The sequence below is a fragment of the Caballeronia sordidicola genome (assembly GCF_002220365.1).
Taxonomy (GTDB): domain Bacteria; phylum Pseudomonadota; class Gammaproteobacteria; order Burkholderiales; family Burkholderiaceae; genus Caballeronia; species Caballeronia sordidicola_C.
In genome coordinates, this window is record NZ_MTHB01000305.1 from 1 (window position 1) to 57316 (window position 57316).

Sequence of the window (57316 nt, forward strand, 5' to 3'; positions counted from 1 at the left end):
CCCTGTGTGCGGCAAGGGCCACATGCTTCGCATTGAAGATATGCCCGGCTGCCTCCCACGCGCCCCGCCAGGACCTGACCATGCGCGCTAGTTGCCGCCGCACCTGTTTCCGCGCACGTTTGCCTTCCTCGACGAGGCTAACGCGGCTGGGCTCGCGCCATCAATCTGCGATCGCTTCAGAATATGCCAAACCTGCGGGTTACTGGCCTGCCGACGCGTACTCTTCTGAGTCTTTCACCTGCCAGGCTTCTCTTGATCGCTGGAAATCTGTTTGCCTTCGCCCGTGCTGGACAGCAGAAATTATCGCCGTGGTCATTCAACGCCCATAGCGGTCACTGCCTGCGGAGCGGCTTAGTACAAATGGTTTTTTAGTTACCGCTCGCGGACTGATGTTCATCGGCTCCGTTATCCCTCTGCGGCCGCGATCGCTAACCAAAAAATCCTCTGCCCTATGTACAGATTTCGCCGTTGTGGTTGTTGGTATACGGGTTCGCGTCCGCTCTTGCCGGGATTGGGTTGACGCTTCCGTTGGTGGTCGCGATGGTGCAGCACGTCGCGGCGGTGCGTTAATCATGGCGATCAATGCCTATTGCGGAATTATGGGTTCGGGCAAGTCCTACGAGGTGGTACAAGGGCCGTTGCTCGATGCCATCGCAAAGGGGCGTCGTGTTGTCACTAATGTCGATGGCATTAACGAGGACGCGATTCACGACTTCCTTGAAAAAGCGGATCGTGGGGGCGGTGGGGATTTCGGCGCTGTGGTTCACGTGCGGACCGAGGACTTGTTGGTGCCGGGATTCTTTCCAGTGGAGGTCGAGTCCGCTTCCGGTGCTGTGATAACGCCGGGGTTTATCCAACCGGGTGATCTGCTGGTGGTGGATGAGGCATGGAAGCTGTGGCAGGCAAGCGCCAAGATCACCGATGAGCATATGGCGTTTTTCCGTATGCACCGACACTTCACGCATGCGGTGACGGGCGTGGCCTGTGACGTGGTGTTGATGATTCAGGACATTGGCGACCTCCATCGAAAGATTAAGAGTGTTGTCGAGTTGAGTTTTCGTATGCACAAGCTCAAGTCGATTGGTATGGCGTCTGGCTACCGGGTCGAACAGTACGAAGGGTGGAAGCAGAACGCCAAAACACGGGTCGCGGTCTACGTTCGAAAGTATAGGAAAGAGATTTTCCCGCTGTACAAGAGCTATGCCGGTCCGGGTGGCACAGAGGCGGTTGTTGACAAGCGCCAAAATATTCTGGCGAATAAGTTTTACGTCGTTTTGGCGCTGTTGTGTGTCACCTTCGTCGTGGGTGGTCTGTGGTACTCGTGGTGGTTCTTTCACCATAGACCGGGTGCGAAGAGTGGTGCTCCCGCTGTTGCAATGGCTGGGGCTGCTGTGCCTGCTTCGGCGGTGGCGGTTGGCGCTTCCGGTCTAGCTGCTGCCACTGCGCTCGAGAAACCTGCGTTCTCCGAGAACTGGCGGGTGGTAGGGGGATACGCCGGCCCGGGTCGCTCGTGGGTGGTTGTGGCCGATGTTTCCGGCCGTCTACGGGTCGAAAGCCCGTCGATGTTTCAGAACGCTGGGGTGGCTCGTGTCGGCATGATTGACGGTGAACGTGTCGCGACGTTTTCAGGTGCGAAGGCCGTTGTCGGTAGTGCCCCTCCACCGTCACCGGGATTGGGAGTCGCTCCGCGATGAGATTTCTCACAGTCCTCCTGTTGATGGTTGCTCGTGTTGCGTTCGCCGCCGATACCACGCCGCAGTTTCCGACCCTTCCGCCGTTGCCGTCTGTGGTCGGTGCGCCTAACGTTGCGAATGGTCCGATGCCATACAGCTCGCTTGTGCCGCTGAAGATGGGTAACGCGAAGTCCGTCGATCTGCGCATGGTTAATGTCGCCCAGGTGATCGACCTGATTTATGCCGACCTGTTGCAAAGCCAGTATGTGATTTCGCCGGAGGTGCTGGCTGATCAGCGCGTTGTGTCGTTCCGCTTCGACCGGACCAAGGGCGACATTCGTGACGGGTTGGTGGACTTCCTTGGGTCGCTCGGCTTTGGGGTAGTTGACCGCGGTGGTGTCGACTACGTTTTCAAACGGAAAGAGGAAGAACAAAGAGAGCCGGATAAGGTTCCGTTTGTCTACATGCCTAAGTACCGGAGCGCGGATTATTTGGCACGACTCGTCCAGCCGTTGTTTGCCGGGTCGTTCACTTCCAATCGCTCGATTCCCGCGATGGGTGGTGTTCGTGCAAAGGGCGATGCGCCTCCGACGAGTGCCGCAGCTCAAGTCGATCAATCATCCGAGACGATGGTGTTTTTCGGCACGGCGAAAGAGGTTGCGTCGCTCAAGGCTGTTTTGGAAGCGGTCGATATCAAGGTCGGGGAAGTCGCGATTCGTGCTTGGGTATACGAAGTGTCTACAGGGGATGACCACACCACCGGATTCGAGCTGGCTGCCAGCGTGTTGGGTGGGCGCCTCGGGGTCTCCTTGGGGGCTGGGACGATTGATGATTCCGCGAACGCATTTCGGCTGCATTCGGGGTTCTTGAACGCTGCGATTGCTGCGCTAGATTCGGACTCACGCTTCCACGTTGTGACTTCGCCAAATATACGTGTCGCGTCAGGCAAGCACGGGCGGCTCAACGTGGGTCAGTCGGTGCCGATTATTTCATCAGTGTCCTATCCCAGTTCGAACGGAGCGCCAGTCCAGTCCGTTACCTATGAAGATGCCGGCGTGATCTTTGATGTAGTACCGACGGTAAAAGACAACATCATCGACACGGACGTCACGGTTGAGATTTCGGACTTTCAAAAGACAAGTACCGGGGTAAATAACTCGCCTACTAAGAACACTCGAAAGTCAGAAACAACGATGGCACTTAATGATGGCGAGGTCGTTGTGATGGGCGGTTTGAGTCAAGGGAAAGAATCTTCTGTTACTAGCGGCGTTCGATGGCTTCCGGCGTTTATGAATGGGCGTAACGCAAGTAATTCGCGCAGTGACATTTTGCTGGTTTTGCAGGTTCAAAAAATCTGAGAGCGGCGACGCGGTTGCCGCTGGGGTCAAGGCTCGCGGTAGCGACCCGAAGGGCTGGGCCTTGATGCCAGCTACACCGCTGCACGCTGTCTGTGTGGGTTGCGACGGCCAGATGGACGGCGCGGCCCATACAGACGTAACGCGATTGAATTTAGGCGAGAGCTGGACACGGGAAGTGGTGGCCGTTCGGCGTACCTGTGCGTGCGGAGGGGGCTAGGTTGCGTCGGAGGTCGCAGGAATCAGGACTGGGTGTCGGCGCGTGCCCGCCTGCCCGGAGCGATAGCGAGGACAGACGGGCGCGCGCAGCGCGCCTATCTTTATATCAGGGACACTTAACGAACGAGATATCTATGAGGCGTGCACTGGACATTAGTTTTGGGTCGGAGCTTACAGTCGTTGGACTTGTTCGACTGAAGCAAGCGAGCGGAATGGGCGGGGAGTTGGGCGGCGTTGCGGCAGTTTTGAGGTGGGGTGATGGATTTGCGTTGTTAGCTGATGAGTATTTCCTTAGTCATCCGCATGAAGACCATGGAGATCAACTTTGGTGCTTTGCGGGCAACGTTTGGAACGGACCTGAGATTTGGAACGATGTTCGGAAGTTCGCGAGCGTCGAGGCCGCTGTCGGATATCTCGACGCTAAGGCGATGTTGGCAGTGCAGAAGTAAAAAAAAGCCCCGACCGCAGCAACGGTTCGAGGCTTCCTACTACAGCATTACAAGGACAAGTTGCAATGCACGACGACAGTATAGGCAATTTCTCGGCGTTTAGTCGAGAGTGGGTGGTTCATGGTCGCAAGTTTGATGACGGACAAGTCGAAATCACTGTTGGGCGTTTCGATCGCTATGTGGGTGCCCAAAGGCTAAGCCTGATGCCGCGTGCGAAGCGGGGTGAATCGGAAAACACTGATCAAAACCTGATGGATGCGGCGAAGAGGGCCAAGCAACAAGTGCGGCTCCGTTGCAAGGCAATTGGCGCAGATCGAATGATCACGCTGACGTACCAGGAGAACATGGTCGATAAGGGGCGGCTCAAAAGAGATTTCGATGCGTTTCGACGTCGGTTGTCCAAGATCCAAAATTTTCACTATGTAGCCGTCGCAGAGCGTCAAAAGCGCGGTGCGTGGCATCTACATATTGCAGTGAAGGGGCGGCAGAACTATCGGATTTTACGGTCGGTATGGGGACGTGTTATCGGGTGCGAGAGCGTGCGTATCCACGTCAAAAATCCGTTTAAAGAAAAGGGGCTACGGCACAAGCTGGCGTCGTATATCGGGAAGTACATCACCAAGGATTTTGCCGAGCACGCGCTCAATGAGAAGCGATATTGGACTAGCCGAGGCATCGTCGTGCCCGAGCGGCAATTTATAGCTCACCTCGCCGAAGAGTCTCCGGTGGCGGCAATAAAAACTGCGTTTGCTGCGGCCGAGAAAGTGGGCGCGACGTTAGACCGGTGCCAAACCTATTGGAATGAGGGGCTCGGGTGTTTTTGGCTGTCCACCAGGGAGCTTTGACCATGGCCGACACGTTTCTCTCTGGTGAAGACCTCGCGGTGCTAACAGGTCGCAAAGTGAAATCCAAGCAAATCGAAGCACTGCGTCGCATGGGAGTCGCGTTTTTCGTCAACGCGGCAGGTCGTCCGGTGGTTGCTCGGGCGGTGATCGAAGGTCGAAAGGAACAAATGCCACGTCCTGCGTGGCAACCAAAGGTATTAACGGGGTGATATGGGTCGGCGTCCTTGGAAAAATTTGCATTTGCCACCGGGCATGCGCGCGCGGAAGCAGAGAAGTGGGGTGGTGTATTACTACTACGATACAGGCGGCTCTCCGCGGACAGAGGTCGCGCTCGGATCGGACTTCGTGGATGCGGTGCGCAAATGGTCTGAGCTTGAGGCAGTCGGCAATTCTGCGCATGGCGAGCTGGTGACGTTCCGCTATGTCGCTGAAAGATACGTCCGGGAGATTGTGCCCACTAAAGCTAGGCGCACCCAACGGGATAATCTTCACGAGCTGGTGAATCTATACAAGTTCTTTGACAACCCGCCGGCGAAGCTTTCTGATGTGAGGCCGGTTCATATAAAGCAGTATTTGTCGTGGCGTGGCGAGGAAGCGCGTCAATGGTACGTCGATCGCAAGCGGGCAGTTCCAGTCCGCCCCGGTCATATTCGCGCAAATCGCGAGGTCGCGTTGTTCTCGCACATTTTCAACTTCGCTAGGGAGCACGGGCTGGCGGATACGGTGAATCCATGTGTGGGAGTGAGACGGAACAAGGAACACGGACGTACGGTGTATGTTGAGGATGACCTTTTTAGGAAAGTTTGGCTGGCGGCTGATGAGCCAACGCGCGATGCTATGGACCTCGCTTATTTGACTGGGCAGCGCCCCGCAGATACGTTGAAATTTGCGGAGTCGAATATCAGGGGCGGAGAGCTTTGGATTGAGCAAGGCAAGCGTGGCAAGAAGCTGCGCATCACCGTTTCGGGCGATTTCGCATTGGTAATCGAGCGGATCAAACGCCGGAAGGAGAACTGCAATTCGAAAGTCGATGCGCTTGTCGTCAATGAGAAGGGCGAGCGATTGCTTGCCGATGCACTGCGTTTTCGGTTCGATCGCGCGCGTTTCGCCGCTGGCGTCGAAAACAACCTTTTTCAGTTTCGTGATTTGCGGGCGAAGGCCGGTACAGACAAGACCGAATCGTCGGGCGACATTCGAGCCGCGCAACGTCAGCTCGGCCATAAGTCATTGACGATGACCGAGCACTACGTGCGTGAACGCAAAGGGGATAAAGTTGGGCCCACTAAATGAATCGGATTGCTTGCTGTTTGCTGCCTCCGTTTAGCGAATCAGATATTAGGAAATGACGGAATATCGCTATCCGGATAGGTACTATCTTCTCGCTTCGAATGCTTCGAAGCGGGTCTTCCGCCGGTACAGCAGAACCTTCAGTGCGACCTCTTTTAATGCAAGGGCGGCGTTTTTCGGCGTTCCAGGGATTGTCACCGAACCGGAGCTATACCCAGTTCGAATGGGGAGAAAAAGCTGCTTCTGGTGCGACTCCGCGTTTACTGAAGCACAGCGTGCCGCCGTTGACCACATATGGCCGTTGTCGAAAGGGGGCTGGAATATCGCCTTAAACATGGTCGCGGCATGCAAGTCATGTAACTCATCAAAAGGGAGTAGGAGCCCGCTCGACTACGCTGTTGAACGGGTCCATCCATCTAGACTTGAGGACGCGAAGCGTCGTATTGCTTTAGCCGTTCAAGGGTCGGGCAGTACATTGGCCGCATTGCAGACGGAAACAAGCAAGGTGTGCATTTACTATCAGTTCCATGCCGCTGAGTGCCTGCATTTCTATGTCGCCCCGGACTACTCCGCGTTCGTTAAAGCGCTTTATCCGTTTTATTTGTCGCTTGCTGATGCTCGCGACCATGTTCGAATAGTCGTGTCCAAGGAGGGATCGGAAGGGCGGCCATGGCGGGCCTTTGTTATCTCAGATGATGGCGTATCCCATAAAGCTCAAAGACATATCAGGGCGTCGAATAGGCTGATACCTACGCCCGATTTTGTTCCGGTTTGCGGAGCAAAGCCGATTTTGCGGAGCAAAAAAAAAGCTCCCGATCGCTCAGGAGCCTTTTAGATACTTGGTGGGGCGTGACAGATTCGAACTGTCGACCTACGGATTAAGAGTCCGCTGCTCTACCAGCTGAGCTAACGCCCCGAAAAACTGAATCCGAATTATAGCGACGTTTTCGCCGATTGCGCAACTGTCCGCAACGCAAAACCTGAAAATACCGTCTCGCAGATGCCTGGAAGCTGCGCGCCACATGGCGCGGGCGCTCATCGCTCATCCCAAAAACCGTCGCTTCGGGCAATTGTCACGAGCCGTTATCATGACGGACACGTGAAAACCTGTATGCGTTGCGGCCCCGAAACACGCACGAAAGAAGCCACAAGAACAGCCACTAGACCAACACCACTAAACCAAATCCATGGACGAATCCGCCATCCGCGTTCTGCTCGACACCACCTTCGCGCCGTGGATCCGCGACTTGGGCCTGGCGCCAGAAAGCTCTACCGATACAACCGTCACCCTGCGTCTACCGGACGCGGACAAACTCCGCCACGCGGGCGGCGTAATTTGCGGCCAGGTTTTCATGGCCGCCGCCGACACCGCCATGATCGTCGCCATTGCGCACGCGCTAGGCGGTTTCCAGCCGATGACCACCGTCTCGCTCACAACAAGCTTCCTACGCCCGATAAAAACCGGCGATGTCCTCGTGACCGCTTCAATCCTGCGCCGCGGCCGCAACCTGGTCTTCGGCGAAATCGAACTCCACGATGAAACCGGTGCACTCGCCGCTCACGCGACCACCACGGTCATGCTCCTCACATAAAACAAGCAAAACAAGCCAACATGTTCGATCAAGTCGTATTCGCCGGCGGTGGCAACCGCTGCTGGTGGCAAGCCGGTTTCTGGGACGTCGTCCAGCCTGAACTCAAGTTGCGCCCGCGCGTGATTACCAGCATCTCGGCCGGCGCGGCCACGGCCTGCATGCTGTACATGAACCATTCCGAGTGGGTGATGGACTACTACGCGCATGCACTGCGAGACAATCCAAAGAACGCGTATTGGGGCAATCTGCTGCGTGGTGAATCGGTGTTTCCGCACTATCGCATCTACCGCCAGGCACTACTCGATATCTACGGCGCCGAGTTTCCATCGCTGCAAAATGCGCCGGAGATTCGTATCGGCGTATCGCATTTGCCGCGTTGGCTCGGTGCTCGCAGCGCGGTAGCCGCGGGGCTGATCGCCTATAACATCGAAAAGTACGTGCGCAAGAAGTTGCATCCCACGCTCGGTCAGTCCCTGGGTTTCCATCCGGAATTCGTAAAGGCGCAAGAGTGCGCAACGGTCGAAGACCTCGCCGACCTGATCCTGCAATCGTCCTGTACGCCGCCATTCACGCCGGTCATGCGCCGACACGGCCGGCCTGTGCTCGACGGCGGCATGGTCGACAATGTGCCGGTCGGCGCGCTGGACGCGTCGCCGGGACTCGTTCTGGTGATGGTGACGCGGGTGTATCCGCGACCGCAGATGTTTGTCGTGGAGCACGGCGCGAACCGCGACCAGCGTCGCGTCTATGTGCAACCTTCACGCAAGGTGCCGATTTCGGCATGGGATTACACGAGTCCGTCGCTGATGCGGCCCGCGTACGATCTGGGTCGTTCTGACGGCGAGCAATTCCTGACCCGCTTGCCCGATCTGCTCGGCGCGGCGGCGCATCTCTAAAAAGGAGTGTTGCATCGATGACCAAACACCACAAATACACGCTGCAAGTCGTCTGGACAGGTGATCAGGGCTCCGGCACCTCACACTACGACGCGTACTCCCGCGATCATCTGGTGCGTTCGGCGAACAAGCCGGCCATCGAGGCGTCAAGCGACCCGGCGTTTCGCGGCGACCCCACGCGCCACAACCCGGAAGAGTTGTTCGTCGCGTCGCTGTCGTCGTGTCACATGCTTTGGTACCTGCACCTTTGCGCAGTGAATGGCATCGCGGTGACAGGTTACGTGGATGACCCCGTTGGCACGATGGAGGAGTCCGCGCAAGGAAGCGGCCGCTTCACCGACGTCGTCCTGCGCCCGCAAGTGACTATCGGCGCGGGCGGTGACGTGAAGCTGGCCGGCCGTTTGCACGAGGAAGCGCATAAGTTCTGCTTTATCGCAAACTCGGTCAACTTCCCCGTCCGATGCGAGCCGACCACGGACGTTTCCACCATCTGACTATCGCCGGCGTCCACCCACCAGCGCTTCCGGATTGGCGACACTCGACGTGTCGCCGGCATCGAAGGCGAGGATGTTCTTGAACGCCGCCGTGAAGTAGAGCTCGTAGCTTTCGCGCTCCACATACCCGATGTGCGGCGTGCAAATGACGTTTTCCATGCGCAGCAAGCTATAACCCTGCAGGATCGGCTCGCTCTCGAACACGTCGATGGCAACCATCCCCGGCCGGTTGTGATGCAGCGCATTGAGCAGCGCGTTTTCTTCGAGCAATTCGGCGCGACTGGTATTCACAAACAACGCTGTCGGCTTCATGCGCATCAGATCGGCGGCCGTGACAATGCCGCGCGTTTCGTCGTTCAGTCGCAGATGCAGCGAAAGCACATCGCTCTGTTCGAACAGCGCCTCCCGGCTCTCGGCGACATTCACGCCGTCCGCACGCGCGGCAGCCTGCGAGTGCTCCCGGCCCCAGACCACCACTTTCATTCCAAAGGCCTTGCCGTAACCGGCGAGCAACTGGCCAATTTTTCCGTATCCCCAGATCCCGAGCGTCTGGCCGCGAAGCACTTGGCCCAGGCCGAAATTTGGCGGCAGCGCGGAGGTCTTCAAACCGGATTGCTGCCACGCACCTTGCTTCAGGTTCGCGACGTACTGCGGAATCCGGCGTTGCGCGGCCATGATCAGCGCCCAGGTCAACTCGGCCGGCGCGATCGGCGAACCGTTGCCTTCCAGCACGGCAATGCCTCGCTCCGTACAGGCGTCGAGTTCTATGTGGCCGCCCGCCTTGCCGGTCTGGCTGATCATGCGCAGCCGTGGCAGTTTGTCGAGCAGTTGCGAGCTGATCCGGGTGCGCTCGCGGATCAAAACGAGCGCTTCTACTTCCGAGAGTCTGCTAGCCAACTGTCCGAGTCCGCGCACCGTGTTATTGAATACCTTCACCTCGTGATCGGCGAGCAGACTGAAGCAATCGAGCTTGCGAACGGCGTCTTGATAGTCGTCCAGGATGGCAATTTTGATTGGCATGGATTGGCTTTTGATAGGCATCAAACGTGCTGCAGATATTCGAGGATGGACAGGAATCGACGTAGTAAGTTCGGGTAATTACGGATAAATCGGGTAATTACGGATAAATTCGCCGAAATACGAGCATTGCGTCGCGTTAAGCTGCTGGTGTAAGCCGACGAATCTACCGGTCGTCGGATGGGTGTTTGAAAGAATTCGAATGCGGATACGGCAGTTTAGCCATTCACGCGTCGCTAGCGCCGGAAAACCGGCAACGATGGAGACATTCCCTATCCCTTTTTAACAGTTTGTTCCGTGCCGACGCAAGCCGCGATTCAGACGGCAGTCGCCGCTAGACTAGACAACTCCCCGACGCATGCCTTGTTTTGTGTCGCCGTCTGTCACGTGAGTTCCTCCGTGCAGGTAAGCCGGTGACTAAAAATGCGCCTCTCGCGAGCAGCGCCGGCGGGTTGCAAACCGTTTTCTCATCTAAGAACGGAGTGTGCTCGATGAACCAGCCCGCAGTGGTAGATCAAAACGTGGTCGCCGACAGCGACGTACCGGCGTACGTGAAGAACCGGAAACTCATCGACTGGGTGCAGCAGGTCGCTGCTCTGACGAAGCCGGACCGGATCGAATGGTGTGACGGGTCGGAGGAGGAGTACGACCGCCTGTCGCAACACATGGTCGATGCCGGCACGCTCAAACGCCTCAATCCCGCCAAACGGCCTAATTCTTATCTTGCATGCTCGGACCCATCCGACGTTGCACGGGTGGAAGACCGGACGTTCATCTGCTCGGCGCTCCCGGAACAGGCCGGTCCGACGAACAACTGGATCGATCCTGCCGAAATGCGTCTTACGCTGGACGGTCTCTTCGACGGCTGCATGAGCGGCCGTACGATGTTCGTCGTCCCATTTTCGATGGGTCCACTCGGCTCGCCAATCGCCCATATCGGCGTGGAACTGACGGACAGTCCTTACGTGGTGACGAATATGCGCATCATGACGCGCATGGGCCGCGCGGTGTACGACGTGCTGGGCGCCGGCGGTGAATTCGTGCCCTGCGTGCATTCGGTTGGCGCGCCTTTGCAGCAGGGACAGAAGGACGTTCCGTGGCCATGCAACGACACAAAGTACATCGTTCATTTTCCGGAAAGCCGCGAGATCTGGAGTTTCGGTTCGGGCTACGGCGGCAACGCGCTGCTCGGCAAGAAATGTTTTGCGCTGCGGATTGCATCGACGATGGGACGCGACGAAGGCTGGCTCGCCGAACACATGCTGATTCTCGGCGTGACGTCGCCGGAAGGGCGCAAGTATCACGTGGCGGCGGCGTTTCCGTCGGCGTGCGGCAAGACCAACTTCGCCATGCTGATTCCGCCGCAGGACATGGCGGGCTGGAAGGTATCGACAATCGGCGATGACATCGCCTGGATCAAGCCGGGCCGCGACGGCCGGCTGTACGCGATCAATCCCGAAGCGGGCTATTTCGGCGTGGCGCCGGGCACGAGCGAAAAGACCAACTTCAACGCCATGGCGACGCTCAAGGAAAACGTGATCTTCACGAACGTGGCGCTCACCGACGATGGCGATGTCTGGTGGGAAGGCATGACCGACACGCCGCCGGCGCACCTGATCGACTGGCAGGGTAATGACTGGACACCCGAGTCGGGCAAGAAGGCAGCGCATCCGAACGCCCGTTTCACGGCGCCGGCTGCGCAATGTCCGTCTATCGACGCAGATTGGGAAAACCCCGCCGGCGTGGCGATCGATGCGTTTATCTTCGGCGGCCGCCGCTCCGACACCGTGCCGCTCGTCACGGAAGCACGCAACTGGAACGAGGGCGTCTACATGGCCGCGACCATGGGCTCGGAAACCACCGCCGCCGCGGCCGGCCAGCAGGGCGTGGTCAGGCGCGACCCGTTTGCCATGCTGCCGTTCTGCGGCTACAACATGAGCGACTATTTTGGCCACTGGCTGAAAATGGGCGAACGACTCGAGCAACTCGACGCCAAACTGCCGAAGTTCTTCTGCGTGAACTGGTTCCGCAAGGACGCGGATGGCAAATTCGTGTGGCCGGGCTTCGGCGACAACATGCGCGTGCTGAGCTGGATGATCGGTCGTATTGAAGGCACCGCTCAAGGCGATGAACACGCCTTCGGCCTCTCGCCACGCTTTGAGGACATAGATTGGGGCGCGCTCGATTTCACCCGCGAGCAATTCGAACGCGTTATCTCCGTACAGAACTCAGCATGGCGGGCTGAGCTCGAATTACACGATGAGTTATTCACGAAGCTCGCCCAGGGACTGCCTGCCGAGCTTGCAGAGACAAAAGCCGCGCTCGAAAAGAAGGTCTTGGCCTGAGTTTTCGTTAAAACTCGATTAACGCGATTAGTGATGGAAGTCGACATAATCGATGAAATAAGGGCCGCATTAGCGGCCCTTCCGCTTTTCCCGCTGTACTGCGTCAAAATTGCTTCAGCCAGCTTTTCAGAATGTTGTCGGCGCTTACTGGATAGCGACATCGTTCCAAAATCAGCAACAATACGTCGTCTTTCACCTTACCGATTGGTAAAGCCGAAATCTTTTGTCAGAAAAAGTCACATTTAAGGCAACTTCTGCACGAAAACGGGAGTCCTAGGATAATTCCGAATTGCTTCTGGAATTTTAAAGAGGCCGTCTTGCAGCAGGAGTTGTCTCATGGATCATTTGCAGTCGATGAAAGTATTCGTCCGAGTGGCGGATCTCGGCAGTTTTGCTCGCGCGGCCGGCGCAATGGATATCTCGAATGCAGTAGCGACACGTCATATTGCTGATCTGGAAGGTCGTCTGGGCACCCGGTTGCTCAACCGCACCACGCGTAGCCTGTCGCTGACCGAGTCTGGCCAGGTGTACCTGGAACGTGCCCGTCAGATCCTCGACGAGCTTGAGGACGTCGAACAAATGGTGGTTGCACGTAACCACGAGCCGGTTGGATCGCTACGAATTGTCGCACCCGTGGTGTTTGGCCTGCACAACCTCGCGCCTGTGCTGCAAACCTACACAGAACGCTATCCGAAAGTCGTGCCGGACGTCACGCTGGTCGACCGCCAAGTCGATCTGGTCGAAGAGGGCTTCGACGTGGGCATTGTGATCGCGCGCCAGATGCGCAGCGCGAGCATTGTCACGCGACGCCTCACAACGGGGTGCCTCACCGTATGCGCCACGCCAGGGTATCTCGAAAAGCATGGCGTGCCGACGCGGCCGGAAGACCTGTCCGAACATCCGTCGCTGAGTTTGCCGTCTGAATATTTTGGCGATGAGCGCGTGTTCACCGGCCCGGAAGGCGAAGTACGCGTGCGGCCGACGAACGTGATCGTCGCGAACAATACCGAGATGCTGCGCCAGTTCGCGCTGCTCGGCATGGGCATCGCGATCCTCCCGAGTTACCTGATCGGCAACGACACCACGCGCGGCAAGCTGGTACGCCTGCTGAGCGACTACGCGCTGCCGCAGGTCGAGATCAACGTCGCGTATCCGAGCCGTCGCCATTTGCCCGCGAAGGTGCGCACGTTCATCGATCACCTTGTCGAGCATTTCAGCCAAACGCCGAATCATCAGCTCGGCGAGCAGTGGGTGAAAGACGGGATCGTCAAGCCGGGCGCGCCGGCAATTGATGAGCGCGATTCTGAGCCGCTGGTCGCGCACGCGGCCTATGCGGAAGCGGAAGGTGGTGCACGATTCGAAGCCGAAGTGCCTCTCGCCGATGACAACAAGCTTGGTGGCAAGCCTACGAAGTCGCGCTCGCGTGCGACGCCGGCGATGCCCTCGCCGTTCTGATGGAGGCCGGTGTGGTGAGGCTTCTTCAGTGGTTAAGCGTCGTCCAGCACGATGAACGAAAAAAAGCCCGCGAATGATTCGCGGGCTTTTTTTATGGTGCCGGACCTAATCCACAGGCCCTGAAAACTAACCCGCTTTGCGAGCCGGCGCCTTCTTGGCCGCCACCTTCTTTGCAGGCGCTTTCTTCGCCGCAGGCTTCACGGTCGTCTTCTTGGCTGCCACGGCGACGTCGCCGTCACCTTCGTCTTCCGCTTCAGTCGCGGCCGCCGCACCGCGCTTGACTGCCGGTTTCGCACCCGGCTTCGGCTCTTTCTTCTCGAACTCGAAGCCGATCTTGCCATCCGGTTGTTTCACGAGGAACGCCTTGAAGTTCCGGCCGGTGCGCGACGACTTGAAGCCCGTCAGCAAGTCCGTGCGTCCTTCTTCGAGCAACTTCGTCATCTGCTCACGCGACATTTCCTGCTGCAAGATCACCTTGCCCGACCGGAAATCGCAGGTCTTCGGATTGGCCACCGAGTTCTCGCAGACATAACTCATGCCGTGCTCGTACACACGCGACTGGCACTTCGGACACGCGCCAACCGGCGTTTGCTCCGAGAAATCCACCGGTTCGCCGTCTTCGCCGCCTGAATCCTGACCGAAGTCGAACTCCAGCTTCCAGTTCTTGATTTCGTCGTCGAAGGACAGTTTCAGGATCGCGGAGAACGGGCGGCCCATCTTGCTGCGGAAACCCGATAGCGGCCCGATGGTCTTGTCCTTGATCAACTGCTCGACTTCGGGAATTTCAAACTGACGTCCACCAGGAATCTTCGAAATCGAGAACTCGCATTTCGTACAAGCGAACCGCCGATAATTCTCCTTCACCTGGCTGCCGCAATTCGGACACGGTGTTTCCAGCGTCGAGTAATCGCCGGGGATGGTGTCGGAGTCGTATTCCTTCGCGCGCTTCACGATGGTCTGCGTCATGCGTGCGATTTCTTGCATGAACTCATCGCGCGGAAGCTTGCCGCGTTCCATCTGCGACAGCTTGTGCTCCCACTCGCCGGTCAGTTCCGGCGCCGTCAATTCCTCGACGCCGAGACCGCGCAGCAAGGTCATCAACTGGAACGCCTTCGCCGTTGGGATCAGCTCACGGCCTTCGCGCACCATGTACTTCTCACCCAGCAGCCCTTCGATAACGGCCGCACGCGTAGCCGGCGTGCCCAGACCCTTCGCGGCCATTGCCTCGCGCAGTTCCTCGTCCTCGATGAGCTTGCCCGCGCCTTCCATGGCCGAGAGCAACGACGCTTCGTTGTAACGCGCAGGCGGCTTCGTTACGAGACCGACTGCCGCGACCTTCTCGACATCGACCTTCTCGTCCTTCTGAACCTGCACGAGATTGGCTTCTTCGCCGCCCACTTCCTTGCCGTAGACCTGCAGCCAACCTGGTTCGACGAGCACCTTGCCTTCGGTCTTGAAATGATGGCCAGAGACTTCGGTGATCCGCGTGGTGACCAGATATTCGGCCGCCGGGAAAAACACCGCGAGGAAGCGCTTCACGACCAGGTCGTACAGCTTCTGCTCCGGCTCGGACAACGCCTTGGGCGCTTGCAGGGTGGGGATGATGGCGAAGTGATCGCTGATCTTGGAGTTATCGAAGATGCGCTTGTTCGGTTTCACCCAGCCCTTGTCCAACACCTGCTTCGCATGCGGCAGGTAGTTGTTGCTCTCCTTGAGCATCGCAAGCGTGTCTTTCACCGTCGGGATGTAGTCCTCGGGCAGTGCACGGGCGTCGGTACGCGGGTAGGTGAGCACCTTGTGCTTTTCGTACAGCGCCTGAGCCAGTCCGAGCGTGTTCTTGGCCGAAAAGCCGAAGCGGCCGTTGGCCTCGCGCTGCAAGCTGGTCAGGTCGAACAGCAACGGCGACATCTGCGTGGTCGGCTTCGCTTCTTCCGTGACCGTGCCGGTCTTGCCACGACAAGCCGCGACAATGGTTTCAGCAGCCGGCAAGCTCCAGAGCCGCGAATCGCGTTGTTCCGGATCGCCTTCTACGCGCTTGAATTTCGGGTCGAACCAGCGACCTTCGTACATGCCCTTCGCGGCGATAAATTCTGCCCGCACTTCCCAATAATCGCGCGATACGAAGCGACGAATCTTTTCCTCGCGTTCCACGACGATAGACAACGTTGGCGTCTGAACGCGGCCAACAGTCGTCAGGAAGAAACCACCGCCCTTGCTGTTGAACGCCGTCATGGCGCGCGTGCCGTTGATGCCTACGAGCCAGTCGGCTTCGGAGCGGCAACGGGCGGCATCGGCGAGCGGCTGCATGTCGGCGTCGCTGCGCAGGTTCGCGAAACCGTCGCGGATGGAACCCGCGGTCATCGACTGGAGCCAGAGACGCTGCACCGGCTGCTTGGCCTTTGCGTGTTGCGCGATCAGGCGAAAAATCAGCTCGCCTTCGCGCCCCGCGTCACAGGCGTTGATCAGGCGATCGACGTCCTTGCGCTTGAGCAGCTTCGTCAGCACTTTGAGCCGTGATTCGGTTTTCGCAATCGGATTCAGGTCGAAATGCGGCGGAATCACGGGCAAATTGGCGAAACTCCACTTGCCGCGCTTGACCTCGAATTCCTCGGGAGCGGCAATTTCGAGCAGGTGGCCGACAGCCGACGACAGCACGTAGTCTTCGCTTTCGTAATATTCGTCATGCTTGGTGAAGCCGCCCAAAGCGCGCGCGATGTCGTTCGCGACAGAAGGCTTTTCAGCGATGATCAGGGCTTTGGACATGACTCGATTCAAGTTAGGGACTGGCATGAGGCCGGGTTTGGGCGGCTTGCGCCACCGCGGTTCGGACCCGTTAACGTCCGCTTTATAGCATATGGCGTGCGGCGCGCGGTCTGGCATTTGGTGAAACGCGGGGTGCCGAACGGTGAATGTGGGTGCTTTGTGATGCAAGCGCGAAAGCCGTTTCAGCTTCCGAGAGCGCCGGGTTGCGCATAGTGGTCTTGCCGGTGGATTCGATTCAACCGTCGATTCGAACGTCGATTCACGCGTTGACCAGCGCGGGCCGGATCTTCGGTGCGCCCACCACACCCGGCAACGCGCTCAAGTCCGTCAACATGCGCGCGACAATGGACGTTTGCGGCAGCACCGTTCCAAAAAAACGGGTTGTCACAGCATCTTCGATCAAGACGGTCGGAAAATTTTCCACATCGAGGTCATCGAAGCGATCCGCCTGGTTTTCGATGTCGATCCACGCAAAGCAGATGTCCGGATGGGCATCGGCGAGCAGGTTGAAACTCTCGCGATAATCGCGGCACGTCCCGCACCATTCGGCGCACAGGCAGGCGACGAGCAGCGTGCCGGCGCTGGCCAGACGCTCGGCAATCTGATCGGCGTCCGTGTCGAGATTCAGCGCGGGCATGGTTCCTTGCAGTCCTTTTCGTCAGTAATTTGTTGCCGGTGCAGGCAGCGGATTTTGTCGCGAATGTAGCATGGCGTCGAAAAATCAGCGTTCAAGCCGGGCAAATCGGCCTCCCGGCAAGGTGCCAATCCGCCCCGACAGTTCAAGCTGCAGCAACAGGCTTTGTAAGGTCGCGCCATCCATGTCGGTCCGCTCGGCAAGAATTTCAAGCGTCGCGGGCGAGTGCCCGAGTGCATCGAGCAGGCGTTCTGCTTCGGGATCGGCAGGTTTTAGAGACGCGGACGCCCAAGATGCGCTAGCCGGTTTGCCTCGAGCGGCGCAGCCTGAGCCCGACGCGTCCTGAAGCTGCAGCGCGAACTCGCTGGTAGCCGGTCCGGTGCCGGCGTCCTCCGATGGACGCGTTTTTCCACGCTTTCGCGGCTTTGAAACAGGGGCCGCCGCCGCTTCGCTCTGAACCGTGAAACCAAACTCCTCCAGAATATCTTCGGGCGTTTCCACGAGCTTCGCTCCCTGCTTGATCATCCTATGACACCCGCGAGACAGCGGTGCGTGGATCGATCCGGGAATCGCGAATACATCGCGCCCCATTTCGTTGGCGAACCGGGCAGTGATCAGCGACCCCGAGCGCATTGCCGCTTCGACAATCAGCACGCCGCTCGCCAACCCTGCGATCAACCGGTTACGCTGCGGAAAATTTGCCGGCCGGGCCGGCGTGCCGAGTGGCCATTCCGACACGATCGTGCCGTTCGTCGCAATTTCGTGCGCCAGCGCGTGGTGCAGCGGCGGATAGACGAGATCCGCACCCGTTCCGATGACCGCAATCGTGCCGCCGGGACCGCTGAGCCCTCCGCGATGCGCCGCGCCATCTATACCCAGCGCGAGCCCCGACACAATCGCGAGCCCCGCGTCCGAGAGGGCTTGCGCGAAGCGGCGAGCGTCGTCGATGCCTTGCGGCGTTGCGCTCCGGCTGCCGACGATAGCAACTGCCCGGGCGTGGAGCAGGTCCAGCCGTCCCTTTACATATAGCAGCGGCGGCGGATCGGGCATGGTCAGGAGCGCCGGAGGGTAAGCGCAATCCGCAAGCGTGACGATTGTGTTGCCGGGAACCGACGCCCACTCGAGCGTGCGCGCAAGGCATTCGTCGAATGAGCCGAGTTCCGAGCGCGGCGGAGCGCCAAGCACGGCATGTGCAGCCTTCTCTCCGGCGGTCGCCGCGAGCGCGCCGAATGGCTGGTTCAATACCGCCTGCGGGCCGCCGAATTCGGCGAGCAACGCACGCAGCGCAATGGGCGGCAAACCGCTCGCATTCGCCAGCCGCAGCCAGGCTGCAACGTCCTGCAAATCGGTTTCTCCCAGGCAGGGCTTGGGTCCGGTCGTCGGCAACAGGAAAGGCGTCATGTTAAAATTTTCATATTCCGAAATAAGAAAGGATTGCCGAACGGCCCGGTTCCTGGCCGATCGAACAACGCGTTGCCGCCCCACGAGCGGCACTGAAACGAGGTTGAAGCGCTGCGTTTCGGCCCAATCATCTTCTCGATACCGGCACTCTTTTACAACCTGGCCGAATGGCCGACTATCGCGCGCTGCGGCGTGCGTCGATAATCTGAATCATGGCTCTGCTCAACATACTCAAGTACCCGGACAAGCGGCTGCACAAGGTCGCAAAGCCCGTAGAGGTCGTCAATGACCGGATTCGCAGGCTCGTCGCCGACATGGCTGAAACCATGTACGCGGCGCCTGGCGTCGGCCTCGCCGCGACCCAGGTGGACGTCCATGAACGCGTGATCGTGATCGACACGTCGGACACGCACGACCAGCTTCAGGCCTTCATCAATCCGGAGATCGTCTGGTCGAGCGACGAGAAGAAGGACCACGAGGAGGGTTGCTTGTCGGTGCCTGGCATTTACGACTTCGTGGAGCGGCCGGAAAAGGTGCGCGTGCGCGCGCTGAACGAGAAGGGCGAGACGTTCGAAATCGACTGCGACGAGTTGCTCGCCGTGTGCATCCAGCATGAGATGGATCATTTGATGGGGCGTGTGTTTGTCGAATACCTGTCGTCGCTTAAGCAGACGCGAATTCGCGGCAAGATGAGAAAGCTCGAAAAGGCGCTGTGACGCGTCGATTCACTAAGACTGGTGCTGGAATTTGCAGGTTGCTGAATCGATGACTCATTCGCTGCGTGTTGTATTTGCTGGAACACCTGAATTTGCTGCTGCCGCGCTGGCCGCCATCCATGCGGCGGGTTTCCCTGTGCCGCTCGTGTTGACGCAGCCGGACCGGCCGGCGGGGCGCGGTTTGAAACTGGCGGCGGGTCCGGTGAAACGGTTCGCGCTCGAGCACGGCTTGCCTGTAGCGCAGCCGACCTCGTTGCGGCGCAATGGCAAGTATCCAGAGGAAGCGGCCGCTGCTATTGAACAATTGAAAGCGACGCCTCACGACGTCATGGTGGTTGCGGCCTACGGGCTGATCCTGCCGCAAGAAGTGCTCGACATCCCGCCACTGGGTGCAATCAATATCCACGGTTCGCTGCTGCCTCGCTGGCGAGGAGCCGCGCCGATTCATCGTGCGCTTGAAGCCGGTGACGGCGAGACCGGCATCACGTTGATGCAGATGGATGCAGGGCTGGACACCGGCGCGATGATCGTCAAAGGTCACATCGCGATCACGCCCACCGACACCACCGCCACGCTGCACGACCGGATGGCGCAACTCGGCGCTGATCTGATCGTCGAAGCGTTGCGGGATCTCGAGCGGGACGGCGCCTTGCCCGCCTCGCCGCAGCCGCAGGAAGGCGCGACGTACGCGGAGAAAATTTCCAAGCACGAAGCGGCGCTCGACTGGCGTCGTCCGGCGAGCATGCTCGCGCGTCAGATTCGCGCCTTCGATCCGTTTCCCGGTGCGTTCGGAACGCTCGATGGCGTGGTCGTGAAGATATGGGCCGCCGAGTTGGTGGAACTGCCGGGTAGCGCCGAGGCCGGCGTGATTGTGGAAAGCGGCGCGGAGGGTGTCGTGGTTGCGTGCGGTCAAGGTGGCCTGCGTCTCACGCAGTTGCAAAAGCCCGGCGGCAAACGACTCCCGGTGCGCGAATTTCTTGCCGGATCGCCTATTGTTAAAGGGCAACGATTCGAACTTCGGGAAGTCGCGCCGGGCGCATAAAGCGGCGTTTTTGTATTTCTCGAGCCGTCGCTGCGATGGCTACAGCCAGCCAAAGAACAAAGGTCCCGCAATGCTTGGAATCACCGGTTTCACGCTATTTATCGTCGCCGTCATGCTGCTGAGCGTTACGCCGGGGCCGGATACGGCGTACATCGTCGGCAGGAGCGTTGCGCAAGGACGGGGCGCGGGCGTGGTGTCGGCGCTAGGCATTGCGGTCGGCTGCATCGTGCATACGCTGGCCTGCGCGTTCGGACTGACGGCGTTGCTGGCGGCATCGGTGACGGCGTTCACTGTCGTCAAGTTCGCGGGCGCGATTTATCTGATCTATCTTGGTGTGCGGCTGGTTTTCGCGAAGCCGGCAGTCGCGAAAACCAGCGGCCAGCCGAGTGAAGCCGAAGAAACCCGCGTTCGCGCCGCGCCGAAATCGCTGCTGCAACTCTTCACGCAAGGCTTCGTCACGAATGTGCTGAACCCGAAAGTGGTCTTGTTTTTTGTCTCGTTCATCCCGCAATTCGTTGCTGCCGACAGCCCGCACAAAACCCTTGCCTTCCTCGCGCTCGGGTTGGTGTTCGTGCTCGTCAGCACCTTTTGGAATACGTTCGTGGCGTGGATCGCGGGTAGCGTGACGCAACGCTTCTCCGGCACGCCCAGCGTCAAGCGATGGCTCGACAGGGTGGTGGGCAGTGCATTCGTCGGATTGGGGATCAAGCTGGCGACTTCACATAGGTGATTGAATTTTTCCGGGATGTCCTTATCTAACATTTTGCTTACAATCCAGGGCCGACTAATCGTTGGACGATTGTTCGGTCAGGCAAAAAGGCCGCTTCGGCCGCTCGCGCTTAAAGCGCATTGATATTGGGTGAGGAGTTCAAGACATGTTCAACTGGGTCAAAACGGCGATGCTGATGGCAGCGATCACGGCCCTTTTCGTCGTGATCGGAGGAATGATCGGCGGCAGCAAGGGGATGATGCTCGCGCTGATCGTCGCCCTCGCCATGAATTTCTTTTCGTACTGGTTCTCCGACAAGCTCGTGCTGAAGATGTACAACGCACAGGAAGTGGACGAAGCCAGCGCGCCGCGGTTTTATCGAATGATTCGCGAGCTGGCCACGCGGGCGCAACTGCCCGTGCCGAAGGTATATCTCATCGACGAAAACGCGCCCAACGCATTCGCAACTGGACGTAATCCGGAGCATGCGGCTGTTGCGGCGACTACGGGCATCTTGCGCGTGTTGTCCGAGCGTGAGTTGCGTGGCGTGATGGCGCATGAGCTGGCGCACGTGAAGCACCGCGACATTTTGATCTCGACGATCTCGGCGACCATGGCCGGTGCGATCTCGGCACTGGCTAACTTCGCCATGTTCTTTGGCGGGCGGGATTCCGACGGCCGGCGCAGCAATCCGATCGCCAGCATTGCGGTCGCCATGCTGGCGCCGCTGGCCGGTGCGTTGATCCAGATGGCGATCTCAAGGGCGCGGGAATTCGAAGCCGATCGTGGCGGCGCGCAGATTTCCGGCGATCCGCAAGCGCTCGCCAGCGCACTCGAGAAAATCCATGCGTATGCCGCGGGTGTGCCGTTCCCGACCGCCGAGCAGCATCCGGCCACGGCGCAGATGATGATCATGAACCCGCTGGCGGGCGGCGGAATCTCCAAGCTTTTTTCCACGCACCCGGCGACCGAAGAGCGCGTGGCGCGCCTGATGGAGATGGCGCGAACCGGACGCATGGAGTGATGGCACCGGTCTAAGGCCGCGACCACAGACCCATCGCCGTGCAAGCGGTGATGGGTTTTGTCACACCTTGTCATAAACAGCGAGCCGCCTCCAATCCCGTCCGTTCGGCCAGCATCCGGGTCCCAATCTCGGGCCAAACCCCTCGCAAGTTACAATGCTTCGTTTGTGCGGACCGGCATCGGCCGGCTCGAACGCCTTCGCCCCGACATGACCGAAAAGCCTTCCCGACGCCGCGCCGTTTCATCGGCGGACAGTAGCCGAGCGTCGTCCGACGCCCGTCTGGCCACGCTCCATCTCGCTCCCGATTCACTTGCGTTCGCGCTCGATGCGGCCGCGCAAGCAGTCGGCGCGGTGCGTGCCGGTTCCGCGCTGCCGGCAGCCTTGCAGACGGTCATCGCGGCTACGCACGTGGCGGTATCGCGCGGGGCGACACAGGACATTGCGTACCGCACGCTGAGGCGTCTCGCCGTGGCCGACGCGCTGATCGCGAAACTGGTGCGCAAGGCGCCGCCGCCGCATGTATCGAATGTGATGGCCTGCGCGTTCGCGCTGCTCGTCGACGACGAAGCCCACGCCGCGTACACGCCTTTCACCGTTGTCGATCAAGCCGTCAACGCGATCGCCGCGAGACGCGAGTTCGAGTTTGTAAAGGGTCTGGTCAACGCTGTGTTGCGCTCGTTCCTGCGTGAGCGTGAAGCGTTACTAGCCGAGGTGCAAAGCAACCCCGTCGTACGTTTCAACTATCCCGCGTGGTGGATCGACGCGGTCAAGCGCGCCCAGCCTGACGAATGGGAAAACATCCTGGAGGCCGGTAACCGGCAGGGCCCGCTCACGTTGCGCGTGAACGCACGGCGCATGAGCGTGGCGCAATATCTCGACGTCCTCAAGGCCGAGCACATAGAAGCCGAAGCCGCGGGCATTCACGCCGTGCGCCTCAAGACGCCGATGGCGGTCGACAAGATCCCCGGTTTCGCCGACGGCGTGGTCTCGGTTCAGGACGCCGGCGCGCAACTCGCCGCACAGTTGCTGAACGCTCGCGACGGCATGCGCGTGCTCGACGCATGCGCCGCGCCGGGTGGCAAGACGGGACACGTGCTGGAACTGGCGAACGTCGAGTTGATCGCGGTGGAAAGCGACCCGGGGCGCGCACGGCGTATCGGCGAAAACCTGCAGCGCCTGAACGTGCAAGCGGAAATTCGCGTAGGCGATGCCGGCGAACCGTCGGGCTGGTCGGACGGGGACCCGTTCGATCGCATTCTTGCCGACGTGCCGTGTTCGGCATCGGGGATCGTGCGGCGTCATCCTGACATTCGCTGGTTGCGCCGTCCGTCCGATATCGCTGCCTTGGTCGACGAACAGCGCCGCATTCTCTCCGCGCTCTGGCCGCTGGTCGCGACCGGCGGCGAGTTGCTTTACGTTACATGCTCGATCTTTCCCGAAGAGGGCGAGTTGCAGGCGCAGTGGTTTGGAGAGGTGCACGAAGATGCGGTACGATTGGACGCGCCGGGGCAACTATTGCCGACAGCCAGCCGCACCGGCGCGGCTGGTTCGCAAGTATCACCGGACCCGGTCACGAACTCGCTGACGGACAATTCAGGCGAGGTGCAACGTACCTGCTCAACATCGCCGCAGGACGCGCAAGCCTTTGCGGACCATGACGGATTCTTCTACGCGCGCTTTCAGAAACGGTGACGATCAAACGCTTTTTCCCGCTGAGGCTCGCGCCTGCCGGCCAAGCCGTGCTGGCCATATTGTTGAGCCTTGCGCTGTCGATCATGCCCGTTTCGGCCGCGCAGGCCGATCCCATTGCTGTGCAGCGCGCGTCGTTGCAGGCGGACGGATCGGGCTGGAGTCTCGACGCCCGTTTCGACTTCGATCTCAACAGCAGCCTCGAAGACGCCGTGAACAAGGGCGTGCCTTTGTATTTCACAACCGATTTCGATTTGTCGCGGCCGCGCTGGTATTGGTTCGACGAAGACCCGGTGAGCGTGTCGCAAAGCATCCGGCTTTCGTTTCAGCCCCTGACACGTGAATATCGCGTCTCCACAGGAGGCTTGCAGCTCGGTTTCCCCACGCTTGAGGAAGCACTTGCTGTCATCAAGCACGTGACGTCGTGGCACGTGATCGATCATAACCAGGTCAAGCCCGGCGAGACGTATAACGCGTCGGTGCGCATGCAGCTCGACATTGCGCTGATGCCCAAGCCGTTCCAGATCGACGCGGTCAACAACCGCGACTGGAATCTCTCTTCCGACTGGAAGCGTTTCACTTTTACGGCGGCGACCAGTGCTAAATAAACTACGCCGCCGGCCGCTGCGCCGCACGAACATGACAGGCATCGTGGTTCGCGTGCTCGTGGTAACGGTCGCGCTCACGGCCATTTTGCTGCTGGTCATGCTGGCACTTGCCAGCGCGAACACCGAGTTCTTCGACCGCTATTATCAGTGGCTCTACGCGGCGAACCTCGCGGTTGCGGTCGTGCTGATCCTGATCGTGATCGGGCTGGTGGCAATCATTATCACGAGGGTGCGCCAAGGCAAGTTCGGCACCCGGCTGCTCGCGAAACTCGCGTTTATCTTTGCGCTCGTGGGGGTTGTGCCGGGCGGGATCATCTACGTGGTGTCGTATCAGTTCGTGTCGCGCAGTATCGAATCATGGTTCGACGTGAACGTGGAAACCGCACTCACGTCCGGGCTGAATCTCGGGCGCGGCATGCTCGATGCATCGCTGTCCGATCTGCAGAACAAAGGCCGCCTGATGGGCGATCAGCTTGCCAGCGCCGATCCAACCAGCCTCACGCTCACGCTGTTGCGATTGCGCGATCAGTTCAACGTGCAGGATGCGACTATCGTCGAGCCGGCGAGAAGCGGCTCCGGGACCGCGCCCGATGTGCGCGTGGTGGCGCAGGCATCGAGTAATTTCGCGGCCCTCGTGCCCGACGACCTGCCAACGCCGCTGCAACTGAATCAGGCGCGTGGCAGGCCGTACGGGGCGATTGAAGGCGAGGTCGACGGTGATTCGAGTCAGACGGGGCCAAAGGGCGCGTTGAGGCTGCGGGTGATCGTGAAGATCCCCGACAGTTCGACCACTGAACTGCAGCCGACCGAGCGTTTCCTGCAGATCGAACAGCCGGTCAGTACCGGACTCGCCCGCAATGCCGACGCCGTGCAGCGCGCGTATCGCGAATATCAGGAAAAAGCACTCGGGCGGACCGGCTTGCGCAAGATGTATATCGGCACGCTGACGCTGGCGTTGTTCCTCGCGACGTTCATTGCGATGATGCTCGCGCTCGCGCTAGGCAACCAGCTTGCGCGGCCGTTGTTCCTGCTCGCGCAAGGCACGAAGGAAGTGGCCGAAGGCGATTACACGCCCAAGCGCGAAGTGAAGTCGCGTGACGAACTCGGTTTCCTCACGCAGTCGTTCAACGCCATGACGCGGCAATTGTCCGAGGCGCGTGCGGCGGTCGAGAACAATCGGATCGCACTCGAACATTCGAAGGCGTACCTCGAGAGCATTCTCGCGAACCTGACCGCCGGCGTGTTCGTGTTCGACCGGCAGTTCCGCCTGACCACGGCGAATCGCGGCGCCGAGCGGATCTTCCGGCAGCCGTTCAATGCGTCGCTGAATCTGCCGCTTGAACAGATCGGCGTGCTGTCCGAGTTCGGCGCGATGGTGCGCAAGGCATTTGCGGATCGCGATGCAGCGGCAAGCGGCAGCGGCCGGCCTATTGGTGACCGCGGGCATTGGCAACAGCAACTCGCCGTGCCAGTGCCCGGCGAGACTGATCCGTTGACCTTGTTGGTACGCGGCACGCAGTTGTTGACCCTGACCGAAAGCGATACCGACGACGCTGAAACGACAGGCTACGTAGTCGTATTCGACGACATCTCCGACGTCATCTCGGCGCAGCGTTCGGTCGCATGGGGTGAAGTGGCGCGGCGGCTGGCGCATGAGATCAAGAACCCGCTCACGCCGATCCAGCTATCGGCGGAACGGTTGCAGATGAAGCTCACCGACAAGCTTGCTCCCGCCGACGCCGAAGTGCTCAAGCGCGGCGCGACGACCATCGTGAACCAGGTTCAGGCGATGAAGCAGATGGTCGACGACTTCCGCGAATACGCGCGTACGCCGCCGGCCGTCCTGGGCAACCTGCAACTCAACGAGCTTGTGGCCGAAGTGCTGACGTTGTATGGCATTGAAGAGGGCAAGAGTCATATCACCGTGGAGCTGACAAAATTGCCGGTGATTCGCGGCGATGCCACGCAGCTTCGGCAGGTGATTCACAATCTTTTGCAGAACGCGCAGGATGCGGTTGCCGATGTGGCCGAACCACGCGTGCTGCTTGAAACGAAGACAGTAGAATATGGCGAGCCCGATGCCTCCGGACATGCCCGCGTGGCGGTGCGGTTGACGGTATCGGATAACGGCTCTGGTTTTCCCGCGCGAATTCTCTCGCGCGCATTCGAGCCTTATGTGACAACGAAGGCCAAGGGCACGGGTCTGGGTCTTGCAACGGTAAAGAAGATCGTCGACGAGCATGGCGCGCGCATCGACATCCGCAATCGTTCGAAGACCCCTGACGTGATCGAAGGCGCGCAGATCTCGATTCTGTTCCTGCAACTCGCGGAAGATTCCGCCGAACCGGGCGCGACACCGCCCTCGGCGGCGGCGAGCCACGGAACAACAAAAGCATTAGTGCAGACAAGGGCAGCGTAAATGGCAACCATCTTGGTGGTAGACGACGAAATGGGTATCCGGGAATTACTCTCGGAGATCCTGAGCGACGAAGGTCACGTGGTGGAGACGGCGGAGAATGCGCAGCATGCGCGGGAGTATCGGTTGCGGCAGGCGCCGGATCTCGTGCTGCTCGACATTTGGATGCCCGATACCGACGGCGTGACGCTGCTGAAAGAGTGGGCGGCGCAGGGCAAGCTCACCATGCCGGTGATCATGATGTCGGGCCATGCGACTATCGATACGGCGGTTGAAGCCACGAAAATTGGTGCGCTCAACTTCCTCGAAAAGCCGATCGCGTTGCAAAAATTGCTCAAGGCGGTCGAGCAAGGTCTTGCGCGTGGCACGGCTGCCGCGCCAATTGCAAACACGGCCGTGCGGCCGCCGTTGCCGGCGAGCGGTTCGACGGTGCCGGCTTCGGCGGTGTTGCCGGTGGCTTCGTCGTTGAATCTGGCGAGCGGCGATGCAGGCGCGCTGGGTGCAGCGGCAGGTCCGGCAGGCGCGACGGCATCCATCTCCTTCGACATCCCGTTGCGTGATGCTCGCGATGCCTTCGAGCGCGCGTACTTCGAGTATCACCTGGCGCGTGAGAACGGCAGCATGACACGGGTGGCGGAGAAGACGGGATTGGAGCGTACGCACTTGTACCGAAAGCTCAAGCAGCTCGGTGTGGATCTGGGCAAGAACAAGAGCGAGGCTTGACTGGCGGGGCGCGGAGGGGGACGACAAGGATCGTTACAGTAAAAAGGTGCCAAAAAGCACTTGAGCGACATAATCCCCTTTGATATACTTGCGTTCTTCGTGGCCCGGTAGCTCAGTTGGTAGAGCAGCGGATTGAAAATCCGCGTGTCGATGGTTCGATTCCGTCCCAGGCCACCACAGTTGCAAAAAAAATGCCCGGAAACCGCAAGGTTTCCGGGCATTTTTCATTGGTTTTGTTCGCACTTGGCGGGGCGGGATGAGCAGATGGCGTCAATTCCAGGCGCTGCCTGCAAGCGGACCGGTTACCCATGCCCGGCAGGCCAAACCCCAGCCGAGAGCGAACGCCGGCCTTCGTGATAAAATCCTTGGTTCTTCAAAGACTTGGCTAAGATAGAACCCGTACAGCGGCCACTTCTGACCATTAGCCAAATCGCGCATTTCATCCTCTCCATCGGAGTTTCACGGTGACTCGGACAGACGCTAAAGACAGCGCACTGGTGCTGTTTTCCGGTGGCCAGGATTCGGCCACATGCCTCGCTTGGGCGCTCGATCGTTTTGCAACCGTCGAGACGCTCGGCTTTGACTATGGACAGCGCCATCGCGTGGAACTCGAATGCCGCGAAGGCTTCCGGGCATCGGTCAAACAGCAGTTTCCTCAGTGGGCCGAACGGCTCGGCGAAGACCACATGATCGACCTGTCCGTGCTCGGTGCGATCAGCGACACCGCCATGACGCGCGAGATCGAAATCGAAGCCAGCGCGAACGGCTTGCCCAACACCTTCGTGCCCGGCCGCAATCTCATGTTCATGACGATCGCTGCCGCCATCGCGTACAGGCGAGGTCTGAAGGTGCTCGTCGGCGGCATGTGCGAAACGGATTTCTCGGGCTACCCCGATTGCCGCGACGACACCATGAAGGCGCTGCAAGTTGCCCTCAATCTCGGCATGGATAGCCGCTTCCTGCTCGAGACGCCGCTGATGTGGCTCGATAAAGCCGACACCTGGCGCCTGGCCGAACAGCTAGGCGGCGAGGCGCTGGTGGAACTGGTGCGCGTCGAGACGCACACGTGTTATGTCGGCGAGCGCTCGGAGTTGCATGAATGGGGTTTTGGTTGCGGCCAATGCCCGGCGTGCAAGCTGCGCAAGCGCGGCTATGAAGCCTACAAGTCGGGCGAGCAAGTCACCACCGAACCGGTCTGATCATGACGTATGCAGTAAAGGAAATTTTCTACACGTTGCAGGGCGAAGGCGCAAACGCCGGCCGTCCGGCTGTGTTCTGCCGCTTCGCCGGCTGCAATCTCTGGTCGGGTCGCGAGGAAGATCGCGCGGACGCAGTCTGCCAGTTTTGCGACACGGATTTCGTCGGCACGGATGGCGAGAACGGCGGCAAATATCGCACGCCTGCAGACCTCGTCGCCATGATCGCGTCGCAATGGCCGGAAGGCGAAGCGCACAAGTTCGTGGTCTGCACAGGCGGTGAGCCCATGCTGCAGATCGACCCGCCTTTCGTCGATGCCCTGCATGCCGCCGGCTTCGAAATGGCGATCGAAACGAATGGTTCGCTGCCGGTGCTGGACAGCATCGACTGGATTTGCGTGAGCCCGAAAGCCGGCGCGCCGCTGGTCGTGACGAGGGGCAACGAGTTGAAGGTCGTCGTGCCGCAAGACAATCAGCCGCTCGCCGATTACGCGAAACTCGACTTCGAGTATTTCCTCGTGCAGCCCATGGACGGTCCGTCGCGCGACATCAATACGAAGCTCGCTATCGACTGGTGCAAGCGGCATCCGCAATGGCGCCTGTCCATGCAGACGCACAAGTACCTGAACATCCCCTAACGCGAATCAAGCCCCTAGCTGAGCAGACGTGCAGACGATCACCCGAAAACTCGAATTCGATGCGGGCCACCGCATCCCCGATCACCGCAGCCAGTGCCGTAACCTGCACGGTCATCGATATGTGCTGGAAATTACGCTGCAAGGCGAACTCGTCGAAACGGAAGGCGCGCCGGATCGCGGCATGGTGATGGACTTCGCCGACGTCAAGGCGCTGGCAATGGAACATCTGGTCAACAAGTGGGACCACGCGTTTATCGTCTATGCACGCGACGAAGTCGTGCGCAGTTTTCTCGAGAAGATGGCCGATCACAAGACCGTCGTGCTCGACCGCATTCCCACCGTCGAAAATCTCGCGGCCGAGGCGTTCCGGATTCTCTCCGGCGTCTATAACGACCACTATGGCGTCGATCTGAAGCTGAAGCGCGTGCGTCTATACGAAACCCCGAATTGCTGGGCGGACGTCGAAGGGGTCTGACGCTTCACACGGTTCAGTCTCCAGGGCAGCGCTCCTGCCAGCGCTCTTTTGTCACGGTATGATCTTTGGACAAGCCGCACGTTTTGTTGCGGCGCATTCCAGCGACATAGCCCAATTGGAGCGAGACATGCCTGCCTGCCATCCCGCCGCGTGTGATCTAACCGGAACCACGCGATGAGCACCTACACCAACCTCCTTAAACAGCGTTTTACCGAATCCGGCACCTTGTACGGCCTTTGGCTGTCGCTCGGCAGTGCGGACGTGGCCGAAGCCGTGGCGCACGCAGGCTTCGACTGGCTGTGTATCGACATGGAGCATTCGCCGAACGATAGCCATGACGTCATCGCGCAACTTCGTGCGATTGCCGCCGCGCACTTGCCGACCGAACCGATCGTCCGGGTGCCGGCGCATGAAGGCTGGCTCGTGAAACGCGTGCTCGACGCGGGCGCGCGCACCTTGATGTTCCCGAACGTGGAAACGGCGGAAGAGGCCGCGCACGTCGTGCGTCTCACGCAGTATCCGAACGCCGATGCCCGCGATGGCCTGCGCGGCGCCGCTGGTGCCGTGCGCGCAGCGGCATACGGCATCCGGCGTGATTACGTGAGTTCGGCGAACGCGCAGATATCGACGATCGTGCAGATCGAATCCGAGCAGGCGCTGGCGAACGTGGAAGCGATCGCGGCTACGCCGGGCGTCGATTGCCTGTTCATCGGCCCCGCTGATCTTGCCGCGAGTCTCGGTCATCTCGGCGATACCAAACATCCCGACGTCCAGGCGGCAATCACAAAAATTATCGATACCGCGAAACACGCGGGCATCGCGAGCGGCATTTTCGCACTCGATGTCGCGAGTGCGCGGTCGTATGCAGAAGCGGGTGTGAAGGTTATCGCGTTATCGGCCGATGTGGGCTGGCTGTTAAAAGCGACGCGACAGGCGTTGCAGGAGGCAAGGGCATGAAACCCGGAATATTGGGCGCGGTATCCGTAGCGTTGGTGGTGGCGTGCAGCGCGGTCAGTGCGCAGACGGTCAAGGGCAGTGATATGGCGACGCAAAACGCTGTCGCCGATTACAACGCGGGTAACCTTGGCGGCGCGCGCTCGGAGTTCTTGCGCGCGGCGAAGAATGGCAGCCGTCTCGCAGAATTCAATTACGCGATGATGCTGGTGAACGGCGAAGGCGGCCCGGCGGAAGTGGAGGAGGGCAAGAAGTGGTTGCGCAAAGCCGCCGATGCCAACATGACGCAAGCGCAGTACGTGTACGGCAAGATGTACGACGATGGCGAGTTTGTCGACCGTGATCCGGCCGAGGCGCATCGGTGGTTCTTGCGAGCGGCTAACCAGGGCCACGTGCTGGCGGAGCTCGCGCTGGCCAATCAGTTCCTCGATGGCCGCGGCACGCCGCGCGACAACGCGCAGGCGTTTGTCTGGTACAAGAAGGCGGCCGAAGGCGGGGACATGACGGCCCAATACGTGGCCGGATCGTTTTACGAGCGCGGCGGCGATGGCGTGAAGAAGAACATCAACGTGGCGCGTGCGTATTACGCGGCGGCGGCGGCGCAGGGCGATCCTGCGGCGAAGCTGAAGTTCCAGGAACTCAGCGCGGAACTCACGCACGAACAACCGCAATAAGAGAAAAAGCCCACGATGAAAAACATCATCGTGGGCTTTGCTTCATTTGCTTCATTTGCTCCGTTTGCTCCGGCAACGCATGCCGTCGAAAAACGCTAGCCTTTCATCAGCCGCTTTTGTCGCGACACGCTCATGATGAGTCCGACCGCGACACCGAGCGTGGTTAGCGCGGTTCCGCCGTAACTCATGAACGGCAACGGCACGCCGACCACCGGCAAGATCCCGCTCACCATCCCGATATTCACGAACGCGTAAGTAAAGAACGCCATGGTCAGCGATCCGGCTAGCAGCCGTCCGAACAGCGTCGCCCCGTTCGCCGCGATAAACAGCCCTCGCGCAATCAACGCCATATAAAGGAATAGCAGCACCAGTCCGCCCGCGAGCCCGAACTCCTCCGAAAACACCGCGAAAATGAAGTCGGTATGCTTTTCAGGGATGAACTCCAGATGCGACTGCGTGCCCTTCAGCCAGCCTTTTCCAAAGGTGCCGCCCGAGCCGATCGCAATGACGGCCTGAATGGTGTGAAAGCCTTTGCCGAGCGGATCGGAGGTTGGATCGAGCAGGGTACAGATCCGATGCTTCTGGTAATCGTGCATGAGCGGCCAGTTCACTTCCGGCTGGCAAATGCGCTCCTGGAAGATGCCGATACTGGCGACCACCAGCACAGCCGCCACGAGCACCGGCACGATCAGCTTGAAACTCAAGCCCGCGAAATAGATCACGAAGAGACCCGCCGCGAAAACCAGCACGGCGGTGCCCAGATCGGGCTGCTTGGCGATGATCGCGACCGGCAGGATCAGGATGATGAAGCCGACGATGTAATCCCACCACCGGATACCGCCCTCACGCCGCTGGAAATACCATGCGAGCATGAGCGGCATCGCGATCTTCATGATCTCCGAGGGCTGGATCACCACGCCCACGTTGAGCCAGCGTTTCGCGCCCTTGCGCGTCAGCCCGAACATGGCGACCGCGATCAGCAGCGCCATCCCGATGGTGTACATCGGCACGGCGAAACGCATCAGCGTGGGCGGTGGCACGTTGGCGAGAATCCACATCAGCCCGAACGTCAGCATGATGTTACGCAACTGGTCTTCCACGCGGCCAGGGACATCGAGACTCGCGCTGTACAGCGTCACGATGCCCACGCACAGCAGCAGGAACACAATCAGCGCGAGCGGCTTATCGAAGCCCGCGAACATGCGCTTCGTGCGTTCGAGCCAGACGCGCTTGTCGAATTGCAGCGCTTGCATGGCGATTCTCCTTTACTCGTCGATGCCGCCAGACGGCGTCAACGTCTGGATGGCGCTTTTGCCGGTATTGCGCGGGATAGCGGCGGTCGGCGCCGGTTCTTTCGGCCGCGATGGTGGCGTTGGTGGCGTTGGTGCGGCCGGCGTCTTGCGAACCTCGGCGGTACGGATCGTTTCCTTCGCGTTGACCACGCCCGGTGCTTTCGATCCCGTTGCCGGCCGCGCTGCTTCCCGCGCTTCCGTGTTGATAGGCGCGACCGGTACGCGCGGCGCTTCCAGCGCGCGCAGCATGCTCGGCGCGACAGGAACGGCCGATGCAGCCGGCGCGCTCGACGCCGCTCCAGGTCCGCTGCTTGCAGACGCAGCCGAATCAGACGCCGCGCCACCCGCACTGGCGGCGGCCGCCGAATCTGACGGTGCCTGTGGCTTGAACGCTGGCGACACACTCGTCACTGACGCAGGCAGCGCTGCATCCACCGGGCTTTGCGCGCCCCCGATCACCGGTGCGCCCGCATCTTCCGTCGCCGATGCGGCCGCTGCCACGGCCGCCGCTTCCGCACCGGGTTTGAGCCGGTCGACGAGATAATAATCGAGCACTTTGCGTGCGATCGGGCCCGCGGATTCCGCGCCCCAGCCGCCGTTTTCCACGATCAGCGCAACCGCGATAGTCGGATGATCAGCCGGTGCGAACGCGATAAACAGCGCGTGATCGCGCAAACGTTCCGCTATCGCGCTGTGCGAATAATTCGCGCCTTGCAGCGAGTAGACCTGCGCCGTACCGGTTTTACCCGCAGCCTGATAAGGGGCGCCGCGGAAAATCTTGGCGCCCGTACCGGTGGTGACCACGCCTTCCATTGCCCGCTTGATAAAGTCGATGTCCGCCTGCTTGACCGCAATCTTGTCGCTCGGGTCACGCACGGTAACGCGCACCGCCTTGCTGATGGGATTCTCGACTTCCTTGACCAGATGCGGCTTCATGACTACGCCGTCGTTCGCGAGCGTCGCCGTGGCGTGCGCGAGTTGCAGGATCGTGAACGAGTTATAACCCTGCCCGATACCCAGGCTGATCGTCTCGCCTTCATACCAGCGCTGCTGCTCCGGCTTCCGGTATGCCTTCTTTTTCCAATCCGTCGATGGAAGAATGCCGCGCGCTTCGCCGTTGATGTCGATACCCGTGATCTGCCCGAATCCCCACGGTTTCATGAAGCCGGCCATGGCGTTCACGCCGAGATCGTGCGCCAGCATGTAGAAATAGGTGTCGTTGGAAACCACGATCGCGCGGTTCATGTCGACCCAACCCTGGCCCGCGCGCACGTCGTTGCGGAAGGTGTGACCGCCGAACGTGTACGAACCCGGGTCCTGGAATCCCCAGCTGGTCGTGCGTTTATGCAGCGTCAGCGCGGCCAGCGCCATGAACGGCTTGTAGGTGGAGCCAGGCGGGTAGGTGCCGTGCAGCGGGCGGTTCAGCAGCGGGTGATCGGGAGAATTGTTGAGCGAATCCCAGGTCTGCTGGTCGATGCCATCGACGAACGAATTCGGGTCGAAACTGGGGGCCGAGACGAACGCGAGCACATCGCCCGTCGCCGGTTCGATCGCGACCAGCGCGCCGCGCTTGCCCGCGAACGCCTGCTCGGCGACCTGCTGCAAGCCGATATCCAGCGACAACACCAGGTTGTTGCCCGGCGTGGCCTGCGTGCGCGACAGCGTGCGCACGGGCCGGCCGCCCGCCGTGACTTCCACTTCCTCGAAGCCGGTCAGGCCATGCAACTCGGTTTCGTAGCTCTGTTCCACACCAATCTTGCCGATGTAATCCGTGCCCTTGTAGTTGTTCGCGTCCACACGGGGATCATAGTGATCGGTGTCAGCGTCGTTCTGGTCGCTTGCTTCGTCGATACGTTCCTGGTCGCGCTGCGAAATCCGACCAATATAGCCGATCACATGCGCCGCAGTGGGTCCAAGCGGATATTGCCGGAACAGCCGCGCGCGCACTTCCACCCCCGGAAAACGGAACCGTTCGGCGGTGAAGCGCGCGACTTCTTCGTCAGTGAGGCGGGTGCGGATTGGCAGGCTCTCGAAATTCTTCGAGTCCTCCAGCAGCTTTTTAAAACGCCGCCGGTCGCGCTGATCGACGGGAATCACTGTCGCAATGCGGTCGATTTCGTCGTCGAGCGTGGTGTTGATCTTCGACGGCGTGATTTCCAGCGTGTAAGCGGAATAATTCTTCGCCAGCACCACGCCGTTTCGGTCGGTGATGATGCCGCGGTTCGGCACGATAGGGGCCACAGAGATGCGGTTTTCGTCTGCCTGCAACGAGTATTTGCTGAAATGCCAGACCTGCAGATACAGGAAACGCACGCCGATCAGCCCGAAACAGACGAACACGAACAGGCCGGCGGCAGCCACACGCAGGCGAAACTTCGATAACTGTTGTTCGGCGTTCTGAAATTCGGTCATGCAATGTTCGCGGGGACCGCGTGTGTGGCGTATACGGCGTGCAGCGGTTGCAGCAGGCGCTTAGTTAACTCGCTTGGTTAACTCATTAGTCAACTCAGATTGGCCGCGTGTCGTCGGGATCGGTGGCGCGACGCTGCGGAATCAGCAGCAGGAAACTGGCGAGCGGCCACAAAATAGCCTCCACGAAACCATCGATCAGATAACCCCAGCCGGGAAAAGCCGCGCCCGTCAGCAGGCGGATCACGAACGGCACGATTTGCGCGCCTATCAGCAAAGGCGCCACCACGAACGTTTGCACGGGCAGCGACATCCACAATACGCGCCTGTGGATCGTGATGGCGCCATACGACAACAGCGTATACGCAAGCGCGTGCTCACCGAGCAGACTGGCATTGTGAACGTCCATGAGCATGCCGAGCATGAACGCGATACCCATGCCCACGCGACGCGGCTGGTGGACATTCCAGAACAGCAGCACGACCGCGACGAAATCCGGGATGCCGAAGGTCCGGCCCCACGGCATCAGGTTCAGCAGGAACGCGGCGGCCAGACTGAACGTAATGAAGTACGGATTGACCGGCTGCAGGATGTATTGCGGACGGTTCATGGTGCGGCTCCGGGCGCGGGCTTGCGGGCAGCTTCAGCTTTCCTCGCGTGCTCGGATTTTTCAGATTTCTTCGCGGCGGCGGGCTCGGGTTTCTTCACCGCCGCCGGCGGTTCGGGCTTTTTCGCCACGGGTGCACTTGCCGCCGCCGCAGGGGCGGCCGCGCTAGCGCTTTTCGCCGGTGCTGCCTTGCCCTTCTTACCCTTGTTGTCCTTCGCTTCCTTGGCCGCGGCCGCTGCCTCGACTTCTTCAGGATTCGGCGGCTGGTTGACCTCGTAATGCAGCACGAGCAACTGGCGCGCACCCCGTACCGGCGCGATCGGCAGGCAAACTACACGGGCGAAGGCGGTATCCGCTTGTTTGTCGACGCGAACCACTTTCGCCACAGGCAATCCCGGGGGATAAATGCCATCCAGACCGCTGGTCACGAGTTCGTCGCCAGTTTGCACGTCGGCGCTGATCGGTACGAAACGCAGATCGAGCGTGTCGCCCTTCGGCGTGCCGTAGATCACGCTGCGCAAGCCAGTCCGTACGATCTGCACGGGCACGGCCTGGTCTTTGTCGGAGAGCAGCGTGACTTCCGATTGCAGCGGGAACACACGCGTGACCTGCCCGATGACGCCGTCTTCGTTGACCACCGGCGCGCCATCCTGGATACCTTGCTGCGAACCCTTGCCGATCACGACTTTCTGCGTGAAAGGATCGCGGGTGTCGTACTGGACCTCGACAGGCGTGGTTTGCGTGCTGGCGCGCGAGCCGAGCTCGAGCAGCGCGCGAAGATGGGTGTTTTCTGCGGTGAGCTGGGCCGCATCGCCTGCTTTCACCGACAACTCGAGGTTCTTTTCTTTCAGCTTGGTGTTCTCATTGCGCAGGGTTGCGCTGGTGACGGCCAGATCGGCCGCACCCATGAAAATATCGCGCGGTACGAGCGCCGCGCGCTGCAGCGGATACAAACCCGCTCCCAGCACGCCGCGCACGATCTCGAGCGTGTTGAAGCGTGCGTCGGAGATCAGCAGGGCGAGGGCAAGCACCACGAAGAAGATCAATCGCGCGAGAGCGGATGGACCTTGCTTAAAAAGTGGCGGCGGACTGTATTCCATGGTCGGCGCCGAGGGCGTGATCGGTTGGTTCGATGCTGCGGGTTCGCATGGGGACGCGGCCCTGCCCAGCGCTGTTCGCCGCGGTCCGGTCTAAACCGGGCCGCGTGAACCATTGCGCAAGTCGCATACTTCGCGCACGTCGCCGCTGTTGCCTTGAGCGAGTGCGTGCTGTTGGCGCCTTAGTGAAAGGCGTCAAGACTTACTCGTAGGAGAAGATGCTGCCGAGCTTGTCCATGCGCTCGAGCGCCATGCCCGACCCGCGAACGACGCACGTCAGCGGATCTTCGGCGACGAGCACCGGCAAGCCAGTCTCTTCGGCCAGCAACCGGTCGAGATCGCGCAGCAAAGCGCCACCGCCGGTCAGCATCATGCCGCGCTCGGCAATGTCAGCGCCCAGTTCCGGCGGCGTCTGCTCCAGCGCAATTTTCACCGACGAAACGATCTGGTTCAGCGGATCGGTCAGTGCTTCGAGAATTTCATTGCTCGAAATGGTGAAGCTGCGCGGAATGCCTTCCGACAGGTTGCGGCCCTTGACTTCCATCTCCTTGACTTCAGAGCCCGGGAAAGCCGAACCGATTTCCTTCTTGATCGCTTCAGCCGTCTGCTCGCCGATCAACATGCCGTAATTGCGACGGATGTAATTGACGATAGCTTCGTCGAACTTGTCGCCACCCACGCGTACGGAACCCTTGTACACGATACCGCCGAGCGAAATCACGCCCACTTCGGTCGTGCCGCCGCCGATGTCGACGACCATGGAGCCCGTTGCCTCGGACACCGGCAAGCCGGCGCCGATGGCCGCAGCCATGGGTTCTTCGATCAGGTACACCTGCGACGCACCGGCGCCATGTGCTGCTTCCTTGATCGCGCGGCGCTCGACCTGGGTCGAACCGCACGGCACGCAGATGATGATGCGTGGCGAAGGCGAGAACATACGCGATTCGTGCGCAGTCTTGATGAACTGCTTGATCATCTGTTCCGTGACGGTGAAGTCGGCGATAACGCCGTCCTTCATAGGCCGGATGGCTTCAATGTTGCCCGGCACCTTGCCGAGCATCTGCTTCGCTTCGCGGCCGACGGCCTGAATGGTTTTTTTACCATTGGGACCGCCTTCCTGGCGAATGGAAACCACCGACGGCTCGTCAAGGACGATGCCCTTGCCCCGCATGTAGATCAGCGTGTTGGCGGTGCCGAGATCAATCGCCAGATCGTTTGAAAAGTAGCTGCGCAAAAAACCGAACATTCAAAATCCTGTCTCGCTGGGAGCCGTGCCTCGCTTCGAGCGCCAAAGGACGGCAGCGGAAAAAAATGACAGCCTGCAGCGGGACCCATTTTTTGGTCACGCAAATTGCAAGACTGCGGAGAAATCTACCGGAGGATGCAAGCGAACCAGGCGTGCGCTTTTCTTAAAAATCTGTAACTAAGAACAGGCTGCTGGTAAGTCGATCCGGATTTGGGTCGAACGCGTAATGATACCTTATAATTTTGGGGTGTTCGAAGGAAAAGGACGGTACATTTTGCCACCGTCAAGCCTGCTTTTTAGGGCTCCTTTATCTCGAATTGCAGTGGCTCTCGCAGTCGCTCTTGCAGTCGCGCTGTTTGTCGGCGTGTAAGTCGAAAAAAACCGGTGATCGAATGTCTCTGACCCTGACCGATGTAAAACGCATTGCGCACCTCGCGCGGCTCGAATTGCCCGAGCACGAGGCCGAACCCACGCTCGCCCGACTGAACGACTTCTTTGGTCTCGTCGAGCAAATGCAGGCGGTGGATACCACGGGTATCGAACCGCTTGCGCATCCGATCGAACAGATTGAGAAAGCTGAGCTGCGGTTGCGAAACGATGTTGTTACAGAGCACGTAAACCGCGAAGAGTTCCAACGGCCTGCGCCTGCCGTGCGCGACGGGCTGTATCTCGTGCCCAAGGTGATCGAATAAGATCGACTCAGTGAACAAATGCGCGTGGTGCCCTGAGTCAGCGCTTCTGAGGCAATGTAATTGAGGCGATGCAATATACGCACGAAAATACGCAAGAAAACAAAGGCGCGCGGTACCCGGTACCCGGTATCCGGTATCCGGCGCCCATCAGGAAGAACGCAATGCATCAAAAAAGCTTGACCGAACTGCGCGCGGCTCTCGACGCAAAGACCCTCTCCGCCGTCGAACTCGCGCAGCTCTTCTTGCAGCGCATTGAAGCCGCGAAGGATCTCAACGCGTTCATCAGTGTTGACCATGAACTCACGCTCGACCAGGCGAAAGCAGCGGATGCGCTGATCGCCAAGGGGGAAGCAGGCGTGCTGACCGGCCTGCCGATCGCGCATAAAGACGTGTTTGTCACGCGCGGCTGGACCTCCACGGCAGGCTCGAAAATGCTTGCCAACTACGCGAGCCCGTTCGACGCCACCGTTGTCGACCGCCTCAAGAACGCGGGCGTGGTCACGCTCGGCAAGACCAATATGGACGAATTCGCGATGGGTTCGTCCAATGAGAATTCGTATTTCGGCCCGGTCAAGAACCCTTGGGATCTGAAAGCCGTGCCGGGCGGATCGTCGGGCGGCTCGGCTGCAGCGGTGGCCGCGCGCCTCGCGCCCGCTGCCACCGGCACGGACACCGGCGGCTCGATTCGCCAGCCCGCGTCGTTCACCGGCATTACCGGAATCAAGCCAACCTACGGCCGCGTTTCGCGTTACGGCATGATCGCGTTCGCGTCGTCGCTCGATCAGGGCGGACCGATGGCTCGCAGCGCCGCGGATTGCGCATTGTTGCTCAACGCCATTGCCTCGTTTGATCCGCGTGACTCGACCAGCCTCCAGCGCGAGGACGAAGATTACACACGCTATCTCGGCCAGCAATGGTCCGGCACGGACGCGGCCAAACCGCTTGCCGGCTTGCGCATTGGCTTGCCGAAAGAGTTCTTCGGCGAAGGCTTGAGCGCCGAAGTGCGCAGCGCTATAGACACCGCCCTGAAGCAATATGAAGCGCTTGGCGCAACGCTGGTCGAAGTCACGCTGCCGAAGACCGAATTGTCGATTCCCGTGTACTACATCATCGCGCCGGCTGAAGCTTCGTCGAACCTGTCGCGTTTCGATGGCGTGCGCTATGGCCATCGCGCGGCTGAGTACACCGACCTTCTCGATATGTACAAGAAGTCGCGCGCCGAAGGTTTCGGGCCTGAAGTGAAGCGCCGCATACTCGTGGGCGCGTACGTGTTGTCGCACGGTTATTACGACGCGTATTACCTGCAGGCACAGAAAATCCGCCGCATCATCGCGCAGGATTTCCAGGAAGCATTCAATCACTGCGATGTGATCATGGGACCGGTCGCGCCATCGGTGGCATGGAATCTCGGCGAAAAAGCCGACGATCCCGTCCAGATGTATCTCGCCGATATCTACACGTTGTCGATCAGCCTCGCCGGTTTGCCCGGCATGAGCGTGCCGTGCGGTTTCGGCGCTGCCGGCAGCGCGCATTCCACGCGGCCGGTCGGCTTGCAGATCATTGGCAACTATTTCAACGAAGCCCGATTGCTCCAGGTCGCCGACGCTTTTCAGCGCGCGACAGACTGGCACGTGCAATCACCGGCAGGAGTATGAGTATGGGTAAGCAATGGGAAGTAGTGATAGGTCTTGAGACGCACGCGCAGTTATCCACCGTCTCCAAGATTTTTTCGGGCGCGTCCACGCAGTTCGGCGCTGAGCCGAACACGCAAGCCTGTCCCGTCGATCTGGCGTTGCCGGGTTCGTTGCCCGTGATGAACCGCGGCGCTGTCGAGCGCGCGATTCGTCTTGGCCTGGCACTTGGCGCGACCATTGCGCCGCGCAGCATTTTTGCGCGCAAGAATTATTTCTATCCGGATCTGCCGAAGGGTTATCAGATCAGCCAGTTCGAGATTCCGGTCGTGCAGGGCGGCAGCGTTACGATCCAGGTTCCGGCCAATGAGAAATCCGGTACGGCCGCTTACGAAAAGACCGTCAACCTGACGCGCGCCCATCTGGAAGAAGACGCAGGCAAGTCGCTGCACGAAGACTTCGCTGGCATGACCGGTATCGATTTGAATCGGGCCGGCACACCGCTGCTCGAGATTGTGACGGAACCCGAAATGCGTAGCGCCGCCGAAGCGGTGGCCTACGCGAAAAGCTTGCACAGTCTCGTTCAATGGCTCGGTATCTGCGACGGCAACATGCAGGAGGGCTCGTTCCGTTGCGACGCGAACGTCTCCGTGCGCCCGGTTGGACAAGCCGAATTTGGCACGCGCGCCGAGATCAAGAACCTGAACTCGTTCCGTTTCCTTGAAGAAGCCATTCAGTACGAAGTGCGCCGGCAGATCGAGTTGATCGAAGACGGCGGGACGGTCGTGCAGGAAACGCGTCTCTACGATCCCGACAAGCGCGAAACGCGTTCCATGCGCAGCAAGGAAGATGCGCACGATTACCGCTATTTCCCCGATCCCGACCTGATGCCTTTAGTCATCGATGAAGCGTGGATTGCGCGGGTTCGCAGCGAATTGCCCGAATTGCCTGAAGCCATGCAGGCGCGTTTTGTCGAGCAATACGGTTTGACGGCGTATGACGCGGCGGGGCTGACGTCGTCGAAGGGAATGTCGGCGTATTTTGAAAGCGTCGTTGGCTTAGTCGGGCCGACGCATGCGAAGCTCGTGGCCAACTGGCTGATGGGCGAAGTATCGTCGCAATTGAATCGCGACTCGCTGGATATTGCGGACTCGCCGGTTTCTCCCGCGCAGCTTGGACTTGTGATTCAGCGTGTGGCCGACGGCACGATCTCCAACAAGATTGCCAAGGATATTTTCCAGGCGATCTGGGAAGAAAAAGCGACCGACGACAACGCCGCCGACCGGATTATCGAGGCGAAGGGGTTGAAGCAGATTTCTGATATGGGTGCGCTGGAAGCAATAATCGACGAGGTGATGGCCGCTAATCAGAAGTCCGTCGATGAGTACCGTTCGGGCAAGGAGAAAGCGTTCAACGCGCTGATCGGCCAGGCCATGAAAGCGACCAAGGGCAAGGCGAATCCGCAGCAGGTCAACGAGCTTTTGAAGAAGAAACTATCTTCTTGAGCTGACGGCTGGACTATTCGCGGGTTGCTGTCGGGTCTTGTCTGGCAGCAACCCTTTCTTTTATCAACCGGGAGCGCACGCGTGGCCAAGAAACCTGAGCTGGACGATTATCGCGTGCCTTATTTCGACGGCAAGAAGATCAAGCCGTTTGATCTGGCTTCCATCGATAGCGCATCGAAGCCGTTTTCGTCTGGCGCGAAAGACGCGGATCGCGAGCGTTTAAGCGAGCTGAGCACCGCACTCGATGGCTTGCAGGAAAAGCTCCACGCACAACGCTCGCATCGCATTCTGCTCATCCTGCAAGGCATGGATACGAGTGGCAAGGACGGCACGGTTCGCGGTGTTTTTCACGATGTCGATCCGCTCGGTTTGCGTGTCGTGCCGTTCAAGGCGCCCTCCGAAACCGAAGCCGCGCACGATTTTCTCTGGCGCGTTCATTCGCAGGTACCGGCCGCGGGCGAGTTCGCCATTTTCAATCGCAGCCAGTATGAAGACGTGCTGGTGCCGCGCGTGCTGAAACAGATCGATCAGGAAACGTGGGAGCGCCGTTACCGGCAGATTCGCGAATTCGAAGCCATGCTTGCCGAAAACGGCACGACGATCGTGAAGTGCTTTTTGCATATATCGAAGGACGAGCAGAAGGCGCGTTTGCAGGCGCGTATTGATAATCCCGAGAAGCACTGGAAGTTTGATCCATCGGATCTCGATGCCCGCAAACTCTGGGACGAGTATTGCAAGGCCTATGAAGACGCGCTTGGCGCGACATCGACGGATATTGCGCCTTGGTACGTGATTCCCGCCGATTCGAAGACGCACCGCAACGTGATGATTGGGGAGTTGATGGTGCGTACGCTGCAGGGTTTGAAGCTCGAATATCCGCCGGCGAAAGAGTCGCTGAAAGGGATCAAGGTCGAGTAGTTCACCAACATACAAGGATGCTTCATGTTTCGTGTCATCACCGCTAATTTGAACGGCATTCGGTCGGCCGCCAAGAAGGGTTTCTTCGACTGGTTTGGCGAGCAGGATGCGGACGTCGTCTGTGTGCAGGAGATCAAGTGTTCGCAAGACGATCTCACGCCGGAATTTCTCGCACCGCACGGTTTCCAGGGTTACTTCCAGCACGCAGTGAAAAAGGGTTATTCCGGCGCCGGGCTTTATACGAAGCACAAACCGGATGAAGTGATCATCGGGTTCGGGAGCGAGGAATTCGATCCGGAAGGGCGTTATGTGGAGGCGCGCTTTGGGGATTTATCGGTGATCTCGGTGTATGTGCCTTCGGGGTCCAGCGGTGAAGAACGGCAGCAGGCCAAATACCGTTTCATGGCCGAGTTCATGCCGCATCTCGAGAAATTGGCCAAAAAACGCCAAGTGATCTTGTGTGGTGACGTGAACATCGTGCACAAGGAAATTGACATCAAGAACTGGAAGAGCAACCAGAAGAACTCGGGTTGCCTGCCGGAAGAGCGTGCGTGGCTTACGCAACTCTTCGACGAAAAAGCGTATGTGGATGTCTTCAGAACGCTGGACCAGCGGCCGGAGCAATATACGTGGTGGAGCAATCGCGGCCAGGCTTACGCGAAGAACGTAGGGTGGCGGATTGATTACCAGATCGCGACGAAAGGCGTGGCGGACACGGCCGCGGCAACGTCCGTTTTCCGCGATATCAAGTTCAGCGACCACGCGCCGCTGATTATCGATTACGACTGGAAGGTTTAAACGCCTTTAAAGCCTGGGCTTTTTAAACCGGCCCATTCCTGCATAATTGGGCAACTGGTCCACGGTTTTCCCGATCGCTTTTGCGTAGAGCGGCATCATGTCGGGCAGCCGCTTCATCAGGTCGTGTACGCGTGCAGCGCCATACGGATGCATCCAGATAAAACCGTTTGGCGTGCGCCGCGTACGCGAATCAATCTTCTGCCATAACGTGATGGCGGCGCGCGGATCGTAACCCGCACGCGACGCAATCTCGCTACCGATCACATCGGCTTCGGTTTCATCGGCGGGGGTGTATCGCATGGCCAGCAACTGCTCGCCAATTCCGAGCGGGGTCGAGCTGATATCAGCGAAACCGAACAGCGGCGGAATCGTTCCCGTGCTCAACTGCGCCGCCTGCTGACGCCCCAGCCGATCGCGCGCATGTTCGCGCAGCGCATGCGCAATCTCATGGCCGATCATCATGCCGAGTTCGTTATCGTTGAGACGCAATCGGTCGATCAGCCCGCTATAAATCACAATCTTGCCGCCCGGCAGGCAATACATGCGGATCTCGTCCGAGCGCACCACGTTGATTTCCCACTTCCAGTTCTTCGAGCGGTCATTCCACTTCAGCGCAAACGGAATTTCGCGATTGGCAATCTCGCGAGCACGCTTCACGAGCGGATTGTCGTCGGCCAGAAGGTGCTTCGTGCGCCGGGCTTCGCCGAGGATTTGAGCGTATTCGTCGGCAGACTGCTGTTCCAATGTCGCCGATGGAATCAGGTTGCGGAACAAAGCCGCATTGCCGAACCGGATCTGGTCGCTGGCCGTGGAATAGGACGGTTGTGCATTCGCCGACGCCGCCGCATCGGAAGTCCCGGACGCCGCGAAGCTCAAGCCAGCATGTAGCGACACAGCGCAGGCGGCGACGCGGATCAGGGCGTGCACCTTCATCGGACAGGTCTCCAGGGCGCGATTTTCGGCAACAGTAACATGCCCGGAATAGACAGCGCAGCGCAGATCATGAAGTACTCGAACCAGCCTGTTTGCGCGACCACAAAGCCACTCGATGCCGACGCCAAGGTCCGCGGCACCGACGCAAGACTCGTAAATAGCGCGAATTGCGTGGCGGTATAACGCGGATCGGTCGTGCTCGCGATGTAAGCCACGAACGCGGCCATGGTGAGGCCGGTGGCGAAGGTCTCGAACCCGTAGAGCGCGGCCAGCGCCACGGGCGACGGCCCGATTTTCGCAAGCCACGCAAAGCCGAGCGTGGAAACGATCTGCAGCACGCCAAAGATCCAGAGCCCGCGCGAAATGCCGATCTTCACGAGCCACACGCCCCCCACAATCCCGCCCGCGAGGCTTGCCCAGAACGCGACGGTCTTCGCAATGACGCCAATCTGCGTCTTGTTGAAGCCGATATCGAGGAAAAACGACGTGGAGAGCGTGGTCGCCATCGTGTCGCCGAGCTTGTAGAGGAAGATGAAGCCGAGGATCAGCAACGCAGTGCGCCAGCCGTCCCGGGCGATAAATTCGCGAAACGGCTGGACAATGGCATCGCGTAGATTCTTGGGAGGCGTGCCATGCACTTCGGGTTCGTTGACCACGAGCGTCAACACCATGCCCGGCAGCATGAACGCCGCCGTGACGAGGAAGACGGTGGACCACGGCAAGTGATCGGCGAGAATCAGCCCGAGCGAGCCGGGCACAAGCGCAGCAATCTTGTACGCGTTCACGAAGACGGCGTTGCCGAGTCCCTGCTCGGTATCGGCGAGGAGTTCGCGACGGTACGCATCGATCGCAATATCCTGGCTTGCGCCGAAAAACGCGACGAGCGCGGTCAGCGCGGCGACGGTCCAGATCTGGTCTTTCGGCGAAATAAACCCAAGCGCGCCAATTGCCACGGCCACCAGCACCTGCGTGACGATCATCCAGCCGCGCCGCCGTCCTGGCCGCCAGCCGGGCAGGCGCGGCACGTAGCGGTCCATCAGCGGCGCCCAGATGAATTTCCAGGTGTAAGGAAACTGGATCAGCGCGAACAGGCCGATCTCTTTGAGGTTCACGCCTTCGGTCCGTAACCAAGCCTGGACCAGATAGACGAGCGTGAAGAGCGGCAGCCCCGACGTGAAGCCGATAAACACGCAAATCAACATGCGTTTGTTGAGAAACGCGCGCCAGCCGGGGTGATCGTCGTGAGCGGTAAGAGCGGGCGCCTCGTGTGGCGAGTTGGACATAGGGTCGATTCGAAGCAGTAAGCGGTGCGCGAGCGACGAACCGGCAAGCTCAGTTCAGCTTCGCTTTACGCGATAGACCGCAAGGCTACCACGCCAGTTCGCCCCCCAACGGATGGACTGCCCACCGTGCAGCACCGCGCGATCGAGGATCTCGATCCCCACTTCGGGCGCGAGTGCCTCGAAATCCCGAATGGTGAGAACCCGCACGTTCGGCGTGTTATGCCATTGATACGGCAGTGTTTTCGACACGGGCATGCGTCCCTGCAACACGGTCAGCCGATGCCGCCAGTAACCGAAGTTAGGAAACGACACGATGCATTCACGCCCGACGCGCACGGTTTCGCGCAGGATCGCGGCCGTTTGATGGATCGTTTGCAGCGTCTGCGACAGGATCGCGAAGTCGAAACTGCCGTCTTCGAACAGCCGTAGTCCGTCTTCCAGATTCTGCTGGATGACATTGACGCCTTTTTGAGCGCAGGCGAGCACGCCGGCGTCGTTGATTTCAATGCCGTAGCCCGCCACATCGAGTTCTTCGGCGAGCAGCGAGAGCAGCGACCCATCGCCGCAACCCAGATCGAGCACCGAGGAGTTCGGTTCGACCCAGCGCGCGATTGCCCGAAAGTCCGAGCGCAAAGAGAGAGAGTCCAGCGTGATTTGGTTCATGCGCCCACCTCGGCGGCAATGCGTTCGTAGTAGGCGCGCATCAGGTTGTGATACCGCGCGTCGTCGAGCAGGAAGGCGTCGTGGCCATGCGGCGCATCGATTTCGGCGTAGCTCACCGTGCGTTTGTGATCGAGCAGTGCTTTCACCAGTTCGCGCGAGCGCGCAGGCGCAAAACGCCAATCGGTTGAGAAGCTTGCGATCAGATACTTCGCCGTGGTGTGAGCGAGCGACTTGGTCAGATCGCCGTCGAAGGCCTTGGCGGGATCGAAATAATCAAGCGCGCGGGTGATGAGCAGATACGTATTGGCATCGAAGTATTCGGCGAATTTATCGCCTTGGTATCTTAAGTACGATTCGACTTCGAACTCGACGTCGAAGTTGAAGTTGTACGCATCCAAAGCGCCTTCCGCACGACGCAATGCGCGGCCGAACTTGGCGGCCATGTCGTCGTCGGACAGATACGTAATGTGGCCGATCATGCGCGCCACCCGCAATCCGCGGCGCGGCTTGATACCGTGCGCGTAGTAATCGCCGCCGTGGAAATCGGGATCGGACAGGATGGCGGAGCGCGCGACTTCGTTGAACGCAATGTTTTGCGCGGAGAGTTTTGGCGTCGATGCCACCACAATGCAGTGCGCCACGCGATCCGGATACATCATGCTCCAGGCCAACGCCTGCATGCCGCCGAGGCTGCCGCCCATGACCGCAGCAAAGCGCTCGATACCGTATTGATCCGCTACGCGAGCCTGCGCGTGGACCCAGTCTTCCACGGTGACGACAGGGAAACTCGCGCCGTACGGTTTGCCGGTAACGGCGTTCACGCTCATCGGGCCGGTTGAGCCGAAACACGAACCCAGATTATTGATGCCGATGACAAAAAAACGGTTGGTATCGAGCGGCTTGCCCGGACCCACCATGTTGTCCCACCAGCCGACGTTCTTGGGGTCGTCGGCATAGACGCCCGCCACATGATGCGAGGCGTTCAGCGCATGGCAGACGAGCACGGCGTTCGAGCGCGCGGCGTTAAGCGTGCCGTAGGTTTCGACGACGAGATCGTAGTCACCGAGCAAGCTGCCATTTTGCATGCGCAGCGGTTCAGTGAAATGCAGTGTTTGGGGAGTGACGATGCCGATTGATTCCATTCATTCCGCCTAAAGAAAACAGGGCGGCTAAACGGCGTCGGCGATGCGCTGGAAGAGATAAACGGCGCGGCTGACAACCTCTTTAGCCGCATTTATAGTGAACCGGGTCAGGGTTCGCGCGCCCGCAATCGAGTCAGCAAATCGGCGCGTTGAAACAAATCAATATAGCGATGAAGTATATCGGAAAAACGGGAAAGGGGCTCACGGGGTGCCTAGGGCAGCAAGGCCCAAGCGATGAAGTTTGAAGTCCGTACTACTTTCGCGCTTTGAGGCGACTTGGGATACGTCTGGCCTAGCCGAGATTGCGCAAGCCTTTCAAAGACCGGATCTTGAGATCGACGTAATGCGGCCGTCCGCTGCTGGCGGACCGAAGGGACTTCGCCCCGCTGGCATTTAACACCGACGGCAGATGCCCCGTGATCCAGACCGTGCGAATCCCCAAGCGCTTATAGCGTTTCAAATGTCCACGCGTATCTTCTACAAGAACCGCCTCGGAAAGTGGCACGTGAGCCCGCCGCATCGCGCGCCGAAGCATTCCTGCATCGGGCTTCGCACGCCAATGACCGCTTCGATCCTGCATATCCTCGATGGCAATCACGCATTCAAACAGCTTGGCGATACCCAGTTCGTTGAGCACGGCATGGGCATAAATTGAAGGCGCGTTGGTCAACACGATCTTGCGTCCCGGAAGCCCGCGGATCATTCGCGCGAGACCGCGTTCAGCACGAACCATGGATCCGAGATCGGCGAAGGTATGGACGACATGCAAGAAGTCTGTGGCATCGACGGGATGATGGCGCACGAGGCCGAGCAGGGTGGCGCCGTATCGCTGCGTATAACCGGTGCGCAGCCGGTTGGCTTCGTCAACATCCACGCCCAACTGGTCGATGATGTACTGCGTCATCCCGCGATTGATCGCGGGGAAAATCTCATGCGACGCGTGATGCAGTGTGTTGTCGAGATCGAATAACCAGACAGGGCGCTTGTGCGTGTTCATCCGGCGTCGCGAGGAACGCAGGAGTTCAACTCGAGCGCCGGCAGAGTCCACGTTCAATGTGAGCGAATCATGGTTCCGAACGGCTGCTCGGTCAGGATCTCGAGCAGCACCGAATGTTCGATTCGCCCATCGATGATATGCACCGAGCGCACGCCGCTCTTCGCCGCGTCGAGCGCCGATGAAATCTTCGGCAGCATGCCGCCGGAAATGGTGCCATCGGCGAAAAGCGCGTCGATTTCGCGTGCCGACAGATCGGTCAGCAGATTGCCGGCCTTGTCCATCACGCCGGGGATGTTCGTCATCATCACGAGCTTCTCGGCGTTCAGCACCACGGCGAGTTTGCCCGCGACCAGATCGGCGTTGATGTTGTACGACAAACCGTCTTCACCGAAGCCGATTGGCGAGATGACCGGAATGAACGCGTCATCTTGCAGCGCCTTCACGACGGCCGGATTGATTGCTTCGACTTCACCCACCTGACCGATATCGATGAATTCGCCCGGATTGTCGCGATCCGGCATCATCAACTTGCGCGCGTGGATCAGGCCGCCGTCCTTGCCGGTGAGACCGACCGCATGGCCGCCGAAATGATTGATCAGCGTGACGATGTCCTGCTGCACTTCGCCGCCGAGCACCCATTCCACGACTTCCATGGTTTCTTCGTCGGTGACGCGCATGCCCTGGATAAACGTGCCCTGCTTGCCGATCTTCTTGAGCGCCTGGTCGATCTGCGGACCACCGCCATGCACGATCACCGGATTGATGCCGACCAGCTTCAGCAGGATCACGTCGCGCGCGAAGCCCTGTTTCAGGCGCTCCTCGGTCATGGCATTGCCGCCGTATTTGATCACGATCGTCTTGCCGTGATACTGGCGAATATAGGGCAACGCCTCGGCCAGGATTTCGGCTTTCAGGGTCGGCGCGATCTGCGTAAGGTCGGGAAGCTCGGACATGGCGGCGATAAGGCGAAGAGCAGTTTAAACAGGCGGAATTGTACAGGACTGACGCGCTGCATCATGCGTTTCCGATAGCATTCCGGCAACAGGTGAACGTTAGCCTCTGGTCGCACCAGTATGGGGTTGGCGCGTGAAATAATAATGCGATCGGGCATGCATGGGCGGGTCGAAAACGTGGCGCTTCGGCAACGGCCACACCGCGCGCAATGCGGCTCGTGACTGTGTGCTGCGTTTTCAAAAGGCTTGCGCCAATCATGAGTTACACCAACGCCAATCCTCAACACTGCGCTCTGTGCGGAGCGGTTTTCCGTTGCGCTCAGCAAACCGGCGATGCGCAATGCTGGTGCGCAGCGCTTCCGGCTTTGCCGGCCGAGCGCTTGAATCCGAGCAGGACGTGCCTTTGCCCGGATTGTTTGCGTGAAGAAACGCAACGTAGCATAAACATGTGAATGTCGCGGGCGGTGCTGAGTGGCCGGAATTTGTGGGCACGTGGTTTTCGCGTCGATGGAATGGTCTAAGTCGAGGATTCGTGCGCGTAAAAAAGCGGCGATTCGTTTCCGGATCGCCGCTTTTTACTGACTTGTAACCCTCGTAGCGCTTACACCGCCACTTTCTTCGCCGCCCGCTTACGTGGCGCCGCACCCGTATGCGTTGCCGCGAGCGCGGCCAGATCACGCGCGACGTCGTCCATCACCGGCTCCCACTTCGAGAATTCCTTCTGCCGATACAGCGTCGCCGTCGGATACCACGGGCTGTCAGTGCGCTCCAGTTGCCAGACCCAGTGCGGATTGGTGTCGAGGAGAATCCAGGTCGGCTTGCCGAGCGCAGCCGCCAGATGCGCGACGCTCGTACAAACGGTAATGACAAGATCGAGTGAATCGATGAACGCTGCCGTGTCGTCGAACGTTTCAAACTTGCCGGTGCGATCCGCGATCTCAAAACCACTTTCCCGAGCCGTGGCTACCGCGCCCGACGCGTCTTTTTGCAGCGAGAAGAACGCAACGTTCTCGATCCCGCTGAACGCTTTGGCATAGCGCTCAATGCCCACGCTGCGGAACATGTTGCGCTGATGGCCTTCGCTGCCGCTCCATACGAGACCTACGCGCAGGCGTTTGTCGGCGGAGAACTCGGCGCGCCAGTCGGCAGCGAGATCGGCGTTGGCGGAAAGATACGCGCGCTTTGCCGGAATGGTGTCCGCGTCGATGCCGAAATGCAGCGGCAGGCTCAGCAGCGGGAAATGGAAGTCAAACGCGGGCAACGGCCCGTCGTGCGGCAGGCATTCGACCCCTTTCGGCGCCATACGCGCCATCAGCGGATGCACCGCTTTGAACGCAGCCCACACCAGCGTGCCGCCCTGCGCGTGAACCTTTTTCGCCAGCATCGGGACGAAACGCGAGAACTGCAGCGCGTCGCCGAAACCCTGCTCGCCCCACAGCAACAAGGTCTTGCCGCGCAGCGCTTCGCCATTCCATCGCGGCGCCGCGAAGTTGGGATGCGAGTTGCGCAGTTCGCTTGAACCGTCCCAACGCGACTCGAAATTAGCCCAGCCGCGGGCGTAATTGCCCTGCACGAGATCGAGAATGGAAAGATTGAACGGAAGACGCTGCATACCGGGCGCGAAATTGACCGCCGCTTCTGCGGCTTCAGTGGCCTCCGGCCAGCGCTGCGCTTCTTTCAACGCGAGACTGTAGTTCGACAACGCGAGCGCATTCGACGGATTGATCCCGACAGCGCGCTTACCGGCCGCAAGCGCATGCTCGAGTTCCCGGCGACGCGGATAGATACGCGACAGATTCGTCAACGCTTCGATATCTTGATCATTCGCAGCGACAGCCTCTTCCAGCATGCTCAGCGCTTTACCCTCGCCGCCGGTGACTTCGTAGGCGACCGCCAGGTTGTTGCGCAGTGTCGGGACGGCTGGATTGATCGCGTGGGCGCGTTCGTAGAAAGGGATCGCATCGGCGTGACGGTTGGCGAGTTGGAGCGCATAACCAAGATGCCAGAGCGCGAGCGCGTGGTGCGGATGACGATCGACGAGTTGAGCCGCAAGCTGAATGGCGTCGCCGATGCGGTTCTGCTTCAGCATTGAATCGATCAGGTCGAGACCCGTCTCCGGCCGATCGGCTTCCAACATCATGGCGGCTTGCAGCCACACGGCGCGCTCGACCTGGTTGCCTTTCGCGTTCGCGCCGCGAGCGTTGTCAATGAATGCGTCCAGCGCACGCGGGATAATGGTGTCTTGAACGGCGCCGGCTTGCGGCGATTCGCTGAGAAGCTGATCGGGGCGGGAGGATGGGCTGTTAGTCATTTGTGTATGCGGCCTGGCCGCCCTGTACGAGACAACCTTGGATGGTGCGGCAATCCCCTTTGTCCAACCATTAGACTAATCTGAAATTTGAGGTGAAATTCACCGCGATGCATCGAATAACGAACACAGGCCGCGTCAATCTCGGTCACCTGTTTTGGCTTCGCAGCCTTGCGATCATCGGTCAATTGGTGACCATTGCCGTCGTACAAGCCTTTTACGGTGCGCATCTCCCCTTAGCGGCCATGCTGACGATCGTCGCGCTGGAGGTATTGTTCAACGCACTGACATGGGTACGCGTTGCGCGCGCGCAGCCTGAAACGAATCTGGAACTGTTCGGGCAGCTCTGGGTGGATCTCGGCGCGCTGTCTGCGCTGCTGTTCCTGAGCGGCGGCGCCACGAATCCGTTTGTCACGCTCTACCTGCCTTCGTTGGCGATCGCCGCTGCCGTGCTGCCGTGGCGTCTCACAATCTGGCTCGCGTTGTTCGCGGTCGTCTGTTATTCACTGCTGACGGTCAGCTACGTGCCGCTGAACATGGAAGATCCGCTGAATTTGTTCGAATATTTCCGCATTGGGCTGTGGGTGAACTTCATGGTCAGCGTGGGGTTGATCGGCTGGTTCGTGGCGCGGATGTCTCGCGCGCTGCGAGCGCGGGATTTTGCGCTGGCCGATGCCCAGGAGCGGCTTCTGCGCGACGAGCGTGCCGTGGCGCTGGGTGTCCAGGCCGCAACGGTCGCACACGAAATCGGCACGCCGCTGTCGACCATCGCGATGCTCAGCGAGGAGTTACGCGACTCCGCTCGTCGCGACCCGCATCTCGCTCCCTATTGCGCCGATATCGAACTCCTCGAGCAGCAAATGACACTGTGCACGTCCGCCCTCGCGCGCCTGCGCAGCCGCGCGACCGGGCCTGCGCCGAGGCAACCACTGGATGACTGGCTGCATGGGTTCGTTGAACAATGGCGGCTGCGCCATCCGCACGTGCGTTTCGAGCTGGTTGAAGCGGAACATGAAGCGGAACATGAAGCGGAACATGAAGCCGAGGAGCACAAGCGCGCGGGGCTGTTTCTCAGCGATCCCGTCGCGGTAGGGCAAATACTGACCATTCTGCTGGATAATGCGGCGCGGGCCAGCAGCGATTCGGTGACGCTGATGACGTCGGCGAGCCGGCATCTTGGCGAACCCGTGATTCAATTCGATGTCCGCGATCAAGGCCCTGGCATTCCAGCGGCATTGCGGGGTTCGCTCGGCGCGATGCCCGTCGACAGTACGCAAGGCGGCCACGGTGTCGGCTTGTATCTGGCATTCTCAGCGGCAACGCGGCTTGGCGGGTCGATCGAGCTCACGCCAGCCAGCCCGCACGGTACGCACGCCATCCTGCGTCTCGCCGACACAAGCGCCCCCGAATCGCGGGAAAAAGCAGCAAGGACGGGCCGCGGCGGCGTCGCCGCTTCCGTCACTACGGAGAAAAGAGCATGAGCGATACAAATTTTTTGGTCATCGACGACGATGAAGTTTTCTCGGGTATCCTCGCGCGCGGTCTGACGCGGCGCGGCTATACGCCGCATCAGGCACACGACGCGGCGACGGCGTTGAGATTGGCGAACACGCAGAAGTTCAGCCAGATCACCGTCGACCTGCACCTCGGCAACGATTCCGGGTTGACGCTTGTCGCGCCCTTGCGCGATCTTCAGCCCGATGCACGGATTCTCGTGCTGACGGGTTATGCGAGTATCGCGACGGCGGTTCAGGCCGTGAAAGACGGCGCCGATAACTATCTGGCCAAGCCGGCGAACGTGGAGACAATCCTGTCCGCGCTGCAGGAGGAGGCCAGCGAGCAGACGGCCGAAGAAGCTATCGAGCACCCGGCGCTGCTGTCGGTCGCGCGGCTGGAGTGGGAGCATATCCAGCGCGTGCTGGCCGAGAACAGCGGCAATATTTCAGCCACGGCGCGAGCGTTGAACATGCATCGGCGGACATTGCAGCGCAAGCTGGCGAAGAAACCCGTGCGGCAATAAACGTTATCCAGAACGTAAAAGGGCGGCTCCCAAATTCAGCGAGTGACTGAAATTGGGAGCCGCCCTTTCCTGACTGGATCGCCTGCTGGATTCCGTTACAGCACGTAGCGCGACAAATCCTCGTCTTCGGCTACATCGTTCAGCGCTTTATCGACGTAAGCGGCGTCGATCCTCACCGGATGACCCGTGTGATTGCCCGCCGCGAACGACACTTCCTCAAGCAACTTTTCGATCACGGTATAAAGCCGCCGCGCACCGATATTTTCGGTCTTCTCGTTCACCGAAAACGCAATCTCGGCCATCCGGCGAATACCGTCCGTGCTGAAATCCAGCTCGACGTCTTCCGTTGCCAGGAGTGCCGTGTACTGCTTCACAAGACTGGCGTCGGTCGTATTCAGAATGGACTCGAAATCCTCCACGGACAGCGAATCCAGCTCGACGCGAATCGGAAAACGCCCTTGCAGTTCGGGAATCAGATCGCTCGGCTTGGCCAGATGGAATGCACCACTGGCGATAAACAGGATGTGATCGGTCTTGATCATCCCGTATTTCGTATTGATGGTCGTGCCTTCCACGAGCGGCAGCAAGTCGCGCTGCACACCGGCCCGCGACACTTCCGCGCCACCCGTCTCACTACGCGAAGCGATCTTGTCGATCTCGTCCAGGAACACGATGCCGTTCTGCTCGACATTCTGAATGGCCTTGGTCTTGACCTCGTCGTCGTTGAGCAGCTTGCCGGCTTCTTCGTCGGTGAGCATCTTCAGCGCGTCCTTGACCTTCACCTTGCGCTGCGTCTTCTTGCCGCCGCCGATATTCGCAAACATGGAACGGATCTGGTCGGTCATTTCCTCCATGCCCGGCGGCCCCATGATGTCCATGCTTGGCTGCGGCGCTTCGATGTCGATCTCCACTTCCTTGTCGTCGAGCAGACCTTCGCGCAGGCGCTTGCGGAACGTCTGGCGCGTGCTGTTCGCGCTGTCGTCCTGCAACTCGGCCGTGCCGAAACCCGCCGCTGGCCGCGCGCTTGGCAGCAGGATGTCCAGGATCCGGTCCTCGGCGCGGTCGATTGCACGCGAACGTACCTTGCGCATCTCGGATTCACGCGTCTGCTTGATCGAAATTTCGATCAGGTCACGCACGATGCTGTCCACATCGCGACCCACGTAGCCGACCTCGGTGAACTTCGTTGCTTCGATCTTGATGAACGGCGCGTCGGCGAGCTTCGCCAGACGCCGCGCGATTTCCGTCTTGCCGACGCCGGTCGGTCCGATCATCAAGATGTTCTTCGGGGTGATTTCCTGGCGCAGCGGTTCGGCGACCTGCTGGCGGCGCCACCGGTTGCGCAGCGCCACAGCGACCGCTTTTTTCGCGCGGCCCTGGCCGATGATGTGTTTATCGAGTTCCGAGACGATCTCGGCGGGAGTCATGGTGGTCATCGTTGGTCCTTGTCCTGTGCTCGCGAATACGCGAAAACGGTGTTACTCGATCGTCTCGATGACGCGATTGTGATTCGTGTAAATGCACATGTCGCCCGCGATTGTCAGGGCCTTTTCGACGATATCGCGCGGCGAGAGTTCGGTGTTTTCGGTGAGTGCCTGCGCCGCGGCCTGCGCATACGCACCGCCCGAACCAATCGCGCAAATGCCGTTTTCCGGATCGAGCACGTCGCCGTTACCCGTGATGACGAGGGTAGTTTGCGCGTCGGCGGCAATCAGCATGGCTTCCAGCCGGCGCAACATGCGGTCCGTGCGCCAGTCTTTTGCGAGCTCGACGGCCGCGCGCGTCAGGTTGCCCTGGTGTTTTTCGAGCTTGGCTTCGAAGCGGTCGAGGAGCGAAAACGCGTCGGCCGTGCCGCCCGCGAAACCGACCAGGACCTTGCCGCCATAGATGCGGCGCACTTTCTTCGCGCCGCCTTTCATCACGATATTGCCGAGGGTGACCTGGCCGTCGCCACCGAGGGCGACCTTGTCGCCGCGTCGTACGGAGACAATAGTCGTGCCGTGAAATTGTTCCATGTGCATTCCTTTGAAAGCGGAGTGGGCGCGGCAGCCGGAAGACCTGTGTGCCGCCGCGCCGCCGGGAATCCTGTGGGAGCGTGAGGAGCCCGGGCGCGCTCCAATGTTGCGCTCGAACGGGCTCTAGCCACGCCCGCGCCACGAAAGCGCGTCCAGTTCATTTTAGGGCGTGGCGGAATTTATCAAGACGCTTCTTGCGGCATCTTGTGCGCAACGGCGTTTGGCCTCGCCAGGCTTACGGAATAAGCCTCTCCGGGTGAAAACGGTGCGCAAAAACAAAAAGGCACACGATTTTTCGTGTGCCTTTTGGATTTTCAAGCGCTTTCCAGTCTCTTCGATACAAATCCCGGCCGGCAGGTTTCCCGCCGCGGCGCAGGCCGCAGCGCACGCCGTGCCGGCAGATCAGTCGCCGAACAGCTTCTGGCGCAATTCGCGTCGTTCCTGCGCTTCGAGCGAGAGCGTAGCCGTCGGGCGCGCGATCAGGCGCGGAATGCCGATCGGCTCGCCCGTTTCCTCGCACCAGCCGTAATCGCCGGACTCGATACGCGCAAGCGACTGCTGCACTTTCTTCAGCAGCTTGCGTTCGCGGTCGCGCGTGCGCAGTTCGAGGGCGTGTTCTTCCTCGATCGTCGCGCGATCAGCCGGATCCGGAACGATGACGGTTTCCCGCAGGTTTTCCGTCGTCTGGCCCGCATTCTTGAGAATGTCGGCCTGCAACTGTTCCAGTCGGACCCTGAAGAACGCGAGTTGATCCTCGTTCATGTAATCCTTGTCGGCCATCTTCTGGATTTCGTCTTCAGTCAACAATCGTTTCGTCGTCATCTGGCTTGCTTCTTCAATGTGGGGCGATGTCGTTCGCCATCTTCGCGGTCGCTCGCCGCGCTCGCCGCCGCCGTAGTTCGGTTTACCCGCACTTCGGCGATACTCGCCAACAATTACTGCATGCACTTACTACGCTAAACGGGCTGCGACTCTCGCGGCGCTGGATGGCGCCATGTGGGGCCAGTTTCATCTAGACCACTGCATCTAGACCGATTCGTCTGGACTGATTTTCAAGCGATTCGACGGTGTCCGATGTTCGGAACAGCACCTTACTTTCCACTTCCACTCTCTCGCCAGGTTTGCAATACAACGGTGACATGTTGCTCGCGGCGCCGGCGGGAGCGCTTTTCAGACTCTTTTCGGTAGAACTTGCGCCGGGCTTTGTAGTCAAGGCTTGGCGGTGTACCGGCTTCTCCAGTGGGGCTGTATTGTAACTGAATCGCAAATGCGCACTACACCCAAGCAAAACACTGGCGCGATTCGTTCGTTATCTCAAAAATATAACGCGCTGACGTTTAAAAAGCGATGGTTCTTGGTGGGTGTGAACACATATTGCAACGACGTTGATCGCGAAAAAGCGCCGGCTCCCAGAGGCGCAGCGATTTTAGCCTCGCTAGCGCGTCGCAATGGTTGCGCTTCGGGTGAGAAATAGCGAGAACTGTGCCGAAAACGGAGGGTTGCATTGAGCGGCGGCGC

51 protein-coding genes and 2 tRNA genes are annotated in these 57316 nt (G+C 59.9%); 33 read left to right on the forward strand and 20 right to left on the reverse strand.

What is annotated here, in order from left to right; all coding sequences use genetic code 11:
• Nucleotides 1-572: 572 nt before the first annotated feature.
• The 6 genes from BSU04_RS44200 to BSU04_RS49100 all read left to right on the forward strand — a co-directional run bounded on the left by BSU04_RS44200 (nt 573) and on the right by BSU04_RS49100 (nt 6663).
• Entirely contained in the window at nt 573-1694 is a 1122-nt protein-coding gene (locus BSU04_RS44200) for a zonular occludens toxin domain-containing protein (protein WP_089166477.1), read from the forward strand.
• Nucleotides 1691-3031 carry a type II secretion system protein GspD gene (locus tag BSU04_RS44205; RefSeq protein WP_089166478.1) on the forward strand — a complete coding sequence of 447 codons (1341 nt, stop codon included), beginning with the start codon at nt 1691-1693 and terminating at the stop codon, nt 3029-3031. The genes BSU04_RS44200 and BSU04_RS44205 overlap by 4 nt, the downstream gene beginning before the upstream one ends.
• Before the next feature lie 730 nt (nt 3032-3761).
• A complete protein-coding gene (locus BSU04_RS44215) occupies nt 3762-4541 on the forward strand; it encodes a rolling circle replication-associated protein (protein ID WP_089166480.1) in 780 nt (259 codons plus the stop codon).
• Nucleotides 4542-4543: 2 nt separating this feature from the next.
• A complete protein-coding gene (locus BSU04_RS44220; RefSeq protein ID WP_089166481.1) occupies nt 4544-4750 on the forward strand; it encodes a DUF4224 domain-containing protein in 207 nt (68 codons plus the stop codon).
• A gap of 73 nt (nt 4751-4823) precedes the next feature.
• On the forward strand, nt 4824-5831 hold the full coding sequence (locus BSU04_RS44225; RefSeq protein WP_306427265.1) for a tyrosine-type recombinase/integrase: 1008 nt from the start codon (nt 4824-4826) through the stop codon (nt 5829-5831).
• Between the two features lie 220 nt (nt 5832-6051).
• Nucleotides 6052-6663 (forward strand): HNH endonuclease, encoded by a 612-nt coding sequence (locus BSU04_RS49100; protein ID WP_373452935.1) that lies wholly within the window; start codon nt 6052-6054, stop codon nt 6661-6663.
• 5 nt (nt 6664-6668) lie between these two features.
• On the opposite strand, the gene BSU04_RS44235 is transcribed toward BSU04_RS49100, so the two are convergent.
• Nucleotides 6669-6744: transfer RNA gene (locus BSU04_RS44235), tRNA-Lys, on the reverse strand.
• A 271-nt stretch (nt 6745-7015) separates the two neighbouring features.
• Between BSU04_RS44235 and BSU04_RS44240 the strand changes: the two genes are divergently transcribed.
• The 3 genes from BSU04_RS44240 to BSU04_RS44250 are packed head-to-tail and all read left to right on the forward strand — an operon-like array spanning nt 7016 to nt 8810.
• Nucleotides 7016-7420 (forward strand): PaaI family thioesterase, encoded by a 405-nt coding sequence (locus BSU04_RS44240; RefSeq protein WP_089166484.1) that lies wholly within the window; start codon nt 7016-7018, stop codon nt 7418-7420.
• A 20-nt stretch (nt 7421-7440) separates the two neighbouring features.
• On the forward strand, nt 7441-8316 hold the full coding sequence (locus BSU04_RS44245; RefSeq protein WP_089166485.1) for a patatin-like phospholipase family protein: 876 nt from the start codon (nt 7441-7443) through the stop codon (nt 8314-8316).
• 17 nt (nt 8317-8333) lie between these two features.
• Complete coding sequence (locus tag BSU04_RS44250) at nt 8334-8810, forward strand: OsmC family protein (RefSeq protein ID WP_089166486.1); 477 nt, start codon at nt 8334-8336, stop codon at nt 8808-8810.
• Here the strand turns inward: BSU04_RS44250 and BSU04_RS44255 are convergent, their stop codons facing one another.
• Nucleotides 8811-9824 (reverse strand): D-2-hydroxyacid dehydrogenase family protein, encoded by a 1014-nt coding sequence (locus BSU04_RS44255; RefSeq protein ID WP_089166603.1) that lies wholly within the window; start codon nt 9822-9824, stop codon nt 8811-8813.
• Nucleotides 9825-10318: 494 nt separating this feature from the next.
• Here BSU04_RS44255 and BSU04_RS44260 point away from each other — a divergent pair, with 494 nt between their 5' ends.
• Nucleotides 10319-12172 carry a phosphoenolpyruvate carboxykinase (GTP) gene (locus tag BSU04_RS44260; RefSeq protein WP_089166487.1) on the forward strand — a complete coding sequence of 618 codons (1854 nt, stop codon included), beginning with the start codon at nt 10319-10321 and terminating at the stop codon, nt 12170-12172.
• 336 nt (nt 12173-12508) lie between these two features.
• Complete coding sequence (locus tag BSU04_RS44265; protein WP_256983954.1) at nt 12509-13627, forward strand: LysR family transcriptional regulator; 1119 nt, start codon at nt 12509-12511, stop codon at nt 13625-13627.
• A 126-nt stretch (nt 13628-13753) separates the two neighbouring features.
• Here the strand turns inward: BSU04_RS44265 and BSU04_RS44270 are convergent, their stop codons facing one another.
• From BSU04_RS44270 to dprA, 3 genes are all read right to left on the reverse strand, one after another.
• Nucleotides 13754-16390, reverse strand: coding sequence for a DNA topoisomerase III (locus BSU04_RS44270; RefSeq protein WP_089166488.1), 2637 nt, complete (start codon nt 16388-16390; stop codon nt 13754-13756).
• A gap of 259 nt (nt 16391-16649) precedes the next feature.
• Nucleotides 16650-17027: a thioredoxin family protein gene (locus BSU04_RS44275; protein ID WP_089166489.1), complete on the reverse strand. Its 378-nt coding sequence runs from the start codon at nt 17025-17027 to the stop codon at nt 16650-16652.
• An 84-nt stretch (nt 17028-17111) separates the two neighbouring features.
• Complete coding sequence (dprA, locus tag BSU04_RS44280) at nt 17112-18425, reverse strand: DNA-processing protein DprA (protein ID WP_089166490.1); 1314 nt, start codon at nt 18423-18425, stop codon at nt 17112-17114.
• Between the two features lie 212 nt (nt 18426-18637).
• Here dprA and def point away from each other — a divergent pair, with 212 nt between their 5' ends.
• From def to BSU04_RS44350, 14 genes are all read left to right on the forward strand, one after another.
• Complete coding sequence (gene def, locus BSU04_RS44285) at nt 18638-19141, forward strand: peptide deformylase (RefSeq protein WP_089166491.1); 504 nt, start codon at nt 18638-18640, stop codon at nt 19139-19141.
• Between the two features lie 49 nt (nt 19142-19190).
• A complete protein-coding gene (fmt, locus tag BSU04_RS44290; RefSeq protein ID WP_089166492.1) occupies nt 19191-20183 on the forward strand; it encodes a methionyl-tRNA formyltransferase in 993 nt (330 codons plus the stop codon).
• Between the two features lie 70 nt (nt 20184-20253).
• Entirely contained in the window at nt 20254-20913 is a 660-nt protein-coding gene (locus BSU04_RS44295) for a LysE family translocator (RefSeq protein ID WP_089166493.1), read from the forward strand.
• Nucleotides 20914-21058: 145 nt separating this feature from the next.
• Entirely contained in the window at nt 21059-21916 is an 858-nt protein-coding gene (gene htpX / locus BSU04_RS44300; RefSeq protein ID WP_089166494.1) for a zinc metalloprotease HtpX, read from the forward strand.
• Between the two features lie 207 nt (nt 21917-22123).
• Complete coding sequence (gene rsmB, locus BSU04_RS44305) at nt 22124-23608, forward strand: 16S rRNA (cytosine(967)-C(5))-methyltransferase RsmB (RefSeq protein ID WP_089166604.1); 1485 nt, start codon at nt 22124-22126, stop codon at nt 23606-23608.
• On the forward strand, nt 23605-24213 hold the full coding sequence (locus BSU04_RS44310) for a DUF4390 domain-containing protein (protein WP_089166495.1): 609 nt from the start codon (nt 23605-23607) through the stop codon (nt 24211-24213). Before rsmB ends, BSU04_RS44310 begins: the two co-directional genes overlap by 4 nt.
• Before the next feature lie 31 nt (nt 24214-24244).
• The gene (locus BSU04_RS44315) at nt 24245-26632 is read left to right on the forward strand and encodes a sensor histidine kinase (RefSeq protein WP_089166496.1); all 2388 of its coding nucleotides are present in this window, start codon (nt 24245-24247) and stop codon (nt 26630-26632) included.
• Nucleotides 26633-27352 carry a response regulator transcription factor EsaR gene (gene esaR / locus BSU04_RS44320; protein WP_089166497.1) on the forward strand — a complete coding sequence of 240 codons (720 nt, stop codon included), beginning with the start codon at nt 26633-26635 and terminating at the stop codon, nt 27350-27352.
• 101 nt (nt 27353-27453) lie between these two features.
• Nucleotides 27454-27529 (forward strand) — tRNA-Phe (locus BSU04_RS44325).
• Between the two features lie 287 nt (nt 27530-27816).
• Entirely contained in the window at nt 27817-28551 is a 735-nt protein-coding gene (gene queC, locus BSU04_RS44330; RefSeq protein WP_089166498.1) for a 7-cyano-7-deazaguanine synthase QueC, read from the forward strand.
• 2 nt (nt 28552-28553) lie between these two features.
• A complete protein-coding gene (gene queE, locus BSU04_RS44335; protein WP_089166499.1) occupies nt 28554-29186 on the forward strand; it encodes a 7-carboxy-7-deazaguanine synthase in 633 nt (210 codons plus the stop codon).
• Between the two features lie 28 nt (nt 29187-29214).
• Nucleotides 29215-29661, forward strand: coding sequence for a 6-carboxytetrahydropterin synthase QueD (gene queD / locus BSU04_RS44340; protein ID WP_165936541.1), 447 nt, complete (start codon nt 29215-29217; stop codon nt 29659-29661).
• Nucleotides 29662-29835: 174 nt separating this feature from the next.
• Entirely contained in the window at nt 29836-30618 is a 783-nt protein-coding gene (locus BSU04_RS44345) for an HpcH/HpaI aldolase family protein (protein WP_089166500.1), read from the forward strand.
• Nucleotides 30615-31289: a tetratricopeptide repeat protein gene (locus BSU04_RS44350; RefSeq protein WP_089166501.1), complete on the forward strand. Its 675-nt coding sequence runs from the start codon at nt 30615-30617 to the stop codon at nt 31287-31289. The genes BSU04_RS44345 and BSU04_RS44350 overlap by 4 nt, the downstream gene beginning before the upstream one ends.
• Before the next feature lie 95 nt (nt 31290-31384).
• On the opposite strand, the gene rodA is transcribed toward BSU04_RS44350, so the two are convergent.
• From rodA to BSU04_RS44375, 5 genes are all read right to left on the reverse strand, one after another.
• The gene (gene rodA / locus BSU04_RS44355; protein ID WP_089166606.1) at nt 31385-32533 is read right to left on the reverse strand and encodes a rod shape-determining protein RodA; all 1149 of its coding nucleotides are present in this window, start codon (nt 32531-32533) and stop codon (nt 31385-31387) included.
• Between the two features lie 21 nt (nt 32534-32554).
• Entirely contained in the window at nt 32555-34993 is a 2439-nt protein-coding gene (mrdA, locus tag BSU04_RS44360; RefSeq protein WP_089166502.1) for a penicillin-binding protein 2, read from the reverse strand.
• A 94-nt stretch (nt 34994-35087) separates the two neighbouring features.
• Complete coding sequence (gene mreD / locus BSU04_RS44365; protein WP_089166503.1) at nt 35088-35600, reverse strand: rod shape-determining protein MreD; 513 nt, start codon at nt 35598-35600, stop codon at nt 35088-35090.
• Nucleotides 35597-36697 carry a rod shape-determining protein MreC gene (gene mreC / locus BSU04_RS44370; RefSeq protein ID WP_089166504.1) on the reverse strand — a complete coding sequence of 367 codons (1101 nt, stop codon included), beginning with the start codon at nt 36695-36697 and terminating at the stop codon, nt 35597-35599. Before mreC ends, mreD begins: the two co-directional genes overlap by 4 nt.
• Before the next feature lie 199 nt (nt 36698-36896).
• Entirely contained in the window at nt 36897-37940 is a 1044-nt protein-coding gene (locus tag BSU04_RS44375) for a rod shape-determining protein (RefSeq protein WP_017772379.1), read from the reverse strand.
• Nucleotides 37941-38332: 392 nt separating this feature from the next.
• Between BSU04_RS44375 and gatC the strand changes: the two genes are divergently transcribed.
• From gatC to BSU04_RS44400, 5 genes are all read left to right on the forward strand, one after another.
• Nucleotides 38333-38632, forward strand: coding sequence for an Asp-tRNA(Asn)/Glu-tRNA(Gln) amidotransferase subunit GatC (gatC, locus tag BSU04_RS44380; RefSeq protein WP_089166607.1), 300 nt, complete (start codon nt 38333-38335; stop codon nt 38630-38632).
• A 161-nt stretch (nt 38633-38793) separates the two neighbouring features.
• Nucleotides 38794-40287, forward strand: coding sequence for an Asp-tRNA(Asn)/Glu-tRNA(Gln) amidotransferase subunit GatA (gene gatA / locus BSU04_RS44385; RefSeq protein ID WP_089166608.1), 1494 nt, complete (start codon nt 38794-38796; stop codon nt 40285-40287).
• Between the two features lie 2 nt (nt 40288-40289).
• Complete coding sequence (gene gatB / locus BSU04_RS44390) at nt 40290-41768, forward strand: Asp-tRNA(Asn)/Glu-tRNA(Gln) amidotransferase subunit GatB (RefSeq protein ID WP_089166505.1); 1479 nt, start codon at nt 40290-40292, stop codon at nt 41766-41768.
• Between the two features lie 81 nt (nt 41769-41849).
• Nucleotides 41850-42686 carry a polyphosphate kinase 2 family protein gene (locus tag BSU04_RS44395; protein WP_089166506.1) on the forward strand — a complete coding sequence of 279 codons (837 nt, stop codon included), beginning with the start codon at nt 41850-41852 and terminating at the stop codon, nt 42684-42686.
• A 24-nt stretch (nt 42687-42710) separates the two neighbouring features.
• Nucleotides 42711-43484 carry an exodeoxyribonuclease III gene (locus BSU04_RS44400; RefSeq protein ID WP_089166507.1) on the forward strand — a complete coding sequence of 258 codons (774 nt, stop codon included), beginning with the start codon at nt 42711-42713 and terminating at the stop codon, nt 43482-43484.
• A 6-nt stretch (nt 43485-43490) separates the two neighbouring features.
• Here the strand turns inward: BSU04_RS44400 and BSU04_RS44405 are convergent, their stop codons facing one another.
• From BSU04_RS44405 to argB, 6 genes are all read right to left on the reverse strand, one after another.
• Nucleotides 43491-44417, reverse strand: a complete 927-nt coding sequence (locus BSU04_RS44405) for a M48 family metallopeptidase (protein WP_089166508.1) — start codon at nt 44415-44417, stop codon at nt 43491-43493.
• Nucleotides 44414-45700: an AmpG family muropeptide MFS transporter gene (locus BSU04_RS44410; RefSeq protein ID WP_089166509.1), complete on the reverse strand. Its 1287-nt coding sequence runs from the start codon at nt 45698-45700 to the stop codon at nt 44414-44416. Before BSU04_RS44410 ends, BSU04_RS44405 begins: the two co-directional genes overlap by 4 nt.
• 54 nt (nt 45701-45754) lie before the next feature.
• On the reverse strand, nt 45755-46363 hold the full coding sequence (gene metW, locus BSU04_RS44415) for a methionine biosynthesis protein MetW (RefSeq protein WP_089166510.1): 609 nt from the start codon (nt 46361-46363) through the stop codon (nt 45755-45757).
• The gene (gene metX, locus BSU04_RS44420) at nt 46360-47505 is read right to left on the reverse strand and encodes a homoserine O-succinyltransferase MetX (RefSeq protein WP_089166511.1); all 1146 of its coding nucleotides are present in this window, start codon (nt 47503-47505) and stop codon (nt 46360-46362) included. Before metX ends, metW begins: the two co-directional genes overlap by 4 nt.
• A gap of 292 nt (nt 47506-47797) precedes the next feature.
• Nucleotides 47798-48502: a pyrimidine 5'-nucleotidase gene (locus tag BSU04_RS44425; RefSeq protein WP_089166512.1), complete on the reverse strand. Its 705-nt coding sequence runs from the start codon at nt 48500-48502 to the stop codon at nt 47798-47800.
• Nucleotides 48503-48555: 53 nt separating this feature from the next.
• Nucleotides 48556-49455, reverse strand: a complete 900-nt coding sequence (argB, locus tag BSU04_RS44430) for an acetylglutamate kinase (protein ID WP_089166513.1) — start codon at nt 49453-49455, stop codon at nt 48556-48558.
• Nucleotides 49456-49712: 257 nt separating this feature from the next.
• On the opposite strand from argB, the gene BSU04_RS44435 reads away from it, so the two are divergent.
• Nucleotides 49713-49907: a cysteine-rich CWC family protein gene (locus tag BSU04_RS44435; protein WP_089166609.1), complete on the forward strand. Its 195-nt coding sequence runs from the start codon at nt 49713-49715 to the stop codon at nt 49905-49907.
• 149 nt (nt 49908-50056) lie between these two features.
• Here BSU04_RS44435 and BSU04_RS44440 read toward each other — a convergent pair whose 3' ends face one another.
• A complete protein-coding gene (locus tag BSU04_RS44440) occupies nt 50057-51766 on the reverse strand; it encodes a tetratricopeptide repeat protein (RefSeq protein WP_144021553.1) in 1710 nt (569 codons plus the stop codon).
• 107 nt (nt 51767-51873) lie between these two features.
• Between BSU04_RS44440 and BSU04_RS44445 the strand changes: the two genes are divergently transcribed.
• The gene (locus BSU04_RS44445) at nt 51874-53244 is read left to right on the forward strand and encodes an ATP-binding protein (protein WP_089166611.1); all 1371 of its coding nucleotides are present in this window, start codon (nt 51874-51876) and stop codon (nt 53242-53244) included.
• On the forward strand, nt 53241-53783 hold the full coding sequence (locus BSU04_RS44450; protein WP_089166514.1) for a response regulator transcription factor: 543 nt from the start codon (nt 53241-53243) through the stop codon (nt 53781-53783). Before BSU04_RS44445 ends, BSU04_RS44450 begins: the two co-directional genes overlap by 4 nt.
• 95 nt (nt 53784-53878) lie before the next feature.
• Here BSU04_RS44450 and hslU read toward each other — a convergent pair whose 3' ends face one another.
• The 3 genes from hslU to dksA form a co-directional block, all read right to left on the reverse strand.
• Nucleotides 53879-55219 (reverse strand): ATP-dependent protease ATPase subunit HslU, encoded by a 1341-nt coding sequence (gene hslU, locus BSU04_RS44455; protein WP_089166515.1) that lies wholly within the window; start codon nt 55217-55219, stop codon nt 53879-53881.
• 42 nt (nt 55220-55261) lie between these two features.
• Entirely contained in the window at nt 55262-55798 is a 537-nt protein-coding gene (gene hslV / locus BSU04_RS44460; RefSeq protein ID WP_089166516.1) for an ATP-dependent protease subunit HslV, read from the reverse strand.
• Nucleotides 55799-56200: 402 nt separating this feature from the next.
• Entirely contained in the window at nt 56201-56620 is a 420-nt protein-coding gene (dksA, locus tag BSU04_RS44465; protein WP_089166517.1) for an RNA polymerase-binding protein DksA, read from the reverse strand.
• Between the last annotated feature and the right edge of the window lie 696 nt (nt 56621-57316).

What these genes read in the sequence shown, in the direction of transcription:
- BSU04_RS44245 (WP_089166485.1), top strand. Translation starts at nt 7,441, where the DNA reads ATGTTCGATCAAGTCGTATTCGCCGGCGGTGGCAACCGCTGCTGGTGG.
- BSU04_RS44265 (WP_256983954.1), top strand. Translation starts at nt 12,509, where the DNA reads ATGGATCATTTGCAGTCGATGAAAGTATTCGTCCGAGTGGCGGATCTC.
- metW (WP_089166510.1), bottom strand. Translation starts at nt 46,363, where the DNA reads ATGAACCAAATCACGCTGGACTCTCTCTCTTTGCGCTCGGACTTTCGG.
- BSU04_RS44205 (WP_089166478.1), top strand. Translation starts at nt 1,691, where the DNA reads ATGAGATTTCTCACAGTCCTCCTGTTGATGGTTGCTCGTGTTGCGTTC.
- BSU04_RS44425 (WP_089166512.1), bottom strand. Translation starts at nt 48,502, where the DNA reads ATGAACACGCACAAGCGCCCTGTCTGGTTATTCGATCTCGACAACACA.
- BSU04_RS44220 (WP_089166481.1), top strand. Translation starts at nt 4,544, where the DNA reads ATGGCCGACACGTTTCTCTCTGGTGAAGACCTCGCGGTGCTAACAGGT.
- BSU04_RS44400 (WP_089166507.1), top strand. Translation starts at nt 42,711, where the DNA reads ATGTTTCGTGTCATCACCGCTAATTTGAACGGCATTCGGTCGGCCGCC.
- BSU04_RS44260 (WP_089166487.1), top strand. Translation starts at nt 10,319, where the DNA reads ATGAACCAGCCCGCAGTGGTAGATCAAAACGTGGTCGCCGACAGCGAC.
- hslV (WP_089166516.1), bottom strand. Translation starts at nt 55,798, where the DNA reads ATGGAACAATTTCACGGCACGACTATTGTCTCCGTACGACGCGGCGAC.
- rsmB (WP_089166604.1), top strand. Translation starts at nt 22,124, where the DNA reads ATGACCGAAAAGCCTTCCCGACGCCGCGCCGTTTCATCGGCGGACAGT.
- BSU04_RS44345 (WP_089166500.1), top strand. Translation starts at nt 29,836, where the DNA reads ATGAGCACCTACACCAACCTCCTTAAACAGCGTTTTACCGAATCCGGC.
- BSU04_RS44350 (WP_089166501.1), top strand. Translation starts at nt 30,615, where the DNA reads ATGAAACCCGGAATATTGGGCGCGGTATCCGTAGCGTTGGTGGTGGCG.
- mreD (WP_089166503.1), bottom strand. Translation starts at nt 35,600, where the DNA reads ATGAACCGTCCGCAATACATCCTGCAGCCGGTCAATCCGTACTTCATT.
- gatC (WP_089166607.1), top strand. Translation starts at nt 38,333, where the DNA reads ATGTCTCTGACCCTGACCGATGTAAAACGCATTGCGCACCTCGCGCGG.
- BSU04_RS44250 (WP_089166486.1), top strand. Translation starts at nt 8,334, where the DNA reads ATGACCAAACACCACAAATACACGCTGCAAGTCGTCTGGACAGGTGAT.
- BSU04_RS44405 (WP_089166508.1), bottom strand. Translation starts at nt 44,417, where the DNA reads ATGAAGGTGCACGCCCTGATCCGCGTCGCCGCCTGCGCTGTGTCGCTA.
- BSU04_RS44445 (WP_089166611.1), top strand. Translation starts at nt 51,874, where the DNA reads ATGCATCGAATAACGAACACAGGCCGCGTCAATCTCGGTCACCTGTTT.
- def (WP_089166491.1), top strand. Translation starts at nt 18,638, where the DNA reads ATGGCTCTGCTCAACATACTCAAGTACCCGGACAAGCGGCTGCACAAG.
- metX (WP_089166511.1), bottom strand. Translation starts at nt 47,505, where the DNA reads ATGGAATCAATCGGCATCGTCACTCCCCAAACACTGCATTTCACTGAA.
- BSU04_RS44410 (WP_089166509.1), bottom strand. Translation starts at nt 45,700, where the DNA reads ATGTCCAACTCGCCACACGAGGCGCCCGCTCTTACCGCTCACGACGAT.
- BSU04_RS44440 (WP_144021553.1), bottom strand. Translation starts at nt 51,766, where the DNA reads ATGACTAACAGCCCATCCTCCCGCCCCGATCAGCTTCTCAGCGAATCG.
- queE (WP_089166499.1), top strand. Translation starts at nt 28,554, where the DNA reads ATGACGTATGCAGTAAAGGAAATTTTCTACACGTTGCAGGGCGAAGGC.
- BSU04_RS44450 (WP_089166514.1), top strand. Translation starts at nt 53,241, where the DNA reads ATGAGCGATACAAATTTTTTGGTCATCGACGACGATGAAGTTTTCTCG.
- BSU04_RS44375 (WP_017772379.1), bottom strand. Translation starts at nt 37,940, where the DNA reads ATGTTCGGTTTTTTGCGCAGCTACTTTTCAAACGATCTGGCGATTGAT.
- argB (WP_089166513.1), bottom strand. Translation starts at nt 49,455, where the DNA reads ATGTCCGAGCTTCCCGACCTTACGCAGATCGCGCCGACCCTGAAAGCC.
- dprA (WP_089166490.1), bottom strand. Translation starts at nt 18,425, where the DNA reads ATGACGCCTTTCCTGTTGCCGACGACCGGACCCAAGCCCTGCCTGGGA.
- BSU04_RS44215 (WP_089166480.1), top strand. Translation starts at nt 3,762, where the DNA reads ATGCACGACGACAGTATAGGCAATTTCTCGGCGTTTAGTCGAGAGTGG.
- gatB (WP_089166505.1), top strand. Translation starts at nt 40,290, where the DNA reads ATGGGTAAGCAATGGGAAGTAGTGATAGGTCTTGAGACGCACGCGCAG.
- esaR (WP_089166497.1), top strand. Translation starts at nt 26,633, where the DNA reads ATGGCAACCATCTTGGTGGTAGACGACGAAATGGGTATCCGGGAATTA.
- BSU04_RS44295 (WP_089166493.1), top strand. Translation starts at nt 20,254, where the DNA reads ATGCTTGGAATCACCGGTTTCACGCTATTTATCGTCGCCGTCATGCTG.
- gatA (WP_089166608.1), top strand. Translation starts at nt 38,794, where the DNA reads ATGCATCAAAAAAGCTTGACCGAACTGCGCGCGGCTCTCGACGCAAAG.
- BSU04_RS44275 (WP_089166489.1), bottom strand. Translation starts at nt 17,027, where the DNA reads ATGCCCGCGCTGAATCTCGACACGGACGCCGATCAGATTGCCGAGCGT.
- BSU04_RS44315 (WP_089166496.1), top strand. Translation starts at nt 24,245, where the DNA reads ATGACAGGCATCGTGGTTCGCGTGCTCGTGGTAACGGTCGCGCTCACG.
- fmt (WP_089166492.1), top strand. Translation starts at nt 19,191, where the DNA reads ATGACTCATTCGCTGCGTGTTGTATTTGCTGGAACACCTGAATTTGCT.
- BSU04_RS44270 (WP_089166488.1), bottom strand. Translation starts at nt 16,390, where the DNA reads ATGTCCAAAGCCCTGATCATCGCTGAAAAGCCTTCTGTCGCGAACGAC.
- BSU04_RS44435 (WP_089166609.1), top strand. Translation starts at nt 49,713, where the DNA reads ATGAGTTACACCAACGCCAATCCTCAACACTGCGCTCTGTGCGGAGCG.
- BSU04_RS44200 (WP_089166477.1), top strand. Translation starts at nt 573, where the DNA reads ATGGCGATCAATGCCTATTGCGGAATTATGGGTTCGGGCAAGTCCTAC.
- htpX (WP_089166494.1), top strand. Translation starts at nt 21,059, where the DNA reads ATGTTCAACTGGGTCAAAACGGCGATGCTGATGGCAGCGATCACGGCC.
- mreC (WP_089166504.1), bottom strand. Translation starts at nt 36,697, where the DNA reads ATGGAATACAGTCCGCCGCCACTTTTTAAGCAAGGTCCATCCGCTCTC.
- BSU04_RS49100 (WP_373452935.1), top strand. Translation starts at nt 6,052, where the DNA reads ATGGGGAGAAAAAGCTGCTTCTGGTGCGACTCCGCGTTTACTGAAGCA.
- BSU04_RS44240 (WP_089166484.1), top strand. Translation starts at nt 7,016, where the DNA reads ATGGACGAATCCGCCATCCGCGTTCTGCTCGACACCACCTTCGCGCCG.
- hslU (WP_089166515.1), bottom strand. Translation starts at nt 55,219, where the DNA reads ATGACCACCATGACTCCCGCCGAGATCGTCTCGGAACTCGATAAACAC.
- dksA (WP_089166517.1), bottom strand. Translation starts at nt 56,620, where the DNA reads ATGACGACGAAACGATTGTTGACTGAAGACGAAATCCAGAAGATGGCC.
- mrdA (WP_089166502.1), bottom strand. Translation starts at nt 34,993, where the DNA reads ATGACCGAATTTCAGAACGCCGAACAACAGTTATCGAAGTTTCGCCTG.